At 71.9% G+C, this 55229-nt stretch carries 51 protein-coding genes and 1 riboswitch; of the genes, 25 read left to right on the top strand and 26 right to left on the bottom strand.

The window, feature by feature from the left end:
- Positions 1–109: 109 nt before the first annotated feature.
- Positions 110–685 (bottom strand): TerD family protein, encoded by a 576-nt coding sequence (locus ACFYZA_RS34870; protein WP_161252700.1) that lies wholly within the window; start codon positions 683–685, stop codon positions 110–112.
- Between the two features lie 264 nt (positions 686–949).
- On the opposite strand from ACFYZA_RS34870, the gene arfB reads away from it, so the two are divergent.
- On the top strand, positions 950–1384 hold the full coding sequence (gene arfB, locus ACFYZA_RS34865; RefSeq protein WP_382598656.1) for an alternative ribosome rescue aminoacyl-tRNA hydrolase ArfB: 435 nt from the start codon (positions 950–952) through the stop codon (positions 1382–1384).
- A 133-nt stretch (positions 1385–1517) separates the two neighbouring features.
- Here arfB and ACFYZA_RS34860 read toward each other — a convergent pair whose 3' ends face one another.
- Positions 1518–2189, bottom strand: a complete 672-nt coding sequence (locus ACFYZA_RS34860; protein WP_382598627.1) for an HAD family hydrolase — start codon at positions 2187–2189, stop codon at positions 1518–1520.
- A 135-nt stretch (positions 2190–2324) separates the two neighbouring features.
- Here ACFYZA_RS34860 and ACFYZA_RS34855 point away from each other — a divergent pair, with 135 nt between their 5' ends.
- The 3 genes from ACFYZA_RS34855 (at position 2325) to ACFYZA_RS34845 (ending at position 4551) form a co-directional block, all read left to right on the top strand.
- Positions 2325–3539: a helix-turn-helix domain-containing protein gene (locus ACFYZA_RS34855; RefSeq protein ID WP_388494532.1), complete on the top strand. Its 1215-nt coding sequence runs from the start codon at positions 2325–2327 to the stop codon at positions 3537–3539.
- Positions 3540–3745: 206 nt separating this feature from the next.
- Positions 3746–4279, top strand: coding sequence for a hypothetical protein (locus ACFYZA_RS34850; RefSeq protein ID WP_388494531.1), 534 nt, complete (start codon positions 3746–3748; stop codon positions 4277–4279).
- A complete protein-coding gene (locus tag ACFYZA_RS34845; RefSeq protein WP_382598633.1) occupies positions 4276–4551 on the top strand; it encodes a hypothetical protein in 276 nt (91 codons plus the stop codon). The genes ACFYZA_RS34850 and ACFYZA_RS34845 overlap by 4 nt, the downstream gene beginning before the upstream one ends.
- On the opposite strand, the gene ACFYZA_RS34840 is transcribed toward ACFYZA_RS34845, so the two are convergent.
- Positions 4514–5080 carry a flavin reductase family protein gene (locus ACFYZA_RS34840; RefSeq protein WP_382598635.1) on the bottom strand — a complete coding sequence of 189 codons (567 nt, stop codon included), beginning with the start codon at positions 5078–5080 and terminating at the stop codon, positions 4514–4516. The two genes, ACFYZA_RS34845 and ACFYZA_RS34840, sit on opposite strands and share 38 nt — an antisense overlap.
- A gap of 342 nt (positions 5081–5422) precedes the next feature.
- Here ACFYZA_RS34840 and cdgB point away from each other — a divergent pair, with 342 nt between their 5' ends.
- Positions 5423–7096, top strand: coding sequence for a diguanylate cyclase CdgB (gene cdgB / locus ACFYZA_RS34835; RefSeq protein WP_388494530.1), 1674 nt, complete (start codon positions 5423–5425; stop codon positions 7094–7096).
- A gap of 110 nt (positions 7097–7206) precedes the next feature.
- Positions 7207–8199: a CBM35 domain-containing protein gene (locus ACFYZA_RS34830; RefSeq protein ID WP_388494529.1), complete on the top strand. Its 993-nt coding sequence runs from the start codon at positions 7207–7209 to the stop codon at positions 8197–8199.
- Between the two features lie 29 nt (positions 8200–8228).
- Here the strand turns inward: ACFYZA_RS34830 and ACFYZA_RS34825 are convergent, their stop codons facing one another.
- The 3 genes from ACFYZA_RS34825 to ACFYZA_RS34815 all read right to left on the bottom strand — a co-directional run bounded on the left by ACFYZA_RS34825 (position 8229) and on the right by ACFYZA_RS34815 (position 11423).
- Positions 8229–9149: a 1-phosphofructokinase family hexose kinase gene (locus ACFYZA_RS34825; protein ID WP_388494528.1), complete on the bottom strand. Its 921-nt coding sequence runs from the start codon at positions 9147–9149 to the stop codon at positions 8229–8231.
- Between the two features lie 85 nt (positions 9150–9234).
- Positions 9235–10380, bottom strand: coding sequence for an N-acetylglucosamine-6-phosphate deacetylase (gene nagA / locus ACFYZA_RS34820; RefSeq protein WP_388494527.1), 1146 nt, complete (start codon positions 10378–10380; stop codon positions 9235–9237).
- Positions 10380–11423: an ROK family protein gene (locus tag ACFYZA_RS34815; protein ID WP_382598644.1), complete on the bottom strand. Its 1044-nt coding sequence runs from the start codon at positions 11421–11423 to the stop codon at positions 10380–10382. The genes nagA and ACFYZA_RS34815 overlap by 1 nt, the downstream gene beginning before the upstream one ends.
- Before the next feature lie 283 nt (positions 11424–11706).
- On the opposite strand from ACFYZA_RS34815, the gene ACFYZA_RS34810 reads away from it, so the two are divergent.
- The 3 genes from ACFYZA_RS34810 to otsB all read left to right on the top strand — a co-directional run bounded on the left by ACFYZA_RS34810 (position 11707) and on the right by otsB (position 14590).
- Entirely contained in the window at positions 11707–12924 is a 1218-nt protein-coding gene (locus ACFYZA_RS34810) for an extracellular solute-binding protein (RefSeq protein ID WP_382598646.1), read from the top strand.
- Positions 12925–13448: 524 nt separating this feature from the next.
- Positions 13449–13682 carry a DUF3263 domain-containing protein gene (locus tag ACFYZA_RS34805; protein WP_382598648.1) on the top strand — a complete coding sequence of 78 codons (234 nt, stop codon included), beginning with the start codon at positions 13449–13451 and terminating at the stop codon, positions 13680–13682.
- A 68-nt stretch (positions 13683–13750) separates the two neighbouring features.
- Complete coding sequence (gene otsB / locus ACFYZA_RS34800; protein WP_382598650.1) at positions 13751–14590, top strand: trehalose-phosphatase; 840 nt, start codon at positions 13751–13753, stop codon at positions 14588–14590.
- A 376-nt stretch (positions 14591–14966) separates the two neighbouring features.
- Here otsB and ACFYZA_RS34795 read toward each other — a convergent pair whose 3' ends face one another.
- Together ACFYZA_RS34795 and ACFYZA_RS34790 are read right to left on the bottom strand one after the other, a co-directional pair.
- Positions 14967–16433, bottom strand: coding sequence for a trehalose-6-phosphate synthase (locus ACFYZA_RS34795; protein WP_388494526.1), 1467 nt, complete (start codon positions 16431–16433; stop codon positions 14967–14969).
- Between the two features lie 92 nt (positions 16434–16525).
- The gene (locus ACFYZA_RS34790) at positions 16526–17473 is read right to left on the bottom strand and encodes a glucosyl-3-phosphoglycerate synthase (protein WP_382600256.1); all 948 of its coding nucleotides are present in this window, start codon (positions 17471–17473) and stop codon (positions 16526–16528) included.
- Between the two features lie 133 nt (positions 17474–17606).
- A riboswitch (SAM riboswitch) is annotated at positions 17607–17761 on the top strand.
- 17 nt (positions 17762–17778) lie between these two features.
- Here ACFYZA_RS34790 and thrC point away from each other — a divergent pair.
- The 5 genes from thrC to ACFYZA_RS34765 all read left to right on the top strand — a co-directional run bounded on the left by thrC (position 17779) and on the right by ACFYZA_RS34765 (position 22980).
- Positions 17779–19065: a threonine synthase gene (thrC, locus tag ACFYZA_RS34785; protein WP_382600257.1), complete on the top strand. Its 1287-nt coding sequence runs from the start codon at positions 17779–17781 to the stop codon at positions 19063–19065.
- Positions 19066–19096: 31 nt separating this feature from the next.
- Positions 19097–19372 (top strand): MoaD/ThiS family protein, encoded by a 276-nt coding sequence (locus ACFYZA_RS34780; protein ID WP_382600260.1) that lies wholly within the window; start codon positions 19097–19099, stop codon positions 19370–19372.
- A gap of 433 nt (positions 19373–19805) precedes the next feature.
- A complete protein-coding gene (locus ACFYZA_RS34775) occupies positions 19806–20009 on the top strand; it encodes a cold-shock protein (RefSeq protein ID WP_005315736.1) in 204 nt (67 codons plus the stop codon).
- Positions 20010–20352: 343 nt separating this feature from the next.
- Entirely contained in the window at positions 20353–21975 is a 1623-nt protein-coding gene (gene groL / locus ACFYZA_RS34770) for a chaperonin GroEL (RefSeq protein WP_100577753.1), read from the top strand.
- A gap of 258 nt (positions 21976–22233) precedes the next feature.
- Positions 22234–22980: a DUF4097 family beta strand repeat-containing protein gene (locus ACFYZA_RS34765; protein ID WP_388494525.1), complete on the top strand. Its 747-nt coding sequence runs from the start codon at positions 22234–22236 to the stop codon at positions 22978–22980.
- A gap of 314 nt (positions 22981–23294) precedes the next feature.
- Here ACFYZA_RS34765 and ACFYZA_RS34760 read toward each other — a convergent pair whose 3' ends face one another.
- Both ACFYZA_RS34760 and ACFYZA_RS34755 read right to left on the bottom strand, forming a co-directional pair.
- Positions 23295–23630 (bottom strand): DUF397 domain-containing protein, encoded by a 336-nt coding sequence (locus ACFYZA_RS34760; RefSeq protein WP_388494524.1) that lies wholly within the window; start codon positions 23628–23630, stop codon positions 23295–23297.
- Positions 23614–24453 carry a helix-turn-helix domain-containing protein gene (locus ACFYZA_RS34755; RefSeq protein ID WP_388494523.1) on the bottom strand — a complete coding sequence of 280 codons (840 nt, stop codon included), beginning with the start codon at positions 24451–24453 and terminating at the stop codon, positions 23614–23616. The genes ACFYZA_RS34760 and ACFYZA_RS34755 overlap by 17 nt, the downstream gene beginning before the upstream one ends.
- Before the next feature lie 114 nt (positions 24454–24567).
- On the opposite strand from ACFYZA_RS34755, the gene ACFYZA_RS34750 reads away from it, so the two are divergent.
- Complete coding sequence (locus ACFYZA_RS34750; RefSeq protein ID WP_240361585.1) at positions 24568–24867, top strand: hypothetical protein; 300 nt, start codon at positions 24568–24570, stop codon at positions 24865–24867.
- Here ACFYZA_RS34750 and ACFYZA_RS34745 read toward each other — a convergent pair.
- Positions 24864–27173, bottom strand: a complete 2310-nt coding sequence (locus ACFYZA_RS34745) for an LPXTG cell wall anchor domain-containing protein (protein WP_388494522.1) — start codon at positions 27171–27173, stop codon at positions 24864–24866. The two genes, ACFYZA_RS34750 and ACFYZA_RS34745, sit on opposite strands and share 4 nt — an antisense overlap.
- A 202-nt stretch (positions 27174–27375) precedes the next feature.
- Here ACFYZA_RS34745 and ACFYZA_RS34740 point away from each other — a divergent pair, with 202 nt between their 5' ends.
- Positions 27376–27870, top strand: coding sequence for a hypothetical protein (locus tag ACFYZA_RS34740; RefSeq protein ID WP_345259613.1), 495 nt, complete (start codon positions 27376–27378; stop codon positions 27868–27870).
- Positions 27871–27895: 25 nt separating this feature from the next.
- Here ACFYZA_RS34740 and ACFYZA_RS34735 read toward each other — a convergent pair whose 3' ends face one another.
- From ACFYZA_RS34735 to ACFYZA_RS34725, 3 genes are all read right to left on the bottom strand, one after another.
- Positions 27896–29374 carry a PTS transporter subunit EIIC gene (locus tag ACFYZA_RS34735; RefSeq protein ID WP_388494521.1) on the bottom strand — a complete coding sequence of 493 codons (1479 nt, stop codon included), beginning with the start codon at positions 29372–29374 and terminating at the stop codon, positions 27896–27898.
- A 45-nt stretch (positions 29375–29419) separates the two neighbouring features.
- Positions 29420–30349 carry an N-acetylmuramic acid 6-phosphate etherase gene (gene murQ / locus ACFYZA_RS34730; protein ID WP_388494520.1) on the bottom strand — a complete coding sequence of 310 codons (930 nt, stop codon included), beginning with the start codon at positions 30347–30349 and terminating at the stop codon, positions 29420–29422.
- Between the two features lie 90 nt (positions 30350–30439).
- A complete protein-coding gene (locus ACFYZA_RS34725) occupies positions 30440–31363 on the bottom strand; it encodes a MurR/RpiR family transcriptional regulator (RefSeq protein WP_382600276.1) in 924 nt (307 codons plus the stop codon).
- A gap of 133 nt (positions 31364–31496) precedes the next feature.
- Here ACFYZA_RS34725 and ACFYZA_RS34720 point away from each other — a divergent pair, with 133 nt between their 5' ends.
- The 3 genes from ACFYZA_RS34720 to ACFYZA_RS34710 all read left to right on the top strand — a co-directional run bounded on the left by ACFYZA_RS34720 (position 31497) and on the right by ACFYZA_RS34710 (position 32587).
- Positions 31497–31865 (top strand): hypothetical protein, encoded by a 369-nt coding sequence (locus ACFYZA_RS34720; protein WP_388494519.1) that lies wholly within the window; start codon positions 31497–31499, stop codon positions 31863–31865.
- On the top strand, positions 31862–32128 hold the full coding sequence (locus ACFYZA_RS34715; RefSeq protein ID WP_382600280.1) for a DUF4031 domain-containing protein: 267 nt from the start codon (positions 31862–31864) through the stop codon (positions 32126–32128). The genes ACFYZA_RS34720 and ACFYZA_RS34715 overlap by 4 nt, the downstream gene beginning before the upstream one ends.
- Positions 32129–32383: 255 nt before the next feature.
- Positions 32384–32587 (top strand): cold-shock protein, encoded by a 204-nt coding sequence (locus ACFYZA_RS34710; RefSeq protein ID WP_053724154.1) that lies wholly within the window; start codon positions 32384–32386, stop codon positions 32585–32587.
- Between the two features lie 155 nt (positions 32588–32742).
- On the opposite strand, the gene ACFYZA_RS34705 is transcribed toward ACFYZA_RS34710, so the two are convergent.
- From ACFYZA_RS34705 to ACFYZA_RS34690, 4 genes are all read right to left on the bottom strand, one after another.
- Entirely contained in the window at positions 32743–33948 is a 1206-nt protein-coding gene (locus ACFYZA_RS34705) for a Cmx/CmrA family chloramphenicol efflux MFS transporter (RefSeq protein WP_388494573.1), read from the bottom strand.
- A 129-nt stretch (positions 33949–34077) separates the two neighbouring features.
- Entirely contained in the window at positions 34078–34602 is a 525-nt protein-coding gene (locus ACFYZA_RS34700) for a GNAT family N-acetyltransferase (RefSeq protein WP_388494518.1), read from the bottom strand.
- Between the two features lie 85 nt (positions 34603–34687).
- Positions 34688–35335: a hypothetical protein gene (locus ACFYZA_RS34695; RefSeq protein ID WP_382600285.1), complete on the bottom strand. Its 648-nt coding sequence runs from the start codon at positions 35333–35335 to the stop codon at positions 34688–34690.
- A gap of 206 nt (positions 35336–35541) precedes the next feature.
- Positions 35542–37803: a heavy metal translocating P-type ATPase gene (locus tag ACFYZA_RS34690; RefSeq protein ID WP_388494517.1), complete on the bottom strand. Its 2262-nt coding sequence runs from the start codon at positions 37801–37803 to the stop codon at positions 35542–35544.
- A 289-nt stretch (positions 37804–38092) separates the two neighbouring features.
- Here ACFYZA_RS34690 and ACFYZA_RS34685 point away from each other — a divergent pair, with 289 nt between their 5' ends.
- The gene (locus ACFYZA_RS34685) at positions 38093–38782 is read left to right on the top strand and encodes a copper homeostasis protein CutC (protein ID WP_382600289.1); all 690 of its coding nucleotides are present in this window, start codon (positions 38093–38095) and stop codon (positions 38780–38782) included.
- 243 nt (positions 38783–39025) lie between these two features.
- Here the strand turns inward: ACFYZA_RS34685 and ACFYZA_RS34680 are convergent, their stop codons facing one another.
- Positions 39026–40996 (bottom strand): HelD family protein, encoded by a 1971-nt coding sequence (locus ACFYZA_RS34680; protein WP_388494572.1) that lies wholly within the window; start codon positions 40994–40996, stop codon positions 39026–39028.
- Between the two features lie 517 nt (positions 40997–41513).
- Positions 41514–42416 (bottom strand): sigma-70 family RNA polymerase sigma factor, encoded by a 903-nt coding sequence (locus tag ACFYZA_RS34675; RefSeq protein WP_388494516.1) that lies wholly within the window; start codon positions 42414–42416, stop codon positions 41514–41516.
- Positions 42417–42657: 241 nt separating this feature from the next.
- Between ACFYZA_RS34675 and ACFYZA_RS34670 the strand changes: the two genes are divergently transcribed.
- The gene (locus tag ACFYZA_RS34670; RefSeq protein WP_382598987.1) at positions 42658–42861 is read left to right on the top strand and encodes a hypothetical protein; all 204 of its coding nucleotides are present in this window, start codon (positions 42658–42660) and stop codon (positions 42859–42861) included.
- Positions 42862–42963: 102 nt separating this feature from the next.
- The gene (locus ACFYZA_RS34665) at positions 42964–44142 is read left to right on the top strand and encodes a glycosyltransferase 87 family protein (protein ID WP_388494515.1); all 1179 of its coding nucleotides are present in this window, start codon (positions 42964–42966) and stop codon (positions 44140–44142) included.
- Here ACFYZA_RS34665 and ACFYZA_RS34660 read toward each other — a convergent pair.
- Positions 44100–45743 carry a DNA repair helicase XPB gene (locus ACFYZA_RS34660; protein WP_382598983.1) on the bottom strand — a complete coding sequence of 548 codons (1644 nt, stop codon included), beginning with the start codon at positions 45741–45743 and terminating at the stop codon, positions 44100–44102. The two genes, ACFYZA_RS34665 and ACFYZA_RS34660, sit on opposite strands and share 43 nt — an antisense overlap.
- Before the next feature lie 208 nt (positions 45744–45951).
- Between ACFYZA_RS34660 and ACFYZA_RS34655 the strand changes: the two genes are divergently transcribed.
- Together ACFYZA_RS34655 and ACFYZA_RS34650 are read left to right on the top strand one after the other, a co-directional pair.
- Positions 45952–46203, top strand: a complete 252-nt coding sequence (locus ACFYZA_RS34655) for a hypothetical protein (protein ID WP_382598981.1) — start codon at positions 45952–45954, stop codon at positions 46201–46203.
- Positions 46204–46213: 10 nt separating this feature from the next.
- Positions 46214–47398 (top strand): flotillin family protein, encoded by a 1185-nt coding sequence (locus ACFYZA_RS34650; protein WP_388494514.1) that lies wholly within the window; start codon positions 46214–46216, stop codon positions 47396–47398.
- Positions 47399–47589: 191 nt separating this feature from the next.
- Here the strand turns inward: ACFYZA_RS34650 and ACFYZA_RS34645 are convergent, their stop codons facing one another.
- Positions 47590–50106, bottom strand: coding sequence for a helicase-associated domain-containing protein (locus tag ACFYZA_RS34645; protein ID WP_388494513.1), 2517 nt, complete (start codon positions 50104–50106; stop codon positions 47590–47592).
- 124 nt (positions 50107–50230) lie between these two features.
- Between ACFYZA_RS34645 and ACFYZA_RS34640 the strand changes: the two genes are divergently transcribed.
- Positions 50231–51283, top strand: coding sequence for a hypothetical protein (locus ACFYZA_RS34640; RefSeq protein ID WP_388494512.1), 1053 nt, complete (start codon positions 50231–50233; stop codon positions 51281–51283).
- 15 nt (positions 51284–51298) lie between these two features.
- Here ACFYZA_RS34640 and ACFYZA_RS34635 read toward each other — a convergent pair whose 3' ends face one another.
- Genes ACFYZA_RS34635 through ACFYZA_RS34620 form a run of 4 tightly spaced genes read right to left on the bottom strand, consistent with a single transcriptional unit; the run spans position 51299 to position 55190 of the window.
- Entirely contained in the window at positions 51299–52246 is a 948-nt protein-coding gene (locus ACFYZA_RS34635) for an ABC transporter substrate-binding protein (protein WP_388494511.1), read from the bottom strand.
- A 14-nt stretch (positions 52247–52260) separates the two neighbouring features.
- Entirely contained in the window at positions 52261–53070 is an 810-nt protein-coding gene (locus ACFYZA_RS34630; RefSeq protein ID WP_388494510.1) for an ABC transporter ATP-binding protein, read from the bottom strand.
- Positions 53071–54183, bottom strand: coding sequence for a FecCD family ABC transporter permease (locus ACFYZA_RS34625; RefSeq protein WP_388494509.1), 1113 nt, complete (start codon positions 54181–54183; stop codon positions 53071–53073). It abuts the gene before it with no gap.
- Positions 54180–55190, bottom strand: coding sequence for a FecCD family ABC transporter permease (locus ACFYZA_RS34620; RefSeq protein WP_382598968.1), 1011 nt, complete (start codon positions 55188–55190; stop codon positions 54180–54182). Before ACFYZA_RS34620 ends, ACFYZA_RS34625 begins: the two co-directional genes overlap by 4 nt.
- Positions 55191–55229 lie beyond the last annotated feature (39 nt).

Genomic DNA, 55229 nt, shown 5'->3' with positions numbered 1-55229 from the left:
CCTTCGCCCCGCGCCTCCGTCCCGAGCCTTCGTCCGGAACGCGGAAGTGCCCCCGGCTTCTCCCGCCGGGGGCACCTCCACGCTCAACTGCCGTCGCAGCGCCCGAACGTCAGACGCTGACGCCGAAGTCCTGCGCGATGCCGACCAGGCCCGAGGCGTAACCCTGGCCCACGGCGCGGAACTTCCACTCGGCACCGTTGCGGTACAGCTCGCCGAAGACCATCGCGGTCTCGGTCGCGGCGTCCTCGCTCAGGTCGTAGCGGGCGATCTCGGCGCCGCCGGCCTGGTTCACGATGCGGATGTACGCGTTGCGCACCTGGCCGAAGTTCTGCGAGCGGGTCTCGGCGTCGTAGATGGAGACCGGGAAGACGATCTTGTCGACGTCGGCGGGCAGACCCGCCAGGTTGACGTTGATCGCCTCGTCGTCGCCCTCGCCCTGGCCGGTGGTGTTGTCACCGGTGTGGACGATGGTCTGGTCCGGCGTCGACTTGTTGTTGAAGAAGACGAAGTGTCCGTCCGAGTAGACCTTGCCCGTCGCGTTCACCGCGATGGCCGAGGCGTCGAGGTCGAAGTCGGTTCCGGTGGTGGTGCGGACGTCCCAGCCGAGGCCGACCGTGACGGCGGTCAGGCCCGGGGCCTCCTTGGTGAGCGAGACGTTGCCGCCCTTGGACAGGCTTACAGCCATGGGATGTCCCCTTCATCGTGGTGTGCGGGCTTCGAGCCGTCCCGAAGCTACCGTCATCCCCCATAACGTCGGCAGGGGACCGAGAGGTTCCATCCCGCTTTGCTTTCTTTGCCAAAGGGCCGTCAAGAGCCGTCAGGGGCCGTCATGCGGCGGCCGAGGCCCGGCGCCGAAGGCCCGTGGCGGGGGACCGGGCGGCCGCCGAAGGGACACCGGGGGCCCGTCGGGGGTGAAAAGCGCGTGACGAGGTGCCCCGCACCCGGCACCATGGATGTCATGTCCGGGCCCTATTTCATCCGCGGCTCCGTCTCCCTCCCGGAGGCCGAGCTGATCTGGCGTTTCTCCAGGTCGTCAGGGCCCGGCGGCCAGCACGTCAACACCAGCGACTCGCAGGTGGAGCTCCGCTTCGACCTCGCGAAGACCGAGGCGCTGCCGGAGGTCTGGAAGGCCCGGGCCCTGGAGCGGCTCGCGAGCCGGCTCGTGGGCGGTGTCGTCTCCGTACGGGCGTCCGAGCACCGCTCGCAGTGGCGCAACCGCGAGACGGCGGCCGTCCGCCTCACCTCCCTGCTCGCCGAGGCCACCGCCCCGCCGCCCAAGCCGCGCCGCGCCACGAAGATCCCGCGCGGCATCAACGAGCGCCGCCTGCGTGAGAAGAAGGCCCGCGCCCAGACGAAGAAGGGCCGCTCGGGGCGCGACTGGTAGGTGCCGGGCGGGGGCGCCGGTGCCGGGCCCTTCCCTCGGAGATGCCGGGCCGGGTGCCGGTTCGGCCTTCGGCGGCGGTCGGCGGCGTCGGCCCGAGAAGCCTCCGGCTCCCGTAGGGGTACGACGATGGCCCCTACGCCCCCTCGGCGATCAGCATCACCAAACGCTCCGTATCGGACAGATCCGGCAGGACCGCGAACGGCCCACAACCGCGCAGCTCGTGCTCGTCACTGCTCCCCGTGGCCACGGCGATGACCCGCACCCCGTTAGCGAGCCCTGCCTGGACGTCGGCCGGGGTATCGCCGATCAGCACCGTGTCCGCGGCCGTCGCGCCGGAACGCTCCAGGGCAAGCCGTACCAACTCCGCTCGTCCGTCCGCGTCTTCACCATAGGCGCCGAGCTCCCAGCGGATGTGCCGGTCGAGCCCGAACACAGCCAGCTTGATCCCCGCCACGGCCCGTACGTTTCCCGACACCACGGTCTGTGTCACGCCGGCCGCGTCAAGGGCTCCGAGGGCTGCCGCAGCGCCGGCCAGCGCAACCCCGTGCTCGCGCAGTTCACCCGACCGAGTCCGATGCTCCTCGGACAGCACCTGGGCGAACTCCTCGAAGTCCGCTCGCCCAGTAACCAGGCCGTGCAGCTTCGCGGTCTCCCGAAAGATGACCGGCTCTGTAATCCCGTCGATCTTCGCCTGCTCCCGCATCGGCTGCCCCGTCACACGAAGGAACGCCGCAGCCGACAGCTCCCTCCCCACCCCACGTGTCGAGATCAAAGTGTGGTCGATGTCCCACAGCACCAGCCGCATGTCCGGCCTCCCCAACTCCCCGAATCCCACAAGGTATCGAGCCTGTGCACCGATGGTCACAGAAAGTGTCCGCGACGTGTGTCGTCGCCCTAGGCTGACGGAACACCCACCACGCGGGGAGGGAGCGAGCACAACATGGACGCACCAAGACTGCCGATCGGTGGGCGGATCGCGTACTACCGCACCAAGAACGGCAACCGCACACAGGCCGCCGTCGCCGGTCTTTGCGGCATCAGCGAGCGCTACCTGTCCCTCATCGAGAACGGCGCACGCGTCCCCTCCGCCGCCGTGCTCTCCCGCCTCGCCGCCGAACTGGGCGTACCCGTCGCCGCTCTCCTCGCCGAGCAGACCCCACCCGAACTCCCGGCACCCGTGACCGACGAACCAGCCATCGCCCGCGCACTCATGGGCTACGGCCCAGCCCGGTCCGGCGAGCCCGTCGAGTCCGCAGTGCTCCGTGAGCGGGTCGAACGGGCGTGGCGGATCTGGCAGACCTCAACGACGCGCTTCACTGGCATCGCCGTCGTGCTCCCCGCTCTCATCGTGGATGTCGAGCACGCGGTACGTGTCCACCGCGACGGCAGCGACCCGGCGGCCCGGCGTGATGCCCTGCGCACGTCTGTCGACCTGTACGGGCTGCTGCGCTCCTACTGCCGCCGTGTTGGGCGCCTCGATCTGTCCCTGATGGTCGCCGATCGGGCCGTTCGCGCCGCCGAAGACGCCGACGATCCGGTTCGGATCGCCGCGGCATCCTGGAATCTCGGCCACGTTCTGCTCTCCGATCCTCGCGACGACGCCCTCGAAGAGGCCGCCGACATCGCACTCAATGCCGTCAGCCGACTCGACCGCGAGACCAGAACCCCTCGGATCAGCGCCATCCAGGGCGCCCTGGAACTCGTCGCCGTTGTTGCAGCGGCCCGCCGCCACCAGTGGTGGAACGCCCGAGCGCGCCTGGCGGAGAAGGCCGTCCCCCTCGCGAGGGAGGCCGGGGAAGGCAACGTGCAGCACACCGTCTTCGGTCCCACGAACGTGGAACTGCACGCCCTCAGTATCGAGATGCTTGCCGGCGAGTCGGCCGAAGCGCTGCGAGTCGCGGACGAAGTCGACACCGAAGCCCTGCCCAGCCGGGAGCGGCAGTTCACGTTCACTCTGGAAGTAGCTCGCTGCTACGCCATGCGCCGGGACGACGCCGCGGTCCTCGTCCACCTCCTCGCACTGGAGGAACTCTCACCGGAGGATCTTTCGCGCAGCCCGACGGCGATCACCCTCATCGCAGAACTGCGCAGACGGGTACGGCCCACCTATCGCCGCCAGGTCGACAGCCTTGCCGAACGTCTCCACATCACCTGACGGACCCGAACCCTGGGTTCGCCCGAACTCCCTGTTCGGGCAACGGGTCTGATCCGCCCCTACCTTCACTCCATGCCAGTGAAGGAACCGGAGCAGATGATGAACGTGCCTCGCAGAAAGGCCCGCACTCGGCCCAGTGTCGGAGGTGCCCGTCCGACCTTGGCCGACGTCGAACGGGACGCCGTCAAAACCCCCGGCGCCGCAGCATGAGCACCACGGACGTACGAGAGCTCACCGCGTGGCTCGCGGGCCCGATGCCCGAGGCCGTACCGGCGCTCCGGGAGTGGGGGCGCGACCCGGAGGCGACTCCCGTGATCGCGCTCGGGGCCCGGTTCGACGCCGTCAGGGTCGCCGACGCGGTCGTGCACGCCGCCGTGGGCAGCACCGCGCACGCGACGCCGGCCTGGTTCCTGGCGGAGTACCTCCAGGGGGCGGTAGTACGCGATTCGGGCGCGTACTACGCCCTCGTCCCGACCCGGACCGCACGGGGCTGGCAGGCCCCGGCGAGCCGTTGCCTGGGGCGTGGGTCCGGGCTGGCGGTTCCGCACCCCAGCCGCAGGCAGGGGCCGCGTACGCACTGGGCCGTGCCGCCGGAACGCGTGGGTGACGTGTGCGATCCCGTCCGGGTCGCCGATCTGGCGCGGGTCGGGCAGGAACGGCTCCTCGACCGGCCGGCACCGAGAAGGTGGTCGCAGCCCCCGCACGCTCCGGCCGTGCTCGACGAGGGAGCCACGACGTGAAGCAGTGGGACTACGTCGTGTACGAGCGTGACGGCCGCACCGGTCTTGTCACCCTCGATCTCGGCGACGGCCTGATGAGGGTGGCATTCCTGCGGCCGCCCCCGTGGGGGCAGTTGAGCGAGGCCACGATCCGCACCGGCGCCCTGAGCCCTGCCTCGGCCAAGCGCACGGAAGCCGCGCGTGCGGCAGGGCTGACGCGGGAGTCCCAGAGGAGCTTCCTGCCGGGCCGTGGCGTCACCCCAACTGCCGGTACCGTCCCCGGAAGTACGTGAGCGGCCCGCCCTCCGCGCTCGGCAGGTTCGCCGTCAGGACGCGGCCGATGGCCAGGGTGTGGTCGCCCGCCTCCATGCGCTGCTCGGTGCGGCACTCCAGGGTCGCGAGCGCGCCGCCGACCAGGGGGGCGCCGCTCACCTCGCCCCGGGTGTAGGGGATGTCCTCGAACAGCAGGCGGTCGCTGATCCGGCCCTTCATCGCGAACCGGCCCGCGATGTGCCGCTGGCTCTCTGACAGCAGCGACACCGCCCACAGCGGCTGTTCGGCGAGGAGGTCGTCCATCCGTGAGCCGTTGCGCAGCGAGATCAGGACGAGGGGCGGGTCGAGGGAGACCGAGAGGAAGGCCGTCGCGGTCATGCCGACGTCTTCGCCGCGTGGCCCGTCGTCGCTGTCGTGCGCGGTCACCAGGACGACGCCTGCGGCCAGTCGGGACATCGCGGCGCGGAACTCGTCATTGCTCACCCCCACAGGATGCGGGGTTTCCGGAGCAAGTGCGGAAAGGGCGGCGGTCAGGGGTGTCTGCAACACAAGCGGAACGCTAGTCTCCTGCCACCGCGAAGCGCATCGGGCCTTGGGACCAGGCGGGACCTAGGTCCCTGGGCCGATGCGGATCCGGCCGCCGCGCGCCGCGCGTGAAGGCTCCGTCCGTTCTCGGCCCGTTCTCAGTTTGCGTTCAGGAAAGGTAGGGGGCAAAGACGGAAAGAACGGCCAACACCCCATCATCTGCTGTGACTTGAGTCACAGAAGGCACTATTTGTTGACCCTGTGTACCGGCTAGACAGCTCGCTGTGATTCAGTGGCTGGACAGTGCACAAAGGAATGCCGATCTGAAGCCAGGAGTTGCTGTCGAGGTCTCGGGGAGAGCGAGCAATGGAGACCGAGTCGGAGCCCTACGTCCGTCTTGCGACCCTGCGGCAGCTGCACCAGGTGGTCGGGGAACTCAACACGGCCCGCAGCCTCGCGGACACGTTGCAGACCGTCGCGGACGGCGTCATCGCCGGGCTCGGCTACGAGCTGGCCTGCGTCAACCTCGTACGCCCCGACGGTGACCTGGTCGTCGCCGCCTTCGCGGGCAACGCCGCCGCCGAAGCCCTGATCACCGGCCGGGTCGGCTCGCGCACCTCCTGGGAGCGCCGCCTGGCGATGGGCGAGGACTGGGACGGCCTGCGCTTCATCCCGCACACCGAGGGCTGGGTGCTCCTGGAGGACGACGTACCGCAGTGGTACACCGAGGGCCCCGACCCCCGGTTCGAGGACGAGTGGCATCCCCAGGACCGCCTCTACGCCCCGATGTACTCCGCGGGCGGCACCCAGGAACTGCTCGGCGTCATCTCCGTCGACAAGCCGCGCAACGGCCGCAAGCCCGGCGCCTGGGGGCGGGAAGCCCTCCAGATGTACGCGTCGCAGTCCGCGATTGCGATCAGCAACGCCCGGCTCCGCGCAAACATGCAGCGCGCCCTCGTCCGCCTGGAGCGCGAGCAGCAGGCGCTGCGCGCGAGCGAGGAAAGCTTCCGGCAGGCCTTCGAGTACGCGCCCTCGGGCATGGCCATCGCGGAGATGGGCGGCGACCAGCACGGGCGGCTGCTGCGCACCAACGACGCGCTGTGCCGGCTGCTCGGGCGGCCCGCCTCCGTCATGCGGCGCTACTCCTTCGCCGACCTCGTGCACCCCGAGGACATAGGGACGCTGCTGCGCACCTCCGCCGAGGGCGGCCGGGCCGAGCTGCGGCTCGGACGGCGCGACGGCACCTATGTCTGGGTGTCGCTGCGCAACTCCGTGGTGGCCGACACCGCCGACGGGCCGCGCTTCCTGCTCACCCACGTCGAGGACATCGAGGACCGCAAGCGGCACGAGCTCCAGCTCGCCCACCGCGCCTCGCACGACGCCCTCACCGGCCTGCCCAACAGCGCCGAGCTGCGCGCGAGGCTCTCGGCCCGGCTCTGTCCCCGGCCGCACTCGGTCGGCCCGGCGGCCACCGCCGAGTCCCTGGACGCGGCCTACGGCCGGCCGCCGGGCGCGGCCGAGACCGAGGTGCACGGGCACGCCTTCCGCGCCGACGGCTTCGACTTCGAGGCGGTGCCCGGCGGCGGACCGTACGACCACCACGTCCACACCGTGGCCCCCGACAGTGAGATCGACGACGGTACGAAGGGGCTCGCGGTGCTCTTCTGCGACCTCGACGGCTTCAAGTCGATCAACGACAGGTTCGGCCACCACACCGGTGACGCCGTCCTGATCGAGGTCGCCCGCCGCCTCACCACCGGGGTCCGCGACGGCGACACCGTCGCCCGGCTCGGGGGTGACGAGTTCGTCGTCCTCGCCGACGGGCTCGGCGCGGCGGACGCCGCCGACCTGGCGGTCCGGCTCCGCAACGCGATCATTCCGCCCATCCGGGTCGACGGCCGGGCGGTCCGCGTCGGGGCCAGCTTCGGCATCGGCTGGGCCAGCTGCGGGATGTCCGTGGAAGAGGTACTGCGCTCCGCGGACCAACGGATGTACATCGAGAAGCGCTCCCGCTCCAAGGTCCACCGCCGCGCGGGCTGACCGCGGCCCGGCCCCGGCGGTGTGTGGTCGGGGCCAGATCGGGCAGTGGTCCGTTCGGGGTAGGCTCGGCCGGTCGGCGACGGCTGGCGGACAGTGAGGAGTGACCCCGGATGACGACGCCCGGCAACAGCGGCGCGAACACCCCCGAGGACGACGATCCGTTCGGCTACCTCTACGAGGACGGGCAGGCGGCAGGCGCCAACCCGCCCCGCAACGGTGGCGGCTACGGCTACCCGGGTCCGACGGTGGGGCACCAGCAGCCCGGAGTCCCCAGGACGTCGTACAACCAGGTGCGCACGGTCGGTGAGCGCAAGTACGGCGGCCAGATCCCGCAGCAGCAGTACCAGGGGCCGCCACAGCAGCACCAGGGGCCCCCACCGCAGCAGTACGGGCAGCCGACCGCCCAGTACGCGGCCCCCGAGACCTACCCCGGCGGCGCCCCGCCCCGCCAGGGCCCGCCCCCGCAGCAGAACGGCGGTGGCGGCCGGGGCCCCAACACCAAGGGCCTGTTGATCGGCGCGGTCGCCGTGGTCGCGGCCGTCGTCATCGGCATCGCGGTGGCGCTCGCCAGCAACAGCGGCGACACGGACAAGAAGGACAACGCGGCCAATCCGGGCAATTCGGCGTCCGGTCAGGCCTCGTCCACGCCGAGCGGCGACCCCTCGTCCACGCCCTCCGGCTCGACGGAGCTGCCCAAGGGCGACGCGGCGACGCTCACGCTCGGCGGCTCGGCGCAGGTCGGCACCAATGTGCCGGGCGCCAAGGGCACGGGCGGCGCGTTCGTCGGCAACTTCAACAACGTGGGCGCCTCGGTCACCTGGAAGCCCAACGTGCCCAAGGCCGGCGCGTACAAGCTGCGCCTGCGCTTCGGTGTCCCCGGTGCGGACGCGAACGCGACGATATCGCTCAACGGCAAGGCCGAGTCGCGCCCGATGAACATGCAGAACTTCGCCCACTCCCCGGCGGGGGACTGGGCCAAGGGATGGCAGACCACGTTCGCGAACGTGACGCTCAACAAGGGCGTCAACGAGATCAAGCTGTCCTGCGAGCAGGGCAACCAGTGCAACGTCAACCTCGATCAGCTCTGGCTGACCACCGACTGACGACCCGTCAGATATAGTGGACGCTCGGCTCAGGGCGCGTGCTCGGTCACGCGCACCGAGCCGAGCGTCTTCTCGTAGGTGGCGCGGTCGAACTCGCCCGCCGTGGGCGCCGCCACGGTCGCCGCGGACAGGGCCACCGCGCGCGTCAGCCGGCCCGGCCAGTCCAGGCCCTCGACCAGGCCCGACAGCAGTCCGGCCACCGCCGAATCGCCCGCGCCCGTCGGATTGCCGCGCACAACGGCCGGCGGCGCCGCCTGCCACAGGCCGTCGGGGGAGACGGCGAGCAGGCCCTCGGCGCCGAGCGAGGCGACCACCGTGTGCGCGCCGCGCCCGCGCGCGTCCCGCGCCGCCCGCAGCGGCTCGCGCGAACCGGTCAGCTGCGCCAGCTCGTCGGCGTTCGGCTTGACCAGATCGGGCCGCGCCGCGATGCCCCGGCGCAGCGCCTCCCCGCTGGTGTCCAGGAGCACCGGCACCTTCGCGGTGCGGGCCTGGCGCACCAGCTGCGCGTACGCGCCGACCGGCAGGCCCGGCGGCAGGCTTCCGCACAGGGCCACCGCGTCGGCGCCCGCGAGCAGCCGTCCGTACGCGGCGAGGAAGGCGTCCCACTCGGAGGGCGAGACCAGCGGTCCCGGCTCGTTGAGCTGGGTGGTGTCGCCGGTCGCCGCGTCCACCACGGCGATGGTCCGGCGGGTGGCGCCCTCGACGGGGACGAGCTCGTCGACGGGCGCGTCCTTCGCGAGCAGCGCGCGCAGCACCTCGCCGCTCGGGCCGCCCACGAATCCCGTGACGACCGCCTCGTGCCCGAGCGCGGCAAGCACCCGGGCGACGTTGAGGCCCTTGCCGCCGGGGCGCTCCGTGACCTCGTCCACGCGATGGCTCGCGTGCGGTACGAGGGCGGGGATGCGGTAGGTGATGTCCAGTGCGGTGTTCAGCGTGACGGTCAGAATCACCCGGTGATCATGTCAAACGGACGGCGGCAGGCCCAGACCCCGGACCGGCCGCCGTGCGATTCCCGCGAAAGGCGCGGGCCGGGGCTCAGCCGAGCTCGGGCTCGACGATCCAACTGCCCTTGCGCAGAACGCCCTTGACGGCGAAGTCGGCGTCCAGGACCACCAGGTCGGCGTCCTTGCCCGGTTCCAGCGAGCCGACCTTGTCGTCGAGGCCGAGCAGCCGGGCCGGGTTGGCCGACAGCGCCCGTACGGTGTCCTCGACCGAGAGGCCGTCGATCGTCACCGAGCGCTTGAACGCGCGGTCCAGGGTGAGGGTGGAGCCCGCGATCGAGCCGCCCTCCACGAGCCGGGCCACGCCCTCCTTGACCTCGACCTCCAGCGGGCCCAGGTGGTAGAGGCCGTCGCCGAAACCGGCCGCGTCCATCGCGTCGGTGATGAACGCGACGCGGTCCGCTCCCTTGTGGTGGAAGGCGAGTTCGAGGGCCGCGGGGTGCAGGTGCGTACCGTCGTTGATGAGCTCGACGGTGATCCGGTCGTCCTCCAGGAGGGCCGCGATCGGGCCGGGCTCGCGGTGGCCGAGCGGCGGCATCGCGTTGAACAGGTGGGTCGCGACGGTGGCGCCCGCGTCGATCGCCTCGACGGTCTGCTCGTACGAGGCGTCGGTGTGGCCGATCGCCGCGATGACGCCGTGCTCGGCGAGCAGGCGCACCGAGTCGAGGCCGCCGGGCAGCTCGGTGGCCAGCGTGAACATCTTCGCGGTGCCGCGCGCGGCGTCCATCAGCTTGCGGACCTCGGCCGGGTCCGGATGGCGCAGCAGGCTCTCGCTGTGCGCGCCCTTGCGGCAGGGCGAGATGAACGGGCCCTCGAAGTGGATGCCGGCCAGGTCGCCCTGCTCGACCAGCTCGGACAGCAGTCCGGCGCGCTGCGCGAGGACGTCCATCTCACCGGTCACCGTGGAGGCGACGACGGTGGTCGAGCCGTGCAGGCGGTGGGTGTGGACCCCCTTGAGGACGTCTTCGACCGTGCCGTTGGTGAAGGAGGCGCCGCCGCCGCCGTGATTGTGCGTGTCGACGAAGCCGGGCACGATCCAGTGGCCCGCCAGGTCGAGCGAGTCCGCGTCGGCCGGGGCGGCCCCGGCGATGGCGGTGCCGTCGACGATCACGCGTCCGTTCTCGACGACCCCGGTCGGGAGGACGACGCGAGCGCCGGAGAGAACTTTCGATGCGGCCATCAGGCGGTTACCTCACTGGAGTCGGGGTCGGAGTCGGCGCTCGGTTCACGGGGGTCGGCGGTCGGGTCGCCGGGGCCGGCGGCCGCGGCGGTCTCGGCCACCAGGTCCCAGGCGAGCAGGCCCGCGCCCAGGCACCCGGCGGTGTCGCCGAGCGCCGCGGGGACGATCTCGGGCAGCTTCTGGAACGTCACCCGCTCCTCGACGGCGGCCCGGAGCGGTACGAACAAGGTTTCCCCGGCTTCGGCGAGTCCGCCACCGATGATCAGCATGCGGGGGTCGAGCAGCGTGAGCGCGGTGACCAGGCCGTCGGCGAGCGCCTCGACCGCGTTCCGCCACACCGCGAGGGCGCGGGGGTCGCCGGACTCCACCGCCTTGGCGCAGTCGGCGGCGTCCGCGTCCGGGTCGCCGCTCGCCTCGGCCCAGGCCAGGGTCACCGCGGAGGCCGAGGCGAGCCGCTCAAGGCAGCCCCGCTGGCCGCACGGGCAGGCGATGCCGCCGGGGCGTACGACGATGTGGCCGATCTCCCCGGCGAAGCCGTGCGCGCCCGGCTCGACCCGGCCGTCGATGCCGATGGCACCCGCGATGCCGGTGCCGAGCGGCACGAACAGAAAGCGGTCGGCGCCCCGGCCCGCGCCGACGCGGCCCTCGGCCAGGCCGCCGGTGCGCACGTCGTGGCCGAGCGCGACCGGCACCCCGTGCAGGCGCTCGCTGAGCAGCCGCCGCATCGGCACGTCCCGCCAGCCCAGGTTCGCGGCGTACGCGGCGATCCCGTTCTCGGCGTCGACGATGCCGGGCACCGCGACGCCGGCCGCGACCGCGCTCTCGCCGAGGTGCTCCTCGCCGTACGCCCGCAGATCCGCGGCGAACGCGAGGATCGACTCGACGACGGCGTCGGGGCCGCGCTCTCTGCCGGTGGGCCTGCGCGCCTCGTGGAGCAGCTTGGGGGGTCTGGGGGCAGCGCCCCCGGACAGCGCGGTGTCCGCCCCGACCAGGGCGGCTTTCATACCGGTGCCGCCCACATCCAGGGCGATGACGTGTCTCACGGGAGACAGTCTCGCGCCAACACCCACTAAAGGTCTAGTCCACTCGCCGGATGAAATAGAAAGCGCTTTCTGCGGTGAAAGTTTCCCAATGTACTCTTGCACCGGGCGTTGCGGAAGCGATATGCGACTGGTGTAGACCTCATACCCCCGTATGAGGGAAAATCGCAGCTCAAATACAGGACGTCACGGGGGACCGACTGGATCCGTCAGGATCACAACGAGGGTGGGATAGCGCGTGCGCAGGCGCTTCTTGGGCTTGACCGCGGCGGTTGCCGCATTCGGTATGACGGCAGTGCTCTCGGGATGCGGCGGGCAGAGCGGGTCCGGTGACGTCACCCTCAAGCTGGTGGCCGCCGACTACGACATAGCCGGCGGCAACACCACGAAGACCTACTGGCACAACGTGGTGGCCGACTTCGAGAAGAAGAACCCGAGCATCAAGGTCGACGTCCAGATCTTCTCCTGGGACGTGGTCGACGCGAAGGTCGCCGAGATGGTGAAGGCGGGCAACGCCCCCGACATCGCGCAGATCGGCGCCTACTCCGACTACGCGGCGGGCGGCAAGCTCTACAGCGTCGACCAGCTGCTCTCGATCCCCGTCGAGGCCAACTTCCTCGCCCCGCTCGCGGACGCGGGCAACGTCAAGCGCGTCCAGTACGGCATGCCGTTCGTGGCCTCCACGCGGCTGCTCTTCTACAACCAGAGTCTGTTCGACCAGGCCCACATCAAGGCGCCCACCAGCTGGGCCGAGATCGTCTCCGACGCCAAGGCGCTCAAGGCCAAGGGCGTGAAGACCCCCTTCGCGCTGCCGCTCGGCAGCGAGGAGGCGCAGGCCGAGACCATGATGTGGATGCTCAGCGGCAACGGCGGCTACACCAACACCGTCGACGGCTACGACATCGACTCGCCCGAGAACATCCAGACCTTCGACTGGCTGAAGAGCAACCTGGTCGAGCCCGAACTGACCGGCCCGGTCGCGCCCGCCAAGCTGAACCGGCAGGCCGCCTTCGACGCGTTCTCGAAGGGGGAGGTCGGCATGCTGAACGGCCACCCCTCGCTGATGGAGCAGGCCAAGAAGAAGGGCGTCAAGTTCGGCATGGTCCCGCTGCCCGGGCCCAACGGCCAGGCCAAGGCGGCGATGGGTGTCGCCGACTGGATCATGGGCTTCAAGCAGGGCGGGCACCGGGCGCAGATCGGCAAGTTCCTGGACTTCACGTTCTCCGACGAGAACGTGCTCAAGTTCGCCGACCAGTACGACCTGCTGCCGTCCACGGTGTCGGCGTCCTCGGCGATGGCGGCGGACTCCAAGCACAAGGAACTGAAGCCGTTCCTGGCGGCGCTGCCGACGTCCGAGCTGCCTCCGGTGGGCAAGACGTCGTGGCCCAAGGTGAGCGAGACGGTGAAGAAGAAGATCGGGACCGCGGTGGCGCCCGGGGGGTCGCCGAAGGCGGTGCTTCAGGACATCGCGAAGGTGGCGATGGACGCGGAGAACGCCGAATAACCCTGGGTTCCTTGGGGCCCCGCCCCAAACCCCGGGGTGTTTTCCCACCCGCCCGCCCGTGGCCCGGGGTTGGTTGGTTCCGGGCCCCTGGGGCTCCGCCCCAGACCCCGTATCGCGCCTTAAGGGCGCTCGTCCTCAAACGCCGGACGGGCTGAGGATGCCCGTGCCGGGTCACCTACAGGGGCGCGGGGAACTGCGCGATCAGCCACGCACGGCACGAGGACGAGATCGGGGTTAGGGGCGCGGGGAACTGCGCGACCAGCCACGCACGGTCCGCGGCCGAACCAGGGGGCCCGGGGGCGCAGCCCCCGGAAGTCTGCCCACCCCACTCCACCCCCGGAGGGTCTCGGGAAGGGGCGGGGTGGGGAAAGCGCCCCGCGAGCAACCCCGCACGGCCCGCGGCCGAGGCACCCCGCCCCAGCCGGGGCCGACCCGGGGCCGACCCGGGGCCCACCCGGGTCCGACCGGGGCCGGGGCCTATCGGGGCCGGGGCCGACCCGGGGAGGGCGGCTACCGTGGGGGGCATGGCAGATGACGACCTGGACGCCCGCGCCCGCGCCGTCCTCCGGATGGAGGCGCAGGCCTGGCCCACCCCCGGCGCCAAGGAACGGGCCGTCCGAGAGGAGCTCGGGGTCTCACCCACCCGCTACTACCAGCTCCTCAACGCCCTCCTCGACGACACCCGCGCCCTCGCCCACGACCCGGTCACGGTCAACCGTCTCCGCCGGGTCCGCGACGAGCAGCGCGACCGGCGCTGAGCCCGCGCCCCGTTGCGCCATACGTGCCCCCGCCCCTCTCCCTCCCGCTCCCCGATAGGGTCACCCGCATGGGAAGCCCACCGGAACCCCTGCCGACCCCCGCCACCCCGTCCGGCCGCGAGGGCCTCGCCGCGATCCTCGCGCGGCCGAAGAAGGCCGTCGTGGCCATCGACTTCGACGGCACGCTCGCCGAGATCGTCGCCGATCCCGAGAAGGCCCGGGCCCACCCCGACGCCGTACCCGCGCTCGCCGCGCTCGCCCCGCACGTGGCGTCCGTAGCCGTGATCACCGGCCGGCCGGCCGGGGTGGCCGTTCGCTACGGGGGCTTCGCGGGCGTACCCGGCCTGGAGCACCTCGTGGTCCTGGGCCACTACGGCGCCGAGCGCTGGGACGCGGTCACCGGCACCGTCCACACCCCCGCCCCCCACCCCGGCGTGGCCGCCGCCCGTGCCGAACTCCCCGGGTTCCTCGAATCGCACGGTGCGTGGCGCGGTACGTGGGTGGAGGAGAAGGGGCAGGCCGTGGCCGTCCACACCCGCCGGGCCACCGACCCCGTGGCCGCCTTCGAGGCCCTGCGCGAACCGCTCGCGGAGCTGGCCACGCAACACGGCCTGGTCCTCGAACCCGGGCGCATGGTCCTGGAGTTGAGGCCGCCCGGCATGGACAAGGGGGTGGCGCTCGCGGCGTACCTCCGCGAGGTGGGGGCCGAGTCCGTGCTGTACGCCGGCGACGATCTGGGCGACCTTCCCGCGTTCGCCGCCGTCGAGAAGCTTCGCTCGGACGGTGTGCCGGGGCTGCTCGTGGCGGCGGACACGGTGATCCCCGAGCTGGCCGAGCGGGCGGACCTGTCCCTGAACGGCCCCGCGTCGGTAACGTCCTTCCTGGCAGCCCTGGCCCGGCACCTGTAACCCCTGGGCCCTGCTGGGGCTCCGCCCCAGACCCCGGATTTTCGCCCCTCCCCGCCCCTTCCCGAGACCCTCCGGGGGGTGTGAGTGGGGGTGGGTGGGCTTCCGGGGGCTGCGCCCCCGGACCCCCTGGTCCGGCCGCGGACCGTGCGTGGCTGGTCGCGCAGTTCCCCGCGCCCTTAAAAGCCTTGGTGCTGGGCCGCATCGGGCACTTCAGCCCTCCCGGGTGGTCGGTGCTGGCCCGCGCAGGCATCCTCAGCCCGTCCGGCGTTTGAGGACGAGCGCCGTTCAGGCGCGAACGGGGTCTGGGGCGGAGCCCCAGGGGCCCGGAACCAACCAACCCCGGGCCACGGGCGGGCGGGTGGGCAACCCCCCCCGGCTAGGAGCTCAGCGCCTCGAGCTGGTCGGTGAACCAGCGCCGGGGCGGCAGAGCCGTACCCGCCACCGCCAGCCGCTTCGTCCGCTCCGCCCGCTCCCCCTCCGGCATGGACAGCGCCGCGTGCAACGCGGACGCCGTCCCCGTCACGTCGTACGGGTTGACCACCACCGCGTCCTCCCCCAGCTCCGCCCACGCCCCCGCCTCCCGCGAGAGCACGAGGACGCAGCCCGCGTCGGACACCACCGGGACCTCTTTCGCGACGAGGTTCATGCCGTCGCGGACGGGGTTCACGAGGGCGACGTCCGCGAGCCGGTACGCGGCGAGCGAGCGCGCGAAGTCGTCCTGCACGTGCAGCACGACCGGGGTCCAACCAGGCGTCCCGTAAAGGGAGTTGATCTCCTCGGCGACCCGGGACACCTCCGCCGTGTAGTCCCGGTACACCGCGAGGTCCTGCCGCGAGGGATAGGCGAACGCGACGTGCACGACCCGCTCGCGCCACTCGGGGCGCGTGTCCAGGAGGTGCCGGTAGGCGAGCAGTCCGCGCACGATGTTCTTGGACAGCTCGGTGCGGTCGACCCGCACGATCGTCCTGCGGCCCGCCCCGACCTGCTCGCGCAGGGCCGCCATCCGCTCCTCGACGTCGGCCTCGTGCGACCGCCGCCGCAGGAAGTCGCCGTCCGCGCCGAGCGAGTGGACGGCGATCTCCGTCTCGCGCCCCCGGCCGCCGGCCGGGGCGTGCCGGAAGAAGCGGCGCCCCTCCCCGTCGGGGCCGGACACCTCGCCGTCCTGCGGGGGCAGCACCCCCGCCACCGAGTCCAGGAACGCCGACGCCCACCGCCGCGTGAGGAACCCGAGCCGGTCGGCCCCCAGCATCCCGCGCAGCAGCTGCTCGGCGATGTCGTCGGGCAGCATCCGGAAGTAGTCCACCGGCGCCCACGGCGTGTGCGAGAAGTGGCCGATGCGCAGGTCGGGGCGGAGCTCGCGGAGCATGCCCGGCACCAGGGCCAGGTGGTAGTCCTGCACCAGGACCCGCGCCCCGTCCCCCGCCTCGGCCGCCAGCGCCTCGGCGAACGCCCGGTTGTACGCCTCGTACGACGCCCACTGCCGCCGGAACTCCGCGTCGAAGACCGGCTCCAGCGGAATCTGGTACAGCATGTGCTGGACGAACCACAGCACCGAGTTGGCGATGCCGTTGTACGCGTCGGCGAAGACCTCGGGATCGATGTCCAGCATGCGGACACCCTGCTCGCCGACGCCCTGCCGCACCGCCTCGCGGTCGCCCTCGCCAAGCGCCGCGCACACCCACACCGACTCCACGTCGGAGCCGATCGCGCTGAGCCCGGAGACGAGCCCGCCCCCGCCCCGCTTGGGTTCGAGCGACCCGTCGTCCTTCAGGGTGTACGAGACGGGGCCTCGGTTGGAGGCGACAAGGACCTGAGCCCGGGAGGTTTCATGCGCGGTGACCATGTTGCGGAACCTAGCCCGCCCCGCAATACCTCAAACACCCGTACGCCCACCCCCATGGGCCGAAACCGGCCAGGCCCCTCCCTCCCCGCAACCTAGGCCGCCCGGTGGACCGCGTACTCCTCGATCTCCCGCATCGGCGGCCGCTCCTCGGTGTCCACCGGATACGTGCGCGGCACGAAGCCGTCCGCGCCCCGCTCGAACTGGGTCAGCTCGGGCCGTACGAGATGGCCCCGGGAAAGGCGCAGCTGCGCGGTGCGGTAGATCGCGGCGGCCATCCGGCCGAGCGCCTGTCCGTCCTGGTGGCGGTGCTTGCGTACGCCCACGTCGACCTGGGCCAGCGCGTCCAGGCCCACCGTGTGCAGCGCGTCCACGAGCAGCGCGAGCTCCACGCCGTACCCGACGGGGAAGGGCAGCCGCTCCAGGAGCGTGCGCCGGGCCGCGTACTCGCCGCCCAACGGCTGGACGATTCCGGCCAGTTGGGGCCAGTGCAGATTGAGCAGCGGACGCGCCACCAGCTCGGTGACCCGGCCGCCCTCGCCGGCCGTGTCCCCGAAGGGACGGTCGTACATCGCCTTGACGAACGCCACGTCCGGCTCGGTCAGGAGCGGCCCGACGATGCCGGACACGAACCCGGCGTCGAAGTCCCTCAGGTCGGCGTCGATGAAGCACACGATGTCGCCACTGGTCACGAGCAGCGAGCGCCACAGCACCTCGCCCTTGCCGGGCAGCGCGGGAACGCGCGGCAGGATCGTGTCGCGGTGCACGACCCGGGCGCCGGCCCGCGCCGCCACCTCGGCCGTACGGTCGGTGGAGCCGGAGTCGACGACCACCAGCTCGTCGACCAGCGGCACGGCACCGGTCATCAGCTCGCGCCGGATCGCGGCGACGATCTCACCGACCGTGTTCTCCTCGTCGAGGGCGGGCAGCACCACGCTGACGGTCGTTCCCGTGCGGTGTTTCGCGGCCAGGATCCGCTCGATCGGCCGCTCGGCCGCGGACCAGGAACGCCTGCTCAGCCAGCGTTCCACCTCTTCCAGCACGGCTCCTGGCCTCCTTGTGTGATCCATCTCGCGGTTCGGACGACTATCTCAACCGTCCAGGGCTTCGGTTACAGTCTTGAACAACGCGGATGACCGTCGCATGTCGGGGGTCGTCACGCTGACAATCGAATACCGCTCATCCAGAGGGGCAGAGGGATACGGCCCGTTGAAGCCCCGGCAACCCTCCAGTCGGTTCTCGTCGATCGTTTCGGTCAAGACACGGGGCCACCGGCTAGGGAAGGTGCCAAATCCGTCTCATGGCGAGGTTCGTCATGAGGAAGATGAGGAGAAAGGGCCTCCCCTCCATGTCTGCTCAGACTGTTGAATCCCGCACCGCCGTCGACCTCGGTCCGGCATCCGGACTTTCCTGCCGCGAGTGCGGCCAGCGTTTCGAACTTGGCCCGATCTTCGCCTGTGAACTGTGTTTCGGACCGCTCGAAGTGGCTTATGACCTGCCCCTCGGCGACCCCGAGGCGCTGCGCAAGCAGATCGAGTCCGGCCCCGAGAACATCTGGCGTTACGCCCCGCTGCTGCCCGTCCCCGCGGACGTCGCCGACAAGCCGAACCTGAACCCGGGCTTCACCAAGCTCGTCAAGGCCGAGAACCTGGCCCGCGAGCTGGGCGTCGAGCCCGGCAAGCTGTTCGTCAAGGACGACTCCGGCAACCCGACGCACTCCTTCAAGGACCGCGTCGTCGCGCAGGCCCTGGAGGCCGCCCGCGCCTTCGGCTTCACCACGCTCTCCTGCTCCTCCACCGGAAACCTCGCCGGCGCGGTCGGCGCCGCCGCGGCCCGGGCCGGCTTCCGCTCCTGCGTGTTCATCCCGCACGACCTGGAGCAGGGCAAGGTCGTCATGGCCGCGGTGTACGGCGGCGAGCTCGTCGGCATCGAGGGCAACTACGACGACGTGAACCGCTTCTGCTCCGAGCTCATCGGCGACCCGCTGGGCGAGGGCTGGGGCTTCGTCAACGTCAACCTGCGCCCCTACTACGGCGAGGGTTCCAAGACGCTGGCGTACGAGATCTGCGAGCAGCTCGGCTGGCGGCTGCCGGACCAGCTGGTCATCCCGATCGCCTCCGGCTCCCAGCTCACCAAGATCGACAAGGGGCTCCAGGAGCTGATCAAGCTCGGCCTCGTCGAGGACAAGCCGTACAAGATCTTCGGCGCCCAGGCCGAGGGCTGCTCCCCGGTGTCCACCGCCTTCAAGGCCGGGCACGACGTCGTGCGCCCGCAGAAGCCGGACACCATCGCCAAGTCGCTCGCCATCGGCAACCCGGCGGACGGCCCGTACGTCCTGGACATCGCGCGCCGTACCGGCGGCGCGGTGGAGGACGTCGACGACGAGCAGATCGTCGACGCCATCAAGCTGCTCGCCCGCACCGAGGGCATCTTCGCGGAGACCGCGGGCGGTGTGACGGTCGGCGTCACCAAGAAGCTCATCGAGGCCGGTCTGCTCGACCCGTCCCTCACCACCGTCGTCCTCAACACCGGTGACGGGCTCAAGACGCTGGACGCCGTGGCCGCCACGTCCCAGGCGACCGCGACCATCCGCCCGAGCCTGGACGCCTTCCGCGACGCGGGCCTCGCCCACTGAGCCACTGCCGATCGACTAGGAGCACCGAACCATGAGCGTGAACGTCCGCATCCCCACGATCCTGCGCACCTACACGGGCGGCAAGTCCGAGGTCGCCGCCGAGGGCGCCACCCTCGCCGAGGTCATCGCCGACCTGGAGAAGAACCACGCGGGCATCGCCGCGCGCGTCCTGGACGACCAGGGAAAGCTGCGCCGCTTCGTCAACGTCTACGTCAACGACGACGACGTGCGCTTCGAGCAGGGCCTGGAGACCGCCACGCCCGAGGGCGCCGGCGTCTCGATCATCCCGGCGGTCGCGGGCGGCTGACCCGCTCCGCGTTTAACCCGGGCCGTACTCGGAGTTGACCGCGAGTTGCGCCTGAGTTGCCCCCTCCGCACGAGAAGCGGAGGGGGCAATTCAACATGGTTGAGCGGGGTACAGTTGGGGAAGCCCCTTCGCTTCGAGTGCCAAGTGCATATGAGAACGCGACAACATGGGGTCAAAGTGTGAGAGCCCTTTGCGCCTTAAGTGCGCTTTGCCCGGCCCGACTTGCCCCGGAACGCAGAATAAATGGCATTCCGCTCCCCGTGCGTGCCCGGAATTCTCGTCCGATTGACCTGTTGCAGAGGGCAGTTGGGCAGATACATTCAGCCGCGGTCGACGCGTTCCGGCGCACACCCTCTCCTGTCGGAGGGTGCAGGTCTGACCCGGGTCCGCGAAGTGTGGTCCCGTGCAAGGGCCAGTAATAGGGGAGTTAGGCATGGCTCAGGGCACCGTCAAGTGGTTCAACGCGGAGAAGGGGTACGGCTTCATCGCGGTCGACGGTGGTGCGGATGTTTTCGTCCACTACAGCGCGATCCAGATGGACGGTTACCGCACCCTTGAAGAAGGTCAGCGAGTCGAGTTCGAGATCTCGCAGGGCCAGAAGGGTCCGCAGGCGGACATGGTCAAGCTCGCCGTCTGATCTCGGCGCGATCGACCACCGACGCAAGCAGACTTGAAGGGGGCCACCCGTGAGGGTGGCCCCCTTCAAGCGTCCCGGGGCGCCGACCGCCGACAGGCCGCCGGGGACCGCCCGGCACCCCTACGCGCAGGGGTCCGTTTCAAGAGACTCGCTTGCACTCGCAGGGGCCGAGTGCTAATCATTGGGCTTAGCACTCTCCCAGTGAGAGTGACAGAACTTGGATCGGGTCAGTGAGGTCCGCAGGCCGGGTGGGGCAAGGAACCACAAGGGCTGCAGGCCGTCCGTCGCGGGCACCGGCGCGATCCACGAAGAACGCCACCCCTGTCCGGGAGGACCACTTCACATGGCCAAGATCATCGCGTTCGACGAGGAGGCACGGCGCGGTCTCGAGCGCGGGATGAACCAGCTCGCCGACGCCGTCAAGGTCACCCTCGGCCCCAAGGGCCGCAACGTCGTCCTCGAGAAGAAGTGGGGCGCCCCCACGATCACCAACGATGGTGTTTCCATCGCCAAGGAGATCGAGCTCGAGGACCCGTACGAGAAGATCGGCGCCGAGCTGGTCAAGGAAGTCGCCAAGAAGACGGACGACGTCGCCGGTGACGGAACGACCACCGCGACCGTCCTCGCCCAGGCCCTGGTGCGCGAGGGTCTGCGCAACGTCGCCGCCGGCGCCAACCCCATGGCCCTGAAGCGCGGCATCGAGAAGGCCGTCGAGGCCGTCTCCGCCGCCCTCCTGGAGCAGGCCAAGGATGTCGAGACCAAGGAGCAGATCGCTTCTACGGCCTCCATCTCCGCCGCCGACACCCAGATCGGCGAGCTCATCGCCGAGGCGATGGACAAGGTCGGCAAGGAAGGCGTCATCACGGTCGAGGAGTCGCAGACCTTCGGTCTCGAGCTCGAGCTCACCGAGGGCATGCGCTTCGACAAGGGCTACATCTCGGCGTACTTCGCCACCGACATGGAGCGTATGGAGGCGTCGCTCGACGACCCGTACATCCTGATCGTCAACTCGAAGATCAGCTCGGTCAAGGACCTGCTGCCGCTCCTCGAGAAGGTCATGCAGTCCGGCAAGCCGCTGCTGATCATCGCCGAGGACGTCGAGGGCGAGGCCCTGTCGACCCTGGTCGTCAACAAGATCCGTGGCACCTTCAAGTCCGTCGCCGTCAAGGCCCCGGGCTTCGGCGACCGCCGCAAGGCCATGCTCGGTGACATCGCCATCCTCACGGGCGGCACCGTCATCTCCGAGGAGGTCGGCCTCAAGCTGGAGAACGCCGGTCTCGACCTGCTCGGCCGCGCCCGCAAGGTCGTCATCACCAAGGACGAGACGACGATCGTCGACGGCTCCGGCGACAGCGACCAGGTCCAGGGTCGCGTCAACCAGATCCGCGCCGAGATCGAGAACTCGGACAGCGACTACGACCGCGAGAAGCTGCAGGAGCGCCTGGCGAAGCTCGCCGGCGGTGTTGCGGTCATCAAGGCCGGTGCCGCGACCGAGGTCGAGCTCAAGGAGCGCAAGCACCGCATCGAGGACGCCGTCCGCAACGCGAAGGCGGCCGTCGAAGAGGGCATCGTCGCCGGTGGTGGCGTGGCCCTGCTCCAGGCCTCCGCGGTGTTCGAGAAGCTCGAGCTCGAGGGTGACGAGGCGACCGGCGCCAAGGCCGTGAAGCTGGCCCTGGAGGCCCCGCTCAAGCAGATCGCCGTCAACGGTGGTCTCGAGGGTGGCGTCATCGTCGAGAAGGTGCGCAACCTGCCCGTCGGCCACGGCCTCAACGCCGCGACCGGTGAGTACGTCGACATGATCGCCGAGGGCATCATCGACCCGGCGAAGGTCACGCGCTCCGCGCTGCAGAACGCCGCCTCCATCGCGGCGCTCTTCCTCACCACCGAGGCCGTCATCGCCGACAAGCCGGAGAAGGCCGCCGCGGCCGCTCCGGGCGGCATGCCGGGCGGTGACATGGACTTCTGATCCGTCCAGGATCGGTAGCTCCATGTAGGTAGCTGTACGCCGAGGGCGGCATCCCCATCACAGGGGTGCCGCCCTCGGGCGTTTCCGGGCCTCGGCACCTGCCTCGGGACCTCGGGGGGCATTTCCGAACCCGGGAGGCTGGGAAATTCCGAACTCCGAAGGTGGTGCTGGCTCCATGGTGCGGGTACGCGAGCGGGGCTAGCTTGGTGATCAGAGGGGCCCTGACCGCCCCAACTCGCATCAACCCGGGGGACTTTCATGACCAGCACACGACTGCGGATCCGCTCCGTCGCAGCCGTGACCCTGACCGTCCTCGCGGCCGGCGCGCTCGGCGCGTGCGGCCCGCTGGACGACCAGACGTTCAAGGACGACAGCAGCGTCAAGGACAAGATCACCGCGGTACGCATCGACGGGAAGTCGGACGGCTTCCGGGTGCGCGGCAAGCAGGGCCTCACCAAGGTGTCCGTGCACCGCGAGGTCACCTACCGGGGCAAGACGAAGCCGACGGGATCGACGTACCGCGTGGAGGACGGCGTGCTGGTCCTCGGCGGCTGCGAGGGCCGCTGCTCGGTCGACTACACGGTGGACGTCCCGGCCGGAATCCCGGTCACCGGCTCCACCAAGGCGGGCGGGCTGAGCCTGTCCTCGGTCGGCCAGGTGCGGGTGTCCACGAGCGACGGCGCGGTGAAGGTACGGGGCGCGACGGGACCGGTCGACATCCGCACGAGCAACGGCTCGATCGACGCGAACGGCCTGAAGGGCACGGGCACGACGGCCATGGCGTCCAACGGCTCGATCTCCCTCACCCCCGACACCGCCCAGGACGTCACGGCCCAGACCTCCAACGGCAGCATCACGGTGACGGCCCCGCCCGCCCCCTACCGCGTCACCGCCCAGACCGGCCACGGCCACAAAACGCTGGGCATACCCGACGACCCCTCCGCCCCTCACCACCTGAGCCTGACCAGTGGCAACGGGGGGATCACGCTGAGGTCGACGAAGTAGGGCACAGGGCAGGGGACTTGACCCCTTGGGCGCGGCCCCTTGGTGGTGCTGGGGGTCATGGCTTCGCGCCTCTTCCCCCTATATCGTGCCCCGCTACGCGCACGGATGGGCCGCATGGTCACGCCGGAGTCCTTTCGGACCGGCACGTCGCTGCCGCGCGGGCCTGGGCGGCGTGGGCTCGGACGCGTTCGGAGTGCCCTCCACCCATTCGATTTCCAGCACGGCTCGGCGTCCGGCGCGTGAGCTTCGAGCCGTATGCGCAACGAGCCGGCCACCTCGGGGAGGTGACCGGCCCGTCTTGGTGAACTGCGTTCTCAGGCTGCCGCGTTGGATCCCTTCACGTCCGCGATGAAGGCCGACCACGCCCCGGCTCGGAACACGAGCGTCGGGCCGTGGGGGGCGGTCTTCGAGTCCCGGACCGGGACGATGTGCGGTACGTCGTCCCTGACTTCGAGGCAGTCGCCGCCGCTGCCGCCGCTGTGCGTCGACTTGCGCCAACGGCCCACCTCAAGGCAGTTGCCGCCGTCGCCACCGCTGTAGCTGGACTTCTGCCAGCGGGCCATCTCCAGGCAGTCGCCGCCGCTCGCTCCGCTGTAGCTGGACTTGTGCCACGTGGCCTTGCTCAGGTCGTACTCAGGGCTGATCCTCATGGGCGTAATCCTCCGCCACTGATTCGATCAGGGCCAGGGATTGTTGTGGTGACAGCGCGCTGGCCCCGACCAAATCGTAGGTCAGCTCGTACTGAGTGACGGTGGCCGGGTCGTCCTGGAGCCGTCCAGTTCCAAGGCCCTGGAGATAGGCGAGCGGGGGTGCGTCCTCGAAGGCCATCAGTTTGAGGGAGCCCTCCAGTGCCATGTGTGCGCCGGCGTCGAACGGCAGCACCTGAACGATGACGCGATGTCGGAAGCCCAACGCGGCAACGTGGGCCAGCGCCTCGGCCATGACCGCCGATCCGCCGACCCTCCGGCGTAGGACTGCTTCATCGAGCACCGCCCACAACAGTGGCTTTGTTGGGTCGTCGAGGAGCTGAGAGCGAGCCAGTCGATTGGCGACCAGCTCGTTGATCGACTCTTCCGGCGCCGTCAGGTGGCCCGCGCGGAACATCGCCCGCGCATACGCCTCCGTCTGAAGCAGCCCCGGAATCAGCAGCGGCGCGTACTCGCGGATGGTCGTCGCGACCGCCTCCGCTTCCGCCGCCTCCGCGAAGTGGTCCGGGTACTTCGACTTCGCCGCCGCGACGCAGTTGCGGGTGAAGAAGCCCTCCGTGCCCAGGATTTCGTCGATCTGGCGGGCGTATTCGAGGTGCATGCGCCGTGTGCCCGCTTCGAGTTGGCCGATGAAGGAGCCGGAGACGAAGAGGGGCCGGCCGAGGTCGTCCTGGGTGAGGCCGGACTTTTCGCGGGCGAAGCGGAGTTCGGCGCCGAGGAAGGCGCGGGGGGAGGAGGAGGGGTCGAGGTCCTTGGGGCCTGGCATGGGCAACTCCCTGGACATGCGGGGTTGTTGGGTTGCCGTCGGTGGTCAGGCTAGCGGGACTCGGACACGCTGGGTGAGGAAAGCGGAACACTCGGTGTGCAGGAGGCAAGGCAGATGGCACTGACGGCAATGGAGCGGGTGCGGGCGGCGGAGGACGCCGTGGAGCAGCTGCGTACGGAACTGGGGCGGGCCGGGGTGGTGCTGCCGTCGCTCAGGATCGACCCGCTGACGTGCGGGGGGCACGTCCTGTTCCCGCTGGTGGATCTGGGGCGCTGCAACATGGACATGGCGCTGCGGCTGGTCGCCGTTCTGGCCGGGACGTACAGCGCGGAAGGGGCGCCGCCGATCGGCGACACCCCTTCCCCTTCTCCTGCTGAACCTCCTGCTGAACGTCCTGCCGCTGAGCCTTCCTAGCCGAGGCCGTTGCGGCGGCGACGGAGCCAGACGAGGCCGGCGCCCGCGCCGACCAGGAGCGCGGCCACGCCCGCGATCGTGGCGATCTGGGTGCCGGTGTTGGCGAGGCCGCCGCTCGCGTGCTGGTCACCGGGGGCCGGCCGGTGACCGCCCTGGCCGGAGGGGGCGGGGGCCGGGGTGGCCGGGGGAGTGGAGGAGCCGCCGCCGGTGTGGGTCGGGGTCGGGGCGGGGGTCGGGTCTCCGCCCGTGCCGGTACCGGTGTGGGCCGCCGTGTTGCCGCCGAGGGCGAGCAGCGCCTTGTTCTCCGCGTCGTCCGTCATCGCCCTGACGGAGATGTCGGTCGTGCGGGGCAGGTTCTTGTGCTCGGCGGTGAACTTGGCCTGAGTGACGTTCTGCTTGGGCGACTTGGAGAAGTCGACGCCACCCGCCACGCAGGTGCCGGGACGGCCGGCCTTCTCGCAGGGGTAGCTGTAGTCGCCCTCCGTGAAGGACTTCACGTACTCCTTGTACGTCTGCGTGGGCGTCCACGAGGCGTTCTTGCCGCGCAGGGGCCAGTCGGTCACCTTGTTGCTGTTGATGACCGCGTGGTAGTCCGTCGGCGACTTCGCGTCCTGCTGGCGGATCCACTCGGCGGCGACGCGCGCGTTGTAGACGGTGCGCAGGTCGGCGTACTTGGCGTCGGTGTTCACCTTCTTCTCGATGTCCGGCACGATCATCGTGTCCATGAGCTCCTGGACGCGCTTGTGCTGGGCCTCGGTGAGGTCGCAACTGCCGTTCGGCTGAGGGGTCTTGAAGTCCTGCGGGACCGAGTTCACCTTGAGCGGGGCGTCGAGGATGTAGAGGCCGCCGTCCTGTTCGCGGACCTCGGCGGGCTTGGGCACGATCCAGTTGCGGACGCCGTGGGTGCACGGGATGTTCTCGGCCGCGAGCTTGGCGAAGAGCTCCTTGCCGATGCCGGTGCGGGGGTCCATGTCCTTGGCGTAGTCGTGCTTCATCTCCAGGTCGGCCTGGAGCAGGACGCGGCCGGCGTCGGTCGTGCCGAACGTCTTGTCCATGACCCGGTCGGGCTCGTCCGGGTTGAGGTTGACCCAGAACTTCTCCCGGGTCAGGGCGAGCCAGGTGAAGAACGAGTCGGAGATGAGCTCGGCGCGCTCCTTGCCGCCGTAGCCGAGGCCCGAGGACTCGTCGACCTTGTTGGCGGAGAACGAGTAGTTGAGGCCCTGGCCCTTGACCGGCTTGCCGACGTAGCGCAGTTCGAGGCTGGAGAAGTCGACGCCGCCGGGGCCGCGCACGCGCAGGCCCTCGGGGTCGGCGGCCCGGATGCGGTCCATCTGGCGCTTCATGTCTGCCGGGTTGGGCGGCGACTGCCGGATGACGTCGGGGCTGCGGCCGATGCTGCGCGCGGTGTCCTGCGCGGTGTACTTGCCGGGCTTGAACTGGGCCTCCGGCGTGGAGACGTGCTCGTACGTGGTGACCCGGCCCGCCCCGCCGAGCTTCTTGAGGCTCTCGGTGTAGCGGGCGGTGTCCTGGGACTGCTGCTGCCCGAAGGCGTACCGCAGCTTGTAGTCCTTGTACTTGGGATCCTTGAGGAACGCGCGGTCCTTCGGCGCCTGCGAACTGTCGTGGTTTCCGCCGGACTTGATCTCGACGACTTCCTTGGTCTTGTGATTGACCGCGTCGAAGCGCCGCGTGTAGGGCTTGCCGGTGTCCGGGTCGGTGACCGTGACGGTCTCCTCGCAGATCCAGTCCGGGCCGATCAGGCCGAGGTCCTTGACGACCTTGCCGTGGAAGGCCTCGCCGCGCGGGTTGCGCCCGTACACCTCGATGTAGGCCTCGTTGAGCCAGTTGCCGAAGCCGCCGTACTTGGTGTCGGTGTTGCCGTTGCGCGACAGGTAGTCCTTGTACGTGGCGTAGACCCGCTCGGGGGTGCCCTCCGCGTACTTCTTGTAGGGCAGGGTGAGCTTGCCGAGGATCTTGTCGCGCTCGGCGGGGTCGTCGGGCAGGGTCAGGCCGTCCATGGCCTGGCGCTGGTTGGGGAATCCGTAGGAGTCCCAGTCGGCCTCGGGCCGGGCCGCGTCACCGTTGGCCCACGGCAGTTTGCCGGGGTCGGTGGGCTTGCCCTTGAGCTTGAACATCTGCTGGCAGGGCATGGCCTTCGTCGCGGCGTCGGCGGTGCCCTGGAGCTGTGGAAGGCCGCTGACGGAGAGGATGCCGACGGTGGCGAGCGCGACGGCGGCGCGTGGCCACAGGTGTGGTCGGCGGGTGGATGCGGATATCGGAGATATCCGGGAGATCGGTCGGTTCACGCGAACGTGTCTTTCCCCGGGAGCCCGAAGAAGTGGGCGTGCAGCATGCTGCGACACCAGGGGCCCCCGTGCTCGATGGTGTCGCGCAGCACCACACGGTAGCCCTCGCGGCCCACAGGAGCCCCACAGTTTTCCGAGCCGCCAAACTCCCAACTCCCCATCTCCACAAGCCCCTTACACCGCTCCCGTACGCTCGGGTGCCATGAGCGAGCTCGATCAGCAGTGGACGGACCACCCGCGGCTCGCGGCGTGGCTGGCGCGGCAGGAGGCGGCGTTCGGGGAGTGGGCCGCCTCGCACCCCGGGCAGTGGGACTTCTCCGCGTCCTCGGTCGACGCGCTGGAGCGGGCGGTACGGGCGGACTTCGCCGGGGCCGCCTGGGAGGACGTGCGCGCCGCCCAGGACACCCCGCGCCTGACCGCCCCCGCCTGGTACCTCGGCGAGGTGTGCGTGCGGGCGGGGGCGGTCTGGAAGGTCAATCCGGCGTCGGACTTCGCGACGTGGGACGGCCCGTTCGTCGGCGTCCCCGGGGACCCCATGGAGGACCCGGACCACGAGGACCTGTACGAGGACGACGACTACCGCCCGGCGTCGGTCCCCGTCCCCGAACTCCGCGACATGTTCCTGAAGGACCCGCCGTGGCGGCTGCGGGACGTGGTGGGGGAGTTCGAGGAGTGGGGGCGGGGGCGGGGGGTGTGAGCGGGGGCCGGGGCGCGAGCGGGGTTCAGGCGGTGGCCGGTTCCTTGGCCGGTGCGTCCGCCGTGGTCCCCGCCTCCGTCGGGCCCGGTGTGGCGTTGAGGGCCGTCAGGGAGTCTTGGGTGAAGCCGAAGTAGTACGTGGCCAGGAAGCCCACCGCGTAGCCGGCCAGCAGGCCGCCCGCGTAGATCGCGATCGTCGTGGCCAGGCCGTGGTTGCCCTGGAGGAGGGGGAACAGGGCCCAGCCCGAGGGGCCGATCGCCGTGGAGCCCACCTTGTCGCCCAGCATCGAGAACAGGCCCACGAACGCGCCGCCCGCCGCGCCGCCCGCGCACGCCGTGACGAAGGGGCGGCCGAGGGGGAGCGAGACTCCGTAGATCAGGGGCTCGCCGACGCCGAGGAATCCGGCGGGGAGGGCGGATTTGATGGTGGTGCGCAGGGGCTCGTTGCGCTTCGCCCGCAGGTAGACCGCCATCGCGCAGCCCACCTGGCCCGCGCCCGCCATCGCCAGGATGGGGAGCAGGACCGTGTAGCCCTGCTGCTCGATCAGGGTGGTGTGGATCGGGATCAGGGCCTGGTGCAGGCCCAGCATCACCAGGGGCAGGAACAGGCCGCCCAGGACCAGGCCCGCGAACGCGCCCGTGTTGTCCAGGAGCCAGTTCGCGCCGTGCCCGATGCCCGTCGAGACCTCGCCCGCCAGGAACATCAGGCCGTAGAGGGTCACCAGACCGGACACCAGGACCGTCACGGTCGGCGTGACCAGGACGTCCAGGGCCTCGGGCACCCAGCGCCGGCACCACCGCTCCACGTACACCGCGAGCAGTGCCGCGCCCAGTGCGCCGAGGACTCCGCCCTGGCCGGGGGCCAGCGTCTGGCCGAAGACGATGATCTTCGCTACGCCCGCGAACACGATGATGGACGCGACCGCCCCGCCCAGGATCGGCGTGCCGCCGAACTCCTTCGCCGTGTTGTAGCCGACGAACACCGCGATCAGGGCCATGAAGCCGGACGCGATGGCGGCGAGCGCCGGCGTCACGCCGGGCAGCCAGCCCAGGTTCACCAGAAGGCCGTTGAGGCCCGCGATGATGCCGCAGCCGATCAGCGCCGGGATCAGCGGCACGAAGATGTTCGCCACCTTGCGGAGGAACAGCTTGAAGGGGGTGGCGTTCGCCGCCTTCCGGGCCGCTTTCAGCTCGGCGCCCTTCGCCGCCAACTCCGTTGGCGTGGCGGCAGGTTGAGACGTGTCCTCCTGCGCCACCAGGGCCTCGAACTCGGGGGACACCCGTGCCACCGTGCCGGGGCCGAGCACGATCTGGTACGTGTCGTCCTCGACCACGCCGAGCACCGCCGGCAGCGCCCTGAGGGCCTCGTCCTGGACCAGCGAGCGGTCCTTCAGGCCGAGGCGGAGGCGCGTCATGCAGTGGGCGATCGAGTCGATGTTCCGGGCACCGCCGACGAGCGGGAGGATCGCGGCGGCGGTGGCGCGGTTCTTGTTCTCTGGTGCCATGGTGCGGGTGCCTTGCTGTGCGGGTCTTGGCCGGTGGGGGTGGGGTCAGGGGGCCGCGTGCAGCGCCGCACGCAGATGGCCCCGGGATTCGGACAGGAGACGGGCGGCCGTGTCGCCCTCGACGCCGCCGAGGATGACCAGGATCGCGTTCTTCACCTCGCCGTCCGTCGCGGCGAGCGCGGCCTCGATCTCGGCGTCGTCCGCGCCGGTGGCGAGGGCCACGATGCGGCGCGAGCGGGCGCGCAGCTTCTCGTTGGACGCCCGCACGTCGACCATCAGGTTTCCGTAGGTCTTGCCGAGCCGGATCATCGTGATCGTCGAGATCATGTTGAGGACCAGCTTCTGGGCCGTGCCCGACTTCAGCCGGGTGGAGCCGGTGAGCAGCTCGGGGCCCACCACGACCTCGATGCCGTGCTCGGCCGCGGCCGCGAGCGCGGAGCCCGCGTTGCAGGACAGGCCGACCGTGAGGGCGCCCAGGCGCCGCGCGTGCTCGACCGCGCCGATCGCGTACGGGGTGCGGCCCGAGGCCGAGATGCCGACGACGGTGTCGAGCTCGGTCAGGCGCAGCGCGTCCAGGTCCTCGGCCGCCAGCTGCTTGGAGTCCTCGGCCCCCTCGACCGCCTTCACCATCGCGGACGGGCCGCCCGCGATCAGGCCGACGACCTCGGACGGATCGGTGTTGAACGTGGGCGGGCACTCGCTGGCGTCCAGGACGCCGAGCCGCCCGGCCGTGCCGGCGCCCGCGTAGACCAGCCTGCCGCCCCGCGACATCCGCGCGGCCGTGGCGTCGATGGCCGCCGCGATGTCCGGGAGCCGCTCGGCCACGGCGGCGGGGACCGTGGCGTCCTCGCCGTTCATGATCCTGGCGATCTCGGCGGTCGGCAGCCGGTCGATCTCCGCGAGCTCGGGCCGGAACGCCTCGGTGGTGAGGGTGGCCAGCTGGGCGCGCAGCTCGGCGTAGTCCTGGGTGGTCATGGTGACGGCTGCTCTTTCTCTGCGTACGGCTCTGGCGGGTGCGGGTGCGGGTGTCGTTTTTCGGCGGCTCGGGCGGGGGTGCCGGTGGGGCTAGCGGGTGCGGGGGTTGTGCCGGTGGGCGAGCGCCTCGTACGAGGCGGAGAGGGCCGGGGCCGCCGTCTCGTAGGTGCGCTGCGCGATGCCGATGAACAGGCAGTCCACGACGAGGAGTTGACTCGTGCGGGACGACATGGCGGCCGGGCGCAGCTCGCTCTCGCGGGCCGTCGAGGTCGTCAGTATGTGATCGGCGTACTGCGAGATCGGGCCGTCCGGGCGGCCGGTGATCGCGATGGTGGTGGCGCCGTGGTCGAAGGCGACGCGCAGCGGCTCGATGACGTCGCCGGTCGAGCCGGAGTGGGTGATCGCCACCGCCGCGTCGCCCGAGCGCAGCTGCACGGCGTTGGTGACCGCGAGGTGCGGGTCGGTGTGGGCGTGCGCGATGAGGCCGATGCGCAGCAGCTTCTGCGCGAGGTCCTGGCCGACGAGCGAGGAGGCGCCCGCGCCGTAGATGTCGATGCGCCGGGCGCCCGCCAACGCGCCGACCGCGGCGCCGAGTTGGACGGTGTCGAGGGCGGCCGCGGTGTCGGCGAGGGTCTGCTGCTCGTCGTAGGCGAGCTTGGCCACGACGTCCGCGATCGGGTCGTCGACGGCTATGTCGGCGGTGACCGCGGGGGCCCGGCCGGACTGCTGCTGGGCCGCGAGCCCCGCGAGCGCGAGGCGCAGGTCGCGGTAGCCGGGGTAGCCGAGGAGGCGGGCGGTGCGCACCACGGTGGCCTCGCTGGTGCCGGTGAGCTCGGCGAGGCCGGTGACCGTGAGGGCCGCGCAGCCGGCCGGATCACCGGCGACGGCTTCGGCGACCCGCTGCATCGAGCGGGTCATGGAGGGCGCGAGCGTACGCACCTTGGCCGCGAGGGCCGCCGGGGCGGGCGGGGCGCCGCCGCTTCCGCTGAAACTTTCCTTCACGTCGTTGGTCACTCTTGAAAGATATTTTCGGGACGTTCCGCGGTCAACCCCCTTTTGGTCCCGTCGCAGCCCGGCCCTTGGTCCCGTTCCGCGCCCGTCACGGGGGCCGGACGGACGTGCGGCGGGTGGGGTGACAATGGAGGGCATGGACGACGCACAACCCATCCAGCCGCTCGAACAAGCACTGCACGCCGCCCGCGCCCTGGTCCTGGCGGACCTGGCGGCGCGCGATGTGGCGCACGCGGACGTCGTCTCGATGGTCGAGGACGCGGTCACCCACCGGCGCTGGTGGGTGGAGCAGTGGCCCGAGGGCACGGAGTTCGTGGCGGGGCTCGTCGCCCAGGACGTCCAGGACGCCCTCCTGGAGCGGTACGGGCGCTGGCCGCTGTGCCCGGTGTGCGACGCGGGCGACCCGCACGCCCTGGACGTGGAGCCGGAGCTCGGCCCCGACCCGCACTGGGTGTGCGGCAAGGCGGGCGTCGTGGTGGCCCAGGTCGGCGGACTCGCCGGATGACCGTCTACATCGACCCGCCGACCTGGCCGGGCCACGGCCGCATGTGGTCGCACCTGGTGAGCGACGTCTCGTACGAGGAGCTGCACGCGTTCGCGGCGGCCATCGGCTGTCCGCCGCGCGCCTTCGAGCGCGATCACTACGACGTGCCCTCGCACCGGTACGCGGACGCGGTGCGGGCGGGTGCCCTGGAGATCGGCTCGAAGGAACTCGTGCGCCGTCTGACGGAGGCGGGGCTCAGACGACCCAAGGGGCGCCCGGCCTGAGGGGCCCGGACGGCCCGTCCGGGCCCCGCCGGAGGACTCCGCTGGCCGGAACTTGTCCCCGGTTCGGCTGCGGCCCGTAGCCAGACGACTGCGGATCGGCTAACTTCCTTGCCAGTAGTCGTGGTTCCGAAGTCTCAGCGCCCGCGGTTTACGCCGTGGGCGTTTGCCTTGCAGCAATGTCCGAGGACCAGGGCGATCACCTCACCCAGGGGTACTGACAAGCCAGTACCCCGCGATCCTCGACAGGGGAAACACATGGCAACCGGCACCGTCAAGTGGTTCAACGCCGAAAAGGGCTTCGGTTTCATCGCGCAGGACGGCGGCGGCCCGGACGTCTTCGTCCACTACTCCGCGATCAACTCCACCGGCTTCCGTGAGCTGCAGGAGAACCAGCAGGTCAACTTCGACGTCACCCAGGGCCCGAAGGGCCCGCAGGCGGAGAACGTCACCCCTGCCTAAGCAGTGAGTGACCCCGGTCCGCCGGGGGAACACCGAAGCGCCCCGCACCCGGGAGACCGGGGGCGGGGCGCTTCGCCGTGTACGGGCTTCGCCGTGTACGGGCTTCGCCGTGTACGGGCTTCGCCGTGTACGGGCTCGTCGCGTACGGCGCGGGGTCACACCTCGGCGGGGGACGCCGCGAGGGTCTGGTCGGCCGAGCGGGCCACGACGCGGGACTGGGACCTGTGCAGGCGCAGGGAGGCCGTGACGAGGGCGAGGGCGAGGACCGTCATCGCGGCGCCCGCCCAGGCGGTGGCGGCGAAGCCCAGGTTCGCGCTGATCACGACGCCGCCGAGCCAGGGCCCGGCGGTGTTGCCCAGGTTGAACGAGGACGTCGTGGTCGCGCCGGCCAGCGTCGGGGCGGCGCCGCCCACGTTGAACATGCGGGCGTTGAGCGCGGGGGCCGTGTAGAACGCCGAGAGACCCAGCAGGAACGACAGGGCGATCGCGACGGCGGGCGTCGAGGCGAACAGGGCGAGCGCCACCAGGAACACCGTCGAGGCGGTGATGCCGCTCAGGAGCACGCCGAAGAGGTGCGCGTCGGCGACCCGGCCGCCGATCGTCGTCCCGATGAGCGCGCCCACCCCGAACAGGCCGAGCACGGCCGGGACCCAGCCCGCGTCCACGTGCGCGACGTCCGTGAGGAGCGGCTTGAGGTAGCTGAACGCGCAGAACACGCCGCCCGCCGCGAGCGCGGTGACGGCGACCGAGAGCAGCACCTGCGGATCGCGGTAGATCCGCAGCTCGCGGCCGAGCTGGGGCTTCTCGGCGGGGAGCGGGATACGCGGGATACGGGTCAGGATGCCGACCAGGGCGATCGCGGACGCGGCGCCGACCGCCCAGAACGCGGAACGCCAGCCCAGGCTGTCCCCCAGGAGCGCGCCCAGCGGCACGCCCAGGACGTTCGCGATCGACAGGCCGCCGATCATGACGGCCATCGCGCGGGCCCGCGCGTTGACCGGCACCATCGCGATGGCGACCGCCGCGCCGACCGCCCAGAACCCGGCGCATGCCAGCGCGGACACGATCCGGGAGGCGAAGAGCAGCGCGTAGTTCGGGGCCAGCGCGCCCGCGACCTGGCCCAGGCCGAACACCGTGATCAGCGAGATCAGGGTGGTGCGGCGCGGCAGTCGCAGGGTGGCCACCGCGAGCAGCGGGGCTCCCACCACCATGCCGATCGCGAAGGCGGAGATCAGCAGGCCCGCCTGCGGAATCGAGACGTTCATGTCGTCCGCGATGGACGGCAGCAGCCCCGTGAGCATGAACTCGCTCGTGCCGAGCGCGAAGACGGAGAGGCCGAGGATGTAGACGGCGAGCGGCATACGGGCCGCTGAGGCGGTGGAGCCGGGGGGTGGGGAGGCGGGCACGGGCGTGGGTATGGGCTCGGCGGGCATGTCGGGTGCCAACGCCGGTGGCCGGATCCGTATTCCCCCGGCGGTCGCCGGGGCGGGCTACTCCCCGGCGTCCCGGGACCGCTCGAAGAGGTGCTGGGCCTCGCGGCCGCCGATCGGGCGCGGGGTGTCGCCGATGCGGCGGAACCCGGCCCGCTCCAGGACGCGCTGCGAGGCGGTGTTGTCCTCGTCCGTCGTGGCGTACACCGTTTCGACGTCGGGCTGGGCGAGCGCCCAGGCGGTCAGCGCGGTCAGCGACTCGGTCGCGTACCCGTGGCCGCGTGCGGAATCCGCCAGGTCGTAGCCGATCTCGACCCGGCCGTCCTCGGGCGGGCCGTGGAAGCCGATCCCGCCGATCGCCCGGCCGTCCTCGGTGCGGACCATGACGTACGCGCCCCAGCCCGTACGGTGGCGGCCGGTGTCCATGCCCGCCAGCATCTTCCCTGCGGCGAAGCGGCTGCCCTCGTGCGGGCCGCCGGGCGCCCACTCCCAGCCGCCGGAGCCGCCGTCCTGCAGTTCGGTGGCCGAGGCGCGGGTCAGCTCGTGGAGGGCGAGGCGGTCGGCCTGGACTGTCACGGGGAGCACGCGGGATACCTGCTTTCCGTCCGGGAGCGGAGCGAGCGGTGGACGCTCGCGCGCGGTGGCGTGGCGAGCGGTGCGCTCGGGCCGATTATGCGGTCAGCAGGGTCAGTTCCGCCTCGAGATTCTCCCGAGCCGTTGTCTCCCACTCGCGTTCGCCGTACGGGGTGCGGAACAGCCTTGGCAGGGCGAGCAGTTGGGAGAGCACCTCGGCGCGGCCGGTGCGGAACGCCTCGCCCGGCACGAAGGCGTACTCCTCGCGTACGGCGGCGGCGTAGGCGGCGTACGCCTCCGGGGCGGCGGCCAGGATCGCGAGGTCCGCGTCGCACAGGACGGCGCCGTTCGCGTCGCCCTCCTCGGCGGCGTGGGTGACGGTCAGGCGTACCAGACGGGCCACCTCGGCGACGCTCTGCGGGCTCAACCCGGCCTCGTTCAGGGCGCGTTCGGCGAGCCGGGCCGAGCGCTCCTCGTTCTCCGAACGGTCCGGGAAGTACACGGCGTCGTGGAACCACGCGGCGAGGCGTACGAGGTCCGGGTCGTCGGCGTGCCGCTCCAGCACGTCGATGTGGTCCAGGACGGCGGTGAGGTGGGCGGTGTCGTGGTACCGGCGCTGCGGCTCCGCCCAGCGGGCGAGGAGGTTGTCCCCGTACGGGTCCGGGTCCACGGGGCCGGCGCCGGCGGGGCGGGCCGCGAGGAGGGCGGCGTGCCAGCGGGCGCGGAGGGGGTCGTTGTGCGGCATGCCGCCGAGGGTATCGGGGGCGGGCCGCACACCCTCGGCGGCCGAGGGTATGAGGGCGGCCCCTCCCGCCCTCGGCGGCCGAGGGCATGGGGGTGCCGACCCTCCCCCGACCCGCTGGTCGCCCTGGCCGATGTCCACGCGCTGGGCGCCGTGGGCCACCGGGCGGGCGACATCGGAGCCTGATCGGGGGCGGGCCGGGGCGCCGGTCAGTTTTCGGTGGCCCGGAAGCCGCGCAGGCGCAGGGAGTTGCCGACCACGAAGACCGAGGAGAAGGCCATCGCCGCCCCGGCGATCATCGGGCTGAGCAGGCCGGCCGCGGCCAGCGGCAGGGCGGCGACGTTGTAGGCGAAGGCCCAGAACAGGTTGGACCTGATCGTGCCGAGCGTCCTGCGCGCGAGCCGGATCGCGTCGGCCGCCGCCCGCAGATCGCCGCGCACCAGGGTCAGGTCGCCGGCCTCGATGGCCGCGTCCGTACCCGTGCCCATCGCCAGGCCCAGGTCGGCCTGGGCGAGGGCGGCCGCGTCGTTGACCCCGTCGCCGACCATGGCGACCGAACGGCCCTCGGCCTGAAGGGACTTGATGACGTCGACCTTGTCCTGCGGCATGACCTCCGCGTACACCTCCTCGATGCCGACCTCGGCCGCGACCGCCTCCGCGACGGCCCGGTTGTCGCCGGTCAGCAGGATCGGGGTGAGGCCGAGGGCGCGGAGCCGCTCGATGGCCTCGGGGCTGGTCTCCTTGACGGCGTCGGCGACTTCGAGGACCGCGCGGGCCTCGCCGTCCCAGGCGACCGCGATGGCGGTACGCCCCGCCGCCTCGGCCTCCTCCTTCGCCTTCTTCAGAGCCGGGGTGAGCTCCATCGCCCACTCGGCGAGCAGCTTCTCGCGGCCGACCAGGACCGCGTGTCCTTCGACGACGCCCTGGACGCCGAGGCCCGCGATGTTGGCGAAGTCCTCGGGGGCGGGCAGGGTGCCGACCTCGGCCGTGGCGCCCTCGGCGACCGCGCGGGCGACGGGGTGCTCGGAGGAGTGCTCCAACGCACCTGCCAGGCGCAGGACTTGGGATTCCGTGATGCCGTCGGCGGTGTGCACGGCGAGCAGAGTCATGCGGCCGGTGGTCACCGTGCCCGTCTTGTCCAGGACGATCGTGTCGACCTTGCGGGTCGTCTCCAGGACCTCGGGGCCCTTGATCAGGATGCCGAGCTGGGCGCCCCGGCCCGTACCCACCATGAGGGCGGTCGGCGTGGCGAGGCCGAGTGCGCACGGGCAGGCGATGATCAGCACGGCGACGGCGGCCGTGAACGCGGCGGTGAGGCCGGAGCCGGTTGCCAGCCAGACGCCGAGGGTGGCGAGCGCGAGGCCGATGACGACCGGCACGAAGACGGCCGAGATCCGGTCCGCGAGGCGCTGGGCGGCGGCCTTGCCGTTCTGGGCGTCCTCGACGAGCCTGGCCATGCGGGCGAGCTGGGTGTCCGCGCCGACCCGGGAGGCCTCGACGACGAGCCGGCCGCCCGCGTTGAGGGTGGCACCGGTGACGGCGTCCCCGGGGGCCACCTCCACCGGGACGGACTCGCCGGTCAGCAGGGAGGCGTCGACGGCGGACGAGCCCTCGACGACCGTGCCGTCCGTGGCGATCTTCTCGCCGGGCCGCACCAGGAAGCGGTCGCCGACCTTCAACTCGGCGGTGGGTACGGTCCGTTCACTGCCGTCCGGGCCGAGGACGGTGACGTCCTTGGCGCCCAGTTCGAGCAGTGCCTTCAGGGCCGCGCCCGCCTTGCGCTTGGCGCGGGCCTCGAAGTAGCGCCCGGCGAGGATGAAGGCGGTGACCCCGGCGGCGGCCTCCAGATAGATGTTGCCCGCGCCGTCCGAGCGGCCGATGGTCAGCTCGAAGGGGTGGGTCATGCCGGGGTGGCCCGCCGTGCCGAAGAACAGGGCCCACACGGACCACAGGAACGCGGCCGAGGTGCCGACCGAGATCAGCGTGTCCATCGTCGCCGCGCCGTGCCGGGCGTTGGTCCAGGCGGCCCGGTGGAAGGGCCAGGCGGCGTACGTGACGACCGGCACGGTCAGGGCCAGCGAGAGCCACTGCCAGTAGGCGAACTGAAGGGCCGGGACCATCGACATCGCGATGACGGGGACGGCGAGGACGACCGCGGTGAGCAGCCGCGCGCGCAGCGGCCGGAGCTCGTCGGCGGGCTCCGCGTCGGCGCCCGGCCCGGCCTGTGCGGGCGGTACGGGCGCGGGCTCCTTGGCGGTGTAGCCGGTGGCCTCGACGGTGGCGATGAGGTCGGCCACGGATACGTCCTCGCGGAAGGTGACCTTCGCCTTCTCGGTGGCGTAGTTGACGGTGGCCTCGACGCCGTCCATGCGGTTGAGCTTCTTCTCGATCCGGGCCGCGCAGGAGGCGCAGGTCATGCCGCCGATGGCGAGTTCGACGTCGGCGGCGGCGCCGGGGGCGGTGGTGGTCATGGCTGCTGCTCCTCGGGGTGGAGGGCGGTGGGCTGTGAGTGGTGGACGGTGGGAGGTGGGCGGCTTGCTCTCGATTATACCCCTAGGGGGTATCAATCCAGAGACATGTATACCCCCAGGGTGTATCGGGTGCAAGCGATGGCTTGCCGGATGGTGTCCGGCGCACGGCGGAAAGGGCGCCACCGGCGTTTTGCCGTCCGCGTGGATGGGCATCTCGCGGCGTAGGCTAGTGAATGGACTAGACCTATTTGGGCCGAGCCGGGCCCGGGTTACGGAGGAATGGGGTCAGATGAGCAACCGCGCACTGCTTGAGGTGATCGCGCTCGACGCGCAGGACGCCGTCGCGGCCCAGGCCGGCGGGGCGGACCGCCTTGAGCTGGTCACCGACATGGCGGCCGACGGGCTGACCCCGCCCCTGGAGACCTTCGCGGCGATCCGCGCGGCCGTCGACATCCCGCTGCGGGTGATGCTGCGGGCGGCGGACGGGTTCGCGGCGGGGGACGTCGACGCGCTCGTACGGGATGCGGAGGCGCTGCGGGCCGAGGGGGCGGACGAGTTCGTACTCGGCTTCCTCGACGAGACCGGGGGGCCGGACATGGACGCGGTACGGGCGCTGGCCTCCGCGCTGTCCGGGTGCCGCTGGACCTTCCACCGGGCCATCGACCGGGCCGCCTCCCGCGACGCCCTGCGCAAGGAGCTGGCCGGGCTGCCCGGGCTCGACACGTACCTGACGGCCGGGTCCTCGCTGGGCGTCGACGACGGGCTGCCGGTGCTGCTCGCCGAGGCGGGGCGTCGGGGTGAGCCCGGCTACGAGCCGCGGATCCTGGTGGGGGGTGGGCTCTCCCTCGCTCACCTGCCGGTGCTGCGGGGGGCGGGGATCGACGCGGTGCACATTGGCGGGGCGTCCCGTCCCGGCGGGTGGTCCGCGCCGGTTTCCTCCGGGGCCGTCGCGGAGTGGCGGGCGGCGCTGGACGCGTAGCGGGGCGGGTCCGGGGTGCTTTCCCACCCTCCCCCAAGCTCTGAAGGAGCAGGGGGGACCCCCATCCCGTTGCCCGGGGTTGGTTGGTTCCGGGACCCTGGGGGCTCCGCCCCCAGACCCCCGTTCGCGCCTTAAGGGCGCTCGTCCTCAATCGCCGGACGGGCTGAGGATGCCCTGGCACCCGGTACCGCTAAGGGGCGCGGGGAACTGCGCGGACGCCCCCGCCCCGCGGTCCGTAGGGGGCTAGGTCAGCTGGAGGGGTAGGGGGGTGGCGTGGATTACCGTCAGGCCTGATACCGCTCGGGTCAGGGCCACGTACAGGCGGCGCAGGCCCGTGCGTTCGTCGGGCTCGGCCGAGACCACGGCCGAGGGTTCGTCCAGGACCACGTAGTCGTACTCCAGGCCCTTCGCCAGGGACGCCGGCACCAGGGTCAGGCGGGAGTCGGCCGTCGTCTCCTCGCCGGGGGCCAGGTACGGGAGGCCCGCCGCCTCAAGTGCCGCCGCCAGCACGGGAATTCGGGGGTCGGCCGCGATCAGGCCGATCGAGCCCTCGTGGGCCAGCGACTCCACGCACGCGGCCACCACGTCCGCGTCCGGGTCCGAGGACTCCCGTACGGTCAGCGAGCCCGGCGTCTCACGCACCGACTCCACCGGGGCCAGGCCGGGGGAGATCGACGGGAGCAGTTTCGAGGCGTACGCGATCACCTCGCGCGGCACGCGGAAGCCCGCCGTCAGCTCCTCCACCACCGCCTCGCCCTTGCCCAGGTGCCGCAGCGCCTCCGCCCAACTCGCCGTCGCCCAGGGCGTGGTGCCCTGCGCCAGGTCACCCAGGACCGTCGCCGAACCCGTCGTGCAGCGGCGGCCGACCGCGCGGTACTGCATGGGGGAGAGGTCCTGTGCCTCGTCGAGTACGACATGGCCGAGCGAGTGCGTGCGGGCGATCAGGTCGTTCGCCTCGTCGATCAGGACCGCGTCCGCCGCCGACCACTTCGCCGCCTTCACGCTGCGCGCCGGCTTGGGGGCGAGGATCGTCTTCTGCTCGTCGGCGCTGAGGACGCCCTCGGCGTGGGCGGCCAGGAAGTCGGGGTCGTTCAGCAGTCGCAGCACCAGCTTCGCCGGGTCCACCGGGGGCCAGATCGTCTTCACGGCCGCCTTCACCGCCGTGTTCCGCGCCACCGCGTCCTGCACCCGGTCGTCCGGCGCCTCGCCCGCCTGCTCCATCCGGACCAGGACCGTGTGCGCGATCCGTTGCGGCAGGGCTTCCCTCGCTGCTCCGTACCGGATGTCCCGGGTCCTCAACTCCTCTACGATCTCCGCCAGTTCGTAGGCCGGGACGCGCCAGCGGCGGGAGCCCCGCACCACCACCAGGGGTTCGGCGGGCGTCGTGACGTGGGACCAGACCGCGCGGCGCAGCACCTCGGCCATGCGGGCGTCGCCCTTGACCACGGCCGACTCCGCCGGGTCGGTGCCGCGCACTTCGACGCCGGCGGTCACCAGGTCGTCCACCGTCGCCTGCTTGACCTCCAACTCGCCCAGGGCGGGCAGCACTTGCTCGATGTAGTGCAGGAAGGACTTGTTCGGGCCGATGACCAGCGTGCCCGTGCGGGCCAGGCGGTCGCGGTGGGCGTAGAGGAGGTAGGCGACCCGGTGCAGGCCCACGGCGGTCTTTCCGGTGCCGGGGCCGCCCTGTACGCAGACGCTGCCGCTCAGGCCGGAGCGGACGATCTCGTCCTGCTCGGGCTGGATCGTCGCGACGATGTCGCGCATCGGGCCCACGCGGGGGCGTTCGATCTCCGCCTGGAGCAGCTTGCTGGTCTGCGCCGATTCCGTCGGGTCCGTGAGGTGCTCGTCCTCGTAGGCCGTCAACTCGCCGCCCGTGTAGCCGAATCGGCGGCGCAGGCCCACGTCCAGCGGGTCCTTCTTCGAGGCGCGGTAGAACGGCTGCGAGACGGGGGCGCGCCAGTCGATGACCATCGGGTCGCCGTCGGCGTCGTGGACGTGCCGGCGGCCGATGTAGAACCTCTCCCCCTCGGCCCCCTCCGCGAGGTCCGCGCCGGGGGCGTGCAGGTAGTCGAGGCGGCCGAAGAAGAGAGGGGTGTGGGAGAGGTCGGCGAGGGCCTTGATGCGGTCGTCGATCTGGCGCTGGAGGACGGCGGCGTTCACCCAGTTCGCGGTGACGTCCTTGATGTCGAGGGACTCGACGTCTTCGCGCATGGCGCGGAGGGCTGCGCGGGAGTGGGTGAGGTGGGTGCGTTCGTGGAGGAGGGGGTCGGGGTCGGGGTCGTGCCTCTGCACGGGGTGCCTCCGGCGGTTTTGGGGGAGGGGGGATTTTAGGCCCCGGGCCGGGTGGGGGGCCAATGCTTTTCGGGTGCGCCGGTCCGGTCCCCTGGGGCTGCGTCCCAGACCCCGTTCGCGCCTCAAGGGCCAGGGGCCCCCATGACGGCCTGAAGCTGCCCGCACGGGCCAGCACAAGTACCGCCAAGGAGCGCGGGGAACTGCGCGCCCAGCCACGCATGGTGGGCGGACGGGAACGGGTTTAGGGGCGCGGGGAACTGCGCGATCAGCCGCGCACGGTGGGCGGACGGGAACGGGGTTAGGGGCGCGGGGAACTGCGCGCTCAGCCACGCACGGTCCGCAGCCGGATCTCCGCACGGCCCGCATGGGCCAGCCCGCCCGCAGGGCCAGCCCGCCCGCAGGGCAAGCGAGCCCCCCAACCCCCGACGCGCTCCGCTCAGCCCGGCAGAAAGGACACGTCCAGCGTGGGGACCCGCGCGGGGTCCGCCAGGATGGTCAGTTCGGTGATCGTGCCGTTCGGGGACAGCGTGAAGGACAGGACCGAGAACGCCCGGCCCTCCGACACCCCCACGATGCCGGGCATGCCGTTGACCAGGACGACCCGGTTGAGGGGGGCGAACCTGCGGAAGCTGTGGGCCTGTTCGGCCACCTTGCGCGCACCCCGCACCAGCTTCGTCGTCGGCAGGCCGCCCGCGTCCGCGCGCAGCACCACGTCCGGGTCGAGCAGCGCGAGCAGCGCCTCGAAGTCGCCGCCGCGCGCCGCGGCGATGAACGCCTCGACCACCTCGCGCTGGCGGGCGCGGTCGGTCGACGGGGAGGGCGCCCGGCCCCGCACCCGCCGCCGCGCCCGGCTGGCCAGCTGGCGCGCCGCCGCCGGCGTCTTGTCGACGATCGGCGCGATGTCGTCGAACGGCACCGCGAACATGTCGTGCAGGACGAACGCGAGGCGTTCCGCCGGGGCCAGGGTTTCGAGGACCACCATCAGCGCCAGCCCCACCGAGTCGGCGAGCAGCGCCTCCTGCTCCGGGTCCGCCGCGTCCACCGGGCCGAGCACCGGGTCCGGCACGCGCACGTACTCGTAATCCTGGACGTCGAGCGCCGCCTCCCGGCGGGTGCCGCGCGAGCGCAGCATGTTCAGGCAGACCCGCGCGACGATCGTGGTGAGCCAGCCGCCCAGGTTCTCGACCCCGGTGCGGTCCGCGCGGCCGGCCCGCAGCCAGGCCTCCTGGACGGCGTCCTCGGCCTCGCTGAGGGACCCGAGCATGCGGTAGGACACCGCACGCAGATGGCCGCGGTGCTCCTCGAAGCGCTGGGCGAAGTGTTCGGCGGCTTCGTCCATCCTGGGTGTTCCTCCGTCGCGTCGTGTGATGGCTCCGCTCGTCCGCTCTGACACGGGAGAGGCGGGTGGTGTGACAAACGGCCCGGCCGGGATCACCCTCCCCGGGACCGTCGTCCCTCGCGCGGCAGGCGATCGGTCATACCCGTAGGGGACGGCGTCGGACCAGAGGACTACACGGGCGGTGCGGAGATTCAGCCCCGGGATCGATGTGTCTGGCTTGTCCGAGTTCCATCATGGAGGTATGAGTGCAGCGACCTTCACCCCAGCCCCCTCCGTCCGCCCAGGCGCCCCCAACGGTGCCACCGCCTCCGGAGCCGCCCCTCACCGTACCCACAAGATCGGCAACGCGGTCCGGGCCGCGCGAGTTCTCGCCGGTGCCGCCTTCAGCGTCGTCGTCATGGGGGAGTACGCCGAGGAAGCCGGCGTCCGGCGGCGCCAGCACTGACCCCGCCGAGGTCAGGCGGCGTCAGCACTGGCCCGCCCCTCCCTTGTGCGGGCCCGCGTCGCCCGCACCGAGTTGCCGCCCAGCTGACTAGGGTCACTTCGCGTGACCAATCACTCACTGCGTGCTGCCACTTGGGCCCTGCTTCCGCTCTCGCTGGCCGCGCTCGCCGCGCTCTGTGCCGCCCTGCGGATCCCCATGGCGGACGCCCTGGTCTACCGGGCGGAAGGCGCGGCCGTCGCGAACGGCACCTCGTTGTACGGGTTCACCGTCACCTCGTGGCAGCTGCCCGCCACCTACCCCCCGTTCGCGGCCCTGTTGTTCGTGCCGACCGCCTTCGTGCCGCTTCCCGTCCTCAAGGCGGCCTTCTGCGTCGGCAACGCCGCGCTGCTCGCGGCTCTCGTTCTGCTCTCCTGCCGGTTCGCCGATGCCAGGATCCGTCCCGCGTACGTGGTCACCGCCGTCGCGTTCGGACTGTGGCTGGAGCCCGTCTTCCAGACGCTGCTCTTCGGGCAGGTCAACCTCGCGCTCGCCTGCCTCGTGCTCGGGGACCTCTCCCGGCCGGCGGGCGCCCCCGGCAAGGGGTTCGGGGTCGGGATCGCCGCCGGGGTGAAGATCACCCCGCTGTTCTTCGTCCTGTATCTGCTGGTACGGGGCCGCCGCAGGGAAGCCGTCACCGCGCTCGCGGGGTTCGGGGCGACCGTGCTCGTCGGGGTGCTCGTACTCCCTTACGCCAGCGTCGAGTTCTTCACCCGGCGGCTCTTCGAGACCGGCCGGGTGGGCAAGGCCTGGATCGTCGACAACCAGTCCCTGCAAGGGCTGCTCGCCCGGCTGCTGCACACCGCCGAGCCCGGCGCCCTGTGGGCGGTGGCGGCCGTCGCCGTCGGCGCCGCCGGGCTGTGGACCGCCCGTCGCGCCGCCGACGAACGCTGGGCGCTGCTCGTGACCGCGTTCACCGCGCTGCTGATCTCGCCCATCAGCTGGTCGCACCACTGGGTGTGGTGCGTCCCGCTGATCGCCGTGCTGTGGGCCGAGGGGCGGACGCGCACGGCCGCCCTCGTGGTCCTCGTCTTCACCGCCCGCAGCCTGTGGCTCGTACCGCACGAGGGCGATCTCGACCTCCAACTGCCGCTCTGGGAGCAGCCGTTGGCGTCACCGTACGCACTGGTCGGGCTCGCGGTGGTGGGCCGGTCGGCCTGGCGGGCACTCGCCGCCGGGCCCAACTCCCGTGCGGTGGAAGGTCAGTTGTCCGCGAGGAGCTCGTCCGCGTCCATGATCCGGTAGGCGTAGCCCTGTTCGGCCAGGAAGCGCTGGCGGTGGGCCGCGAAGTCCTGGTCGATGGTGTCGCGCGCGACCACCGAGTAGAAGTGCGCCTGGTGGCCGTCGGCCTTCGGGCGCAGCACGCGGCCCAGGCGCTGGGCCTCCTCCTGGCGGGAGCCGAACGTGCCCGACACCTGGATGGCGACCGTCGCCTCCGGCAGGTCGATCGAGAAGTTCGCCACCTTGGACACCACGAGCACGCTGATCTCGCCCTCGCGGAACGCGCCGAACAGCTTCTCGCGCTGGGCGTTGGTCGTCTCGCCCTTGATGACCGGCGCGTTCAAGTGCTCGCCCAGCTCGTCGAGTTGGTCGATGTACTGGCCGATGACGAGGATCTGCTGGCCCGCGAAACGGCGTACCAGCGCCTCCGTGACCTTCCGCTTGGTCGCGGTCGTCGCACAGAAGCGGTACTTCTCCTCCGTCTCGGCGGTCGCGTACGCGAGGCGCTCGGAGTCCGTCAGGTTCACGCGGACCTCGACGCAGTCGGCGGGCGCGATGTAGCCCTGCGCCTCGATCTCCTTCCACGGCGCGTCGAACCGCTTCGGCCCGATCAGCGAGAACACGTCCGACTCGCGGCCGTCCTCGCGGACCAGCGTCGCGGTCAGGCCGAGGCGGCGGCGGGCCTGGAGGTCGGCGGTGAACTTGAAGACCGGCGCGGGCAGCAGGTGCACCTCGTCGTAGACGATCAGGCCCCAGTCCCGCGAGTCGAACAGCTCCAGGTGCGCGTAGACGCCCTTGCGGCGGGTCGTGAGCACCTGGTACGTGGCGATCGTGACCGGGCGGATCTCCTTCTTCGTACCGCTGTACTCGCCGATCTCGTCCTCGGTCAGGCTGGTGCGCTTCACCAGCTCGTGCTTCCACTGGCGGGCCGAGACCGTGTTGGTGACCAGGATCAGCGTGGTCGCCTTCGCCTCGGCCATCGCGCCCGCGCCGACCAGCGTCTTGCCCGCGCCGCAGGGCAGCACCACGACACCGCTGCCGCCGTGCCAGAAGCCCTCGACGGCCTGCTTCTGGTACGGGCGCAGCGCCCAGCCGTCCTCGGCGAGCTCGATCGGATGCGCCTCGCCGTCCACGTATCCGGCGAGGTCCTCGGCCGGCCAGCCCAGCTTCAGCAGGGTCTGCTTGATCTGGCCGCGCTCGGAGGGGTGCACGGCGACCGTGTCCGGGTCGAGGCGGGCGCCGACCAGCGGGGTGACCTTCTTCGAGCGCAGGATCTCTTCGAGGACCGGGCGGTCGGTCGAGGTGAGCACCAGGCCGTGGACGGGGTGCTTGCTGAGGGTGAGTCGGCCGTAGCGGGCCATCGTCTCGGCGATGTCGACGAGCAGGGCGTGCGGGACGGGGTAGCGCGAGTACTCGACCAGCGCGTCCACGACCTGCTCCGCGTCGTGACCGGCGGCCCGCGCGTTCCACAGGCCCAGCGGAGTCACCCGGTAGGTGTGGATGTGCTCCGGCGCCCGCTCCAGCTCCGCGAAGGGCGCGATGGCGCGACGGCAGGCGTCGGCCTGCTCGTGGTCTACCTCCAGGAGCAGGGTCTTGTCGCTCTGGACGATGAGTGGTCCGGTCACCTGGGGCGTGTCCTTCCGACGGATGGCCACCCGGGGAGGGCGGGCAAACTTCCAGTCTGCCGCATCGGCGGGCTCAGTGGGGGTCGGCGGCAGGTCGGTGCGACCCTGGAGGGGTAGGTCGAACACGGGGTGGCCCGAGGATAGGCGGGTGATCCCGGCAGGTCTAAGGTCTGGAATCCAGGACCAGAACGATGGGGGGCGCCAGGCCGTGGAACAGGACAACGCCGTCGTCGGCTGCCCCGGGGTGCTGCACGTGGCCACTCGTGGAACCGCCGGGCCCGGTGAGGTCGTGGTGAGCGTCAGAGGTGGCACGGAGGCCTTCCTCGCCTGGTCGGAGGAACCCCTGCCGAAGGGGGCGACCGTGCTCGTGATCGGCTCGCGTGGCACCCGCCAGGTGGACGTCATCGAGTGGGCCGATCCGTTGGATGCGTTGGGCGGCTTCGCCGCAGACGCCGGCTAAGGAGACAACAATGTTCGGTTACCGGGTGCCCGCCCCCGACGAGGCGATGCTGATCTCGGGTGGCAGGCGCGGTCTCGGGGGCGCCCCGTTCCGCGTAGTGACCGGCCACGGCAAGTTCGTCCTGCCGATCTTCCGCAAGACCCGCTTCCTCACGCTGTCGATGTGCGAGGCCGAGGTCACCGAGACGTGTGTGACCAAGCAGGGCATCGCGCTGCACGTACGCGCCGTGATCGCGTTCAAGGTCGGCAACGACACCGAGTCCATCGTGAACGCGGGCCAGCGCTTCCTGTCCGACCAGGACCAGATGTCGGTCCTGACCGGCCGGATCTTCGCAGGTCACCTGCGGTCCATCATCGGCTCGATGACCGTCGAGGAGATCGTCACCGAGCGGCAGAAGCTCGCCGCGGAGGTCCTTGAGACGTCCAAGACCGAGATGGCGAAGATCGGCCTCATCGTCGACTCGCTCCAGATCCAGTCGATCGACGACGGCGAGGTCGGCTACATCGACGCGATGTCCGCGCCGCACAAGGCCGCCATCCAGCGGGCCGCCCAGGTGGCGCAGGCCCAGGCCACGCAGGCCTCGGTGGAGGCCGAGCAGGTCGCGGCGCGCAACCAGGCGGAGTACGCGCGGCAGACAGCGGTCGTGAAGGCGGAGTACTCGGCGGAGGTCGACCGCGTGCAGGCGCAGGCCGCGCAGGCCGGTCCGCTCGCCCAGGCGCACGCCCAGCAGGAGGTGCTCCTCGCGCAGACCGAGCTGGCCCAGCGCGCGGCCGAGCTCCGCCAGCAGCAGCTCGTCGCCGAGATCGTGAAGCCCGCGGAGGCGGAGGCGGCGCGCATCAAGGTGCTCGCGATCGCCGAGGCCGAGCGGATGAAGATCCAGGCGGAGGCGGCGGCGTCGTACGACCGCGTCGCGCTCGACCGGATGCTCATCGACCAGCTGCCGCAGATCGTGAAGGAAGCGGCGGGCGGTCTGGCGGGGGCGAACGTCAACGTGCTCAACGGGGCGGATGGCCTGGGCGAGATCGCGGCGGGGCTCGTCGGGCAGGGCCTGACGATTCTCGACTCCGTCCGGCAGAACCTCGGCGGTTCGGGCGACCGCGGCTCCAAGGGCCCGGCTCAGCTGTCCCTGCCGGGGCTGTTGTCGGGCTCGGGGGACGGGCCCGCCAAGCGGGACGGGTCTGTCGACATCGACTAGCCCGGGTCGGGGGCTGCGCCCCTGGCCCCGGGCCCCCGCTTCGGCTGCGGACCGCAGGGGCCGTTCGCGCAGTTCCCCGCGCCCCTAACTACTCGGTGCTGGCCAGTACAGGCATCTTCAGCCCGTCCGGCGTTTGAGGACGAGCGCCCTTAAGGCGCGAACGGGGGTCTGGGGGCGGAGCCCCCGGGGGGCTACGCCGGGTCGTCGGCGAGTTCGGATACGCCGGTGATGCGGTGGAGGGGGTACGTGCGGACCTCGTCCGCCGTGTGGTCGTACGCCGTGACGAACCCACCCTCCACCCGTACCGGCGCGATGACCCGCTGACTGGCGGAGCCCTCCGCGTTGACGTACCCGATCCACACCGCGGAGCCCGTCATCGCCGCCGCCTGCACCGTGGCCAGCGTCTCCGCCGGCGAGGTGCGCGGCAGGGAGCCGTCCGTGCGGGCGGCCTCCGGCTGGTCCTTGCGTACGACCGTCGCCGCCGTGTCGCCCGCCCGGATCGCCCGCACCGCCGCGTCGAGCAGCGTCTCGTCGGGCAGCGGCGGGCCGTCCGGGACCGGCACGGGGGCCGTGCGGCGCGGAGTGCGGCGGGCGTCGGCGCGGGTGATCAGGACATCGCCCTCGGCGGATTCGGCGGCCGGGGCGTAGCCCATCGAACGCAGCCCGTCGAGCAGCGCGCCCGGCTCGGCCGTGGTGGCAAGGACCGTCGGGGCGAGGCGGCGCAGGCGCAGGGCCTGGCTGCGCTTGTCGGCCAGGATCTCGCCCAGCATCGCCTCGTCGTCGCAGCGTACGTACGCCGAGGCGGCGCCCACCCGCAGGTGGCCGTGTCTGCGGGCCACGTCGTCGATGAGGTAACTGAGCGGCTGCGGCACCGGCGTACGGCTGTGCTCGGTCAGGAACGCCTGGAGGTCGGAGGCGGTCTGGCCGGCGTCGAGGGCGCGGCGCACCGAGCCCGCCGTGAAGCGGTAGACGGTCGCGCCGCCCTTGGACTCGATGTCCGCGAGCACCCCCAGCATCGCCGCGAGCGGGCGCCGCAGCGGTCCCGGCGCGACCGCCGTCAGGTCCGCCTGGAGCAGGACGTGGTCGACGGGCTCGGGCAGGTGCGGGGCCAGCGCGTCGGCGGCGAGCACACCGAGCGCGCCGCGTTCGGCGGGGCCGGCGGCGGGGGTGAGGAGGGCGCGGCCGTGCGTGGTGAGCGCGCCCCGGCCGGTCACCCCCATCAACTCGGCCTCGGACAGCGCCCATTGGGCGAGCCGCGAGCGCAGGTCCTCGGGGCCGCTGCGGGCCGGGTGCTCCCAGCGCAGCCGGGCGAGCAGCGAGGCGGGGTCGGGCGACGTGGCCTCGGGCAGCGTGGTGAGCAGGGTCAGGACGCGGCGGCGGACCTCGGGCGCGGGCGAGCGGTCGAGGTCGGGGCCGAGCGCGGCGAGGGTGCGGCCCTTGGTGTCCTGCTCGCCGACGAGCCCGGCGGTGCGGGTGGCGCCCAGCCAGGCCACGGCGAGCCGGGACCAGCGCTCGGCGGGCGGCAGCTCCAGCCAGTCGTCGTACTCGGGGGTCGGCGCGTAGCGCTCGTCCGCCTCGCCGTCGGACGCCAACAGGCCTGCTGCGTAAGCGAGTTCGAGCCAGAACGCGGCGATCGGCTCGGTCGCGTCCAGGGCGGTCGCGGTGCGCTTGAGGTCTCGTACGGACAGGCCGCCGGCGCGCAGCACGGCGGGGCCGCCCTCGTTCCACTCGGCGAGCAGGTCCTCGACGGTGGTCAGCGCGGTGAACGCCTGGCCCGCCGCGGTCGCGTCCACAACCTGTGGACGGTATTCGCGCAGCGGCGCGACGGCGGGCGGCACCGGCTCGGTGGTGCGGTGCGCGCGCCCGGCGCGCAGGTGCAGCGCGACCTCGCGCGGCAGCACCAGGGTGCGGGCGGTCGCCGGGAGCAGCAGGCCGTGGTCGCGCAGCCAGCGCACCGGGGGCGGCGGGTCGGCGGACACCTCGCCGTACGGCGGGCCCCACACCAGACGGTCCAGGACGGTCAGCGCGTCGGACGGGGCGCTGTCGAGGAGCTCCGCCATCCGCGTCCGGTCGGTGAACAGCGCGGTCAGCGCGGCGACCGCGGACACCGGGTCGTGGGTGGCCGGCAGCCCGGCGGCCCGGAGGATCTCCTGGACGCGGCCCGGCGACATTCCCGAGATCGCCTCGGCGACGGTCGGGCCGAGACCGGTGGGCGAGGGATGCGTGGGGGAGGGCGCGAGCAGTTCGCGGGCGGTGCGCACCAGGCGCAGCCGGTCGTCGCCGCCCCACACCAGGGCCTGTTCGCGCAGCGCCGCGAGCGCGCCGGGCAGCGCGGCCTCGACCTCCGGGTCGCCGTCGTCCCCGCCGAGCAGGTCGCGCACGGCGTCGTACGGGGCCGGGTCCGGGGCCACCGCGAGGACCTGCGCGGTTTGCAGCGCGAAGGTGTCGAGTCTTTCCAGGGCCCGTACGACGGAGGCCCTGGTGCCGGCGCGGGTGGCCAGCTGGGTGAGGTCGCCCGGTACGGGGCTGAGCAGATCGGGGCGGATCCGCAGCAGCGCGGCGAGGGACTCGTCGGGGCGGGCGCGCAGGGACTCGGCGAGGGTACGGGGTGCCGAGGCGGCGGTGCGCGCTGCCGCGGTAGCTCTGTCCGTAGCGCCGGTCGTTCCTTCGGGCACGTGCGCCTCCTGATTGCGCTCGCCGGTCCCCATCCGCCCCACGGTAGCCCGTGCGCGCTACCGTCAGGACCCGTAGCCGGTGTCCGAAACGCGACCGGACCGGCGGACGGCGGCTCTCAGGGTGGCCGCGGGGCGGGCTCGCGGAGGGGAAACGCGCGTGGGGATCGAGAGCGACCAGCTGGTCTACGACTACCTGAGCCGGGTCGGGGACCTGGCCCAGCAGCGGCAACTGCCCTCCGGGGACCGGATGCGCCTGGTGTCGTCGCTGCGCGACGAGATCGACCGGCAGCGGGCGAAGTACGGGACGGAAACCCCGGCGACGGTACGGCGGGTGCTCGGGCGGTTCGGAACGCCGGATGAGCTGGTGGAACGGGCCGCCTCCGGCGCGGGATTGGGCTTCGGTTCCGGTTCCGGTTCCGGCGCGTCGTACGTCCCGGAGCCGGCCCCGGAGCCCGCGTCGGAGGGCGCCGTGCCGGCTCAGCGGGACCGGCTGTTCCCGGGGCGGGCCAAACGCGTGCCGCGACCGCGCAAGCGCGAGGCGGAGGCCGAGCCTCCCGCGCCCTCGGTTCCGGCGCCGCCGCACCTCGCGGGCATGGACGAACTCGGCCGCCAGGGCGACGAACCCGACTGGTGGCGGGTCGGGCCGCCGGGCCCGCTCGGGGGCGACTCCGTCGCGGGGTTCGTCGGCGGGGTCGAGATCCCGGAGATACTGCGGCCGCCGGTGGAGGAACTCGACGGCGAGGAGGGGGACGAGGAGGACGAGGACGAGGGGGGCGAGGACGAGTCGGAGGACGCCGACCTGGTCCCGGCCGCCCCGGTGCGGCGCCGCCTGCGCCTGCGCCGCCGCGCCGGGGCCCGGGGCCCGCGCCCCGGCCTCTCCAACCCCCTCCTGCTGCTCGCGGCGGCGCTGCTCGTGGCGGGCGCGCTGTTCGGCCTGTGGCTCGCGCTCGGCGCGGGCTGGCTCCTCGCGTACGCCTCCCGGCGGCTGAGCCCCGCCGAGTCGAAGTGGGCGGTCTTCGGCGTGCCCGGCCTGACGCTGGCGGGGGGTCTGGTCTGGCTCTGGGGGCGGCAGGACGGGCGCTGGGGCGAGCCGATCGCGCCGGGGGAGATGGGGGTTGCCCTGTCGGGCATGTGGCCGTGGTTGATCCGGATCGCGGCGGTGGGGTCGGCGGCGTTCCTGGTGTGGCGCGCTCAGCGTGCCGCGCGCTGAGGGTGCCGCAGGGGGTCAGTGGGGGAGCAACTTGCTCAGTTCGGACAGTACTTGGGTGGCGGCGGTGTAACCGATGCCCTGGATCCAGAGCTGGTCGTCCACCCCATGGGCCCGCCCCGCCCGAACCGCGGGCAACCCCTTCCACAACGACCCCGCGAGCGTCCGCGTCGCCCCCGCCTTCCCCGGATCCCCGTACGTCGTGTAGAAGATCACGTCCGCCGCCGCGAGATCGATCCGCTCGGGGCTGACCTCGTACGCGAATCCGCCCTTCGCCCTGTCGACGATCGCCGGCCGCCCGAGGCCCACGTCCGCGAGGATCGTCGCGATGTAGTTCTGGCGCCCGTAGATGCGGATGTCCGCACCCTCGACGAAGCGGACGACGTTCACCTCGATCGCCGCCGCCTTGGCGGCACCGCCGAGCCGGGCCGTCAACTCCCTTACCCGCGAGCCGTATTGGGCGGTCACCTGTCCCGCCTCGGCCGTCAACCCCAGCGCCTCCGCGTGCACTTGGAAGTTCTGCTTCCAGGGGTAGCCCGTCGACTCCGTCATCACCGTCGGCGCGATCCTCGACAGCTCCCCGTACTTGTCGCCGTGCCGCACCTTGCTGGTCAGGATCAGGTCCGGTTCGAGCGCGGCGATCGACTCGAGCCGGGGGCTCGGCATCGTGCCCACGTCCTTGATCCCGGCGAGCCGGTCCTTGGGGAGGTAGTCGAGGAACCCTGAGGCGACGTCCGCGTGCGTCGCGCCGACCGGGCGCACGCCGAGCGTGATCGCCGAGTCGAGTTCCGCCGTGTCCAGGACGACGACCCGCTGCGGCCGGCCCTTGACTCGCACGTCCCCCATCACCGTCCTCAGCACGCGCGAACTCCCTTCCGGCGGAGGGGACTTGGTCCCTGCCGACGTGCAGGCCGTCATCGCCAGAGCCGGCGCGCCGAGCAGCAGGGTGCGGCGGGGGAGGGTCATCCGGGAATCCTCTCCTAGGGGGACGAGTCCTTCGGGGGCGCGTAGGGGGCGCCGGGCACCACCAGGGGCGAGCCCGTCACCGGGTCCGGGACCACCACCGAGTCCAGGCCGAACACCTCGCGTACGAGGTCCGCCGTCACCACGTCCTCCGGGCGTCCCTCGGCCACGATCCGCCCACCCTTCATCGCCACGAGGTGGTCGGCGTACCGCGCGGCCTGGTTGAGATCGTGCAGGACCATCACCACCGTACGGCCCCGCTCGTGGTTCAACTGCCGTACCAGGTCCATGACTTCGACCTGATGGGAGATGTCCAGGTACGTGGTCGGCTCGTCGAGGAGGAGGACGCCCGTCTCCTGGGCGAGTGCCATCGCGATCCACACCCGCTGGCGCTGGCCGCCCGACAGCTCGTCCACCGGGCGGTCGGCGAGGGCCGTCACGTCCGTGCGGTCCATCGCGTCGGTCACCGCCCGCTCGTCCGCGTCCGACCACTGCTGCCACCAGTGCTGGTGCGGCTGGCGCCCGCGCGAGACCAGGTCGGCCACGGTGATCGCCTCGGGCGCGACGGGCGACTGCGGGAGCAGGCCGATCGACTGGGCGATCCGCTTCGTGGGGATGCGCGCCAGCTCCGTACCGTCGAGCAGGACCGCGCCGCCCCGTGGCTTCATCAGCCGGCCGAGCGCGCGCAACGTGGTCGACTTTCCACAGGCGTTGGGCCCGACGATCACCGTCACCCGCCCGTCCGGCACGGCGAGGTCGAGGCCGTGCACGACCGTGCGGTCCTCGTAGGCGAGGGTCAGCTCGCGGGCCGTCAGCCGGCTGGTCATCTACTTTCCTCCAGTCGTACGGCTGCGCACGATCAGCCAGATCAGATACGGGGCGCCGATCACGGCGGTGAGCACGCCCACCGGAAGCTCGGTCGGCGAGAACAGCTTGCGGGCCAGCAGGTCGGCCAGCACGACGATGACCGCGCCCGTCAACGCCGAGCTGAACAAGGGGATTTGGGCGGTACGGGTCATCCGGCGGGCGATCTGCGGGGCGAGCAGCGCCACGAAGTCGACCGGCCCGGCCGCGCCCGTCGCGACGGAGGCCAGGATCACGCCGATGACGACCAGGCCGAGCCGCACCCGGCCGAGACGCACGCCGAGCGCGGTCGCGGTGTCGTCGTCGAGGGAGACCGTGCGCTGGGCGCGGGCCGCCCACAGGACGGCCGGCACCAGCGCGAGCAGCACCCAGCCGAGCGGCGCGGCCTCGTCCCAGCCGCGCCCGTTGAGCGAGCCGGTCATCCAGATCTGGGCCTGCTGGGCGACCAGATAGTCGCCCTTGGTCATGAAGAGGGTGGTGATCGAGCGCAGCGCGATCGCGAAGCCGATGCCGATCAGGACGAAGCGCGTCGCGTGCAGCCCGCCGCGCCACGCGAAGACGTACACGAGCGCCGCCGCCAGGATTCCGCCGACGACGGACAGGTACGGCAGCACGGTGTACGAGGTGACGCCGAACGTCATCGCGCCCACGGTCAGCGCGGAGGCGCCCTGGCTGATGCCGATGATGTCGGGGCTGGCCAGCGGGTTGCGGGCGACGGTCTGGATGAGTCCGCCCGCGACGCCGAACGCGGCGCCCACCATCAGGCCCACCACCATCCGGGGCAACCGCAGGGTCCCGACGACGAGTTCGGCGTAGGAGTCCTGTCCTGTCAGCACCTTGAGCACGTCGCCGGGCGGCACGAAGGACTCGCCGACGCAGAGGTACGCGACGCAGAGCGCGGCCAGGAGGACGAGCAGGGCAGTGCCCACCGCCGTCGCCCTGCGGTGCAGCAGGAAGGCGGCCCGTCCGGCCCGTACGACGGTGTATCCGGCGGGGCGCACGCGCGGCCCGGCGGAGGCGGGAGTGCTCGGGCCGGCACCGCCTTCGAGGGGGGCCGGGGCCCGGGTGCCGCTCATGCCGGCACCGCCTTCCTGCGGACCAGCGTGACCAGGAACGGCACGCCGATCAGGGCGGTCATCACGCCCGCCGGGATCTCGCTGGGCGGGAACACGATGCGGCCGACGGTGTCGGCGACGAGCAGCATCACCGGGCCGACGAGCGCGGCCATCGGCAGCACCCAGCGGTGGTCGCTGCCCACGATGGCGCGGGCGATGTGCGGGATCGCGAGGCCGATGAAGGCGATCGGCCCGGCCGCCGCCACCCCGACGCCGGTCAGGACGGTCGCGCCGATGCCGCCCAGGACGCGTACCGTCGCGACGTTCTGGCCGAGGCCCCTCGCCACGTCCTCGCCGAGCGCGAGCGCGTCGAGGCCGCGTGCCACCCAGGCCACCAGGACGACCCCGACGAGCAGGAACGGCCATATCTGGTGCGCGACTTGGGCATCGCGGCCGGCGAGCGAGCCGACCTGCCAGAAGCGGAACTCGTCGAGGGCCGCGGCCTTCGTCGTGAGGACGCCCATCGTCACGGACACGAGCAGCGCGTTGATCGCGGCCCCGCCGAGCGCGAGCTTCACCGGGGTCGCCCCGCCGCGCCCGCTGGAGGCGATCGCGTACACCACGACGGATGCGACGGCCGCGCCCGCGAACGCGAACCACACGTACCCCGTCAGTGTGTGCACGCCGAGGAACGCGATCGCGAGGACCACCCCGACCGAGGCGCCCTGGCTGATGCCGAGGATGCCGGGGTCGGCGATGGGGTTGCGGGTGATGCCCTGGAGGACGGTGCCCGCGACCGCGAGGGCGGCGCCGACCATCAGGCCGATCAGGGTGCGCGGGACCCGCAGTTCGCGGACGACCTCGGCGTTGGGGGTGTGCGCGCCGCCGAACAGCGCGTCCAGGACCTCCGACGGCGGGATCTGGCGCGCGCCCACGGCGAGCGAGAGCAGGACCGCGACGAGGAGCGCCGCGACGGCCGCCGCCGTCGCGAGCACGCGTCTGGTCCTGCGGGGTGCGGCGGCTGACATAAGGCCCATCACGGTCGGCGTTTCGAGGGTTCGGTCAGG

The sequence above is a fragment of the Streptomyces sp. NPDC001828 genome (assembly GCF_042892175.1).
Classification (GTDB): domain Bacteria; phylum Actinomycetota; class Actinomycetes; order Streptomycetales; family Streptomycetaceae; genus Streptomyces.
This window is presented reverse-complemented; position numbering and strand designations above follow the sequence as displayed.

Bases quoted from the DNA above. Each gene is read 5' to 3' on its own strand.
- ACFYZA_RS34630 (WP_388494510.1), bottom strand. From the start codon at position 53,070: ATGACCAGCCGGCTGACGGCCCGCGAGCTGACCCTCGCCTACGAGGAC.
- ACFYZA_RS34670 (WP_382598987.1), top strand. From the start codon at position 42,658: ATGAGTGCAGCGACCTTCACCCCAGCCCCCTCCGTCCGCCCAGGCGCC.
- groL (WP_100577753.1), top strand. From the start codon at position 20,353: ATGGCCAAGATCATCGCGTTCGACGAGGAGGCACGGCGCGGTCTCGAG.
- otsB (WP_382598650.1), top strand. From the start codon at position 13,751: ATGGGAAGCCCACCGGAACCCCTGCCGACCCCCGCCACCCCGTCCGGC.
- arfB (WP_382598656.1), top strand. From the start codon at position 950: ATGGATGTCATGTCCGGGCCCTATTTCATCCGCGGCTCCGTCTCCCTC.
- ACFYZA_RS34765 (WP_388494525.1), top strand. From the start codon at position 22,234: ATGACCAGCACACGACTGCGGATCCGCTCCGTCGCAGCCGTGACCCTG.
- ACFYZA_RS34680 (WP_388494572.1), bottom strand. From the start codon at position 40,996: ATGCGCGAAGACGTCGAGTCCCTCGACATCAAGGACGTCACCGCGAAC.
- ACFYZA_RS34775 (WP_005315736.1), top strand. From the start codon at position 19,806: ATGGCTCAGGGCACCGTCAAGTGGTTCAACGCGGAGAAGGGGTACGGC.
- ACFYZA_RS34795 (WP_388494526.1), bottom strand. From the start codon at position 16,433: ATGGTCACCGCGCATGAAACCTCCCGGGCTCAGGTCCTTGTCGCCTCC.
- ACFYZA_RS34635 (WP_388494511.1), bottom strand. From the start codon at position 52,246: ATGACCCTCCCCCGCCGCACCCTGCTGCTCGGCGCGCCGGCTCTGGCG.
- ACFYZA_RS34755 (WP_388494523.1), bottom strand. From the start codon at position 24,453: ATGCCAGGCCCCAAGGACCTCGACCCCTCCTCCTCCCCCCGCGCCTTC.
- ACFYZA_RS34715 (WP_382600280.1), top strand. From the start codon at position 31,862: ATGACCGTCTACATCGACCCGCCGACCTGGCCGGGCCACGGCCGCATG.
- ACFYZA_RS34620 (WP_382598968.1), bottom strand. From the start codon at position 55,190: ATGTCAGCCGCCGCACCCCGCAGGACCAGACGCGTGCTCGCGACGGCG.
- ACFYZA_RS34855 (WP_388494532.1), top strand. From the start codon at position 2,325: ATGGACGCACCAAGACTGCCGATCGGTGGGCGGATCGCGTACTACCGC.
- ACFYZA_RS34695 (WP_382600285.1), bottom strand. From the start codon at position 35,335: ATGCCGCACAACGACCCCCTCCGCGCCCGCTGGCACGCCGCCCTCCTC.
- ACFYZA_RS34760 (WP_388494524.1), bottom strand. From the start codon at position 23,630: ATGAGGATCAGCCCTGAGTACGACCTGAGCAAGGCCACGTGGCACAAG.
- ACFYZA_RS34650 (WP_388494514.1), top strand. From the start codon at position 46,214: ATGTTCGGTTACCGGGTGCCCGCCCCCGACGAGGCGATGCTGATCTCG.
- thrC (WP_382600257.1), top strand. From the start codon at position 17,779: ATGTCTGCTCAGACTGTTGAATCCCGCACCGCCGTCGACCTCGGTCCG.
- ACFYZA_RS34810 (WP_382598646.1), top strand. From the start codon at position 11,707: ATGACGGCAGTGCTCTCGGGATGCGGCGGGCAGAGCGGGTCCGGTGAC.
- ACFYZA_RS34675 (WP_388494516.1), bottom strand. From the start codon at position 42,416: ATGGACGAAGCCGCCGAACACTTCGCCCAGCGCTTCGAGGAGCACCGC.
- cdgB (WP_388494530.1), top strand. From the start codon at position 5,423: ATGGAGACCGAGTCGGAGCCCTACGTCCGTCTTGCGACCCTGCGGCAG.
- ACFYZA_RS34720 (WP_388494519.1), top strand. From the start codon at position 31,497: ATGGACGACGCACAACCCATCCAGCCGCTCGAACAAGCACTGCACGCC.
- ACFYZA_RS34645 (WP_388494513.1), bottom strand. From the start codon at position 50,106: ATGGGGACCGGCGAGCGCAATCAGGAGGCGCACGTGCCCGAAGGAACG.
- ACFYZA_RS34830 (WP_388494529.1), top strand. From the start codon at position 7,207: ATGACGACGCCCGGCAACAGCGGCGCGAACACCCCCGAGGACGACGAT.
- ACFYZA_RS34805 (WP_382598648.1), top strand. From the start codon at position 13,449: ATGGCAGATGACGACCTGGACGCCCGCGCCCGCGCCGTCCTCCGGATG.
- ACFYZA_RS34690 (WP_388494517.1), bottom strand. From the start codon at position 37,803: ATGACCACCACCGCCCCCGGCGCCGCCGCCGACGTCGAACTCGCCATC.
- ACFYZA_RS34750 (WP_240361585.1), top strand. From the start codon at position 24,568: ATGGCACTGACGGCAATGGAGCGGGTGCGGGCGGCGGAGGACGCCGTG.
- ACFYZA_RS34705 (WP_388494573.1), bottom strand. From the start codon at position 33,948: ATGCCGCTCGCCGTCTACATCCTCGGCCTCTCCGTCTTCGCGCTCGGC.
- ACFYZA_RS34870 (WP_161252700.1), bottom strand. From the start codon at position 685: ATGGCTGTAAGCCTGTCCAAGGGCGGCAACGTCTCGCTCACCAAGGAG.
- ACFYZA_RS34860 (WP_382598627.1), bottom strand. From the start codon at position 2,189: ATGCGGCTGGTGCTGTGGGACATCGACCACACTTTGATCTCGACACGT.
- ACFYZA_RS34740 (WP_345259613.1), top strand. From the start codon at position 27,376: ATGAGCGAGCTCGATCAGCAGTGGACGGACCACCCGCGGCTCGCGGCG.
- ACFYZA_RS34685 (WP_382600289.1), top strand. From the start codon at position 38,093: ATGAGCAACCGCGCACTGCTTGAGGTGATCGCGCTCGACGCGCAGGAC.
- ACFYZA_RS34710 (WP_053724154.1), top strand. From the start codon at position 32,384: ATGGCAACCGGCACCGTCAAGTGGTTCAACGCCGAAAAGGGCTTCGGT.
- nagA (WP_388494527.1), bottom strand. From the start codon at position 10,380: ATGGCCGCATCGAAAGTTCTCTCCGGCGCTCGCGTCGTCCTCCCGACC.
- ACFYZA_RS34780 (WP_382600260.1), top strand. From the start codon at position 19,097: ATGAGCGTGAACGTCCGCATCCCCACGATCCTGCGCACCTACACGGGC.
- ACFYZA_RS34850 (WP_388494531.1), top strand. From the start codon at position 3,746: ATGAGCACCACGGACGTACGAGAGCTCACCGCGTGGCTCGCGGGCCCG.
- murQ (WP_388494520.1), bottom strand. From the start codon at position 30,349: ATGACCACCCAGGACTACGCCGAGCTGCGCGCCCAGCTGGCCACCCTC.
- ACFYZA_RS34735 (WP_388494521.1), bottom strand. From the start codon at position 29,374: ATGGCACCAGAGAACAAGAACCGCGCCACCGCCGCCGCGATCCTCCCG.
- ACFYZA_RS34625 (WP_388494509.1), bottom strand. From the start codon at position 54,183: ATGAGCGGCACCCGGGCCCCGGCCCCCCTCGAAGGCGGTGCCGGCCCG.